At 70.1% G+C, this 57671-nt stretch carries 32 protein-coding genes (1 of these 32 running past the window's edge); 29 read left to right on the forward strand and 3 right to left on the reverse strand.

Annotated elements, in window-relative coordinates; translation table 11 throughout:
- Nucleotides 1–26: 26 nt before the first annotated feature.
- The 11 genes from C3Y15_RS05005 (at nt 27) to C3Y15_RS05060 (ending at nt 15971) form a co-directional block, all read left to right on the forward strand.
- Entirely contained in the window at nt 27–1058 is a 1032-nt protein-coding gene (locus tag C3Y15_RS05005; RefSeq protein WP_034193102.1) for a LacI family DNA-binding transcriptional regulator, read from the forward strand.
- A complete protein-coding gene (gene rbsK / locus C3Y15_RS05010; protein ID WP_124259879.1) occupies nt 1055–1981 on the forward strand; it encodes a ribokinase in 927 nt (308 codons plus the stop codon). The genes C3Y15_RS05005 and rbsK overlap by 4 nt, the downstream gene beginning before the upstream one ends.
- A gap of 273 nt (nt 1982–2254) precedes the next feature.
- Entirely contained in the window at nt 2255–4048 is a 1794-nt protein-coding gene (locus tag C3Y15_RS05015; RefSeq protein ID WP_059568184.1) for a methyl-accepting chemotaxis protein, read from the forward strand.
- A gap of 529 nt (nt 4049–4577) precedes the next feature.
- Entirely contained in the window at nt 4578–6500 is a 1923-nt protein-coding gene (locus C3Y15_RS05025; protein WP_011884759.1) for a PrkA family serine protein kinase, read from the forward strand.
- Nucleotides 6501–6625: 125 nt separating this feature from the next.
- Nucleotides 6626–7894, forward strand: a complete 1269-nt coding sequence (locus C3Y15_RS05030) for a YeaH/YhbH family protein (protein ID WP_011884761.1) — start codon at nt 6626–6628, stop codon at nt 7892–7894.
- A complete protein-coding gene (locus tag C3Y15_RS05035) occupies nt 7891–9570 on the forward strand; it encodes a SpoVR family protein (protein WP_014722998.1) in 1680 nt (559 codons plus the stop codon). Before C3Y15_RS05030 ends, C3Y15_RS05035 begins: the two co-directional genes overlap by 4 nt.
- A gap of 247 nt (nt 9571–9817) precedes the next feature.
- Nucleotides 9818–11122, forward strand: a complete 1305-nt coding sequence (locus C3Y15_RS05040) for an MFS family transporter (protein WP_011884766.1) — start codon at nt 9818–9820, stop codon at nt 11120–11122.
- A 354-nt stretch (nt 11123–11476) separates the two neighbouring features.
- Nucleotides 11477–13408, forward strand: a complete 1932-nt coding sequence (locus C3Y15_RS05045) for a rhomboid family intramembrane serine protease (protein ID WP_124259880.1) — start codon at nt 11477–11479, stop codon at nt 13406–13408.
- 174 nt (nt 13409–13582) lie between these two features.
- Entirely contained in the window at nt 13583–14398 is an 816-nt protein-coding gene (locus C3Y15_RS05050) for an ABC transporter substrate-binding protein (RefSeq protein ID WP_034193107.1), read from the forward strand.
- Between the two features lie 122 nt (nt 14399–14520).
- Nucleotides 14521–15243: an amino acid ABC transporter permease gene (locus C3Y15_RS05055; protein WP_014723001.1), complete on the forward strand. Its 723-nt coding sequence runs from the start codon at nt 14521–14523 to the stop codon at nt 15241–15243.
- A 2-nt stretch (nt 15244–15245) separates the two neighbouring features.
- The gene (locus C3Y15_RS05060) at nt 15246–15971 is read left to right on the forward strand and encodes an amino acid ABC transporter permease (RefSeq protein WP_011884774.1); all 726 of its coding nucleotides are present in this window, start codon (nt 15246–15248) and stop codon (nt 15969–15971) included.
- A 218-nt stretch (nt 15972–16189) separates the two neighbouring features.
- Here the strand turns inward: C3Y15_RS05060 and C3Y15_RS05065 are convergent, their stop codons facing one another.
- Both C3Y15_RS05065 and C3Y15_RS05070 read right to left on the reverse strand, forming a co-directional pair.
- Nucleotides 16190–17458, reverse strand: coding sequence for a M23 family metallopeptidase (locus tag C3Y15_RS05065; RefSeq protein ID WP_059562722.1), 1269 nt, complete (start codon nt 17456–17458; stop codon nt 16190–16192).
- A gap of 308 nt (nt 17459–17766) precedes the next feature.
- Nucleotides 17767–18432, reverse strand: a complete 666-nt coding sequence (locus C3Y15_RS05070) for a TetR family transcriptional regulator (protein ID WP_060043856.1) — start codon at nt 18430–18432, stop codon at nt 17767–17769.
- A gap of 151 nt (nt 18433–18583) precedes the next feature.
- On the opposite strand from C3Y15_RS05070, the gene C3Y15_RS05075 reads away from it, so the two are divergent.
- The 10 genes from C3Y15_RS05075 (at nt 18584) to C3Y15_RS05120 (ending at nt 31412) form a co-directional block, all read left to right on the forward strand.
- Nucleotides 18584–19771, forward strand: coding sequence for a MexX/AxyX family multidrug efflux RND transporter periplasmic adaptor subunit (locus C3Y15_RS05075; RefSeq protein WP_014723004.1), 1188 nt, complete (start codon nt 18584–18586; stop codon nt 19769–19771).
- 14 nt (nt 19772–19785) lie between these two features.
- Nucleotides 19786–22923 (forward strand): multidrug efflux RND transporter permease subunit, encoded by a 3138-nt coding sequence (locus C3Y15_RS05080; RefSeq protein WP_060092371.1) that lies wholly within the window; start codon nt 19786–19788, stop codon nt 22921–22923.
- Nucleotides 22923–24380, forward strand: a complete 1458-nt coding sequence (locus tag C3Y15_RS05085; RefSeq protein ID WP_124259881.1) for an efflux transporter outer membrane subunit — start codon at nt 22923–22925, stop codon at nt 24378–24380. The genes C3Y15_RS05080 and C3Y15_RS05085 overlap by 1 nt, the downstream gene beginning before the upstream one ends.
- A gap of 159 nt (nt 24381–24539) precedes the next feature.
- Nucleotides 24540–25205: an RNA polymerase factor sigma-70 gene (locus tag C3Y15_RS05090; protein WP_011884789.1), complete on the forward strand. Its 666-nt coding sequence runs from the start codon at nt 24540–24542 to the stop codon at nt 25203–25205.
- Nucleotides 25206–25299: 94 nt separating this feature from the next.
- Nucleotides 25300–25542: an MbtH family NRPS accessory protein gene (locus tag C3Y15_RS05095; protein ID WP_011884790.1), complete on the forward strand. Its 243-nt coding sequence runs from the start codon at nt 25300–25302 to the stop codon at nt 25540–25542.
- A 43-nt stretch (nt 25543–25585) separates the two neighbouring features.
- A complete protein-coding gene (locus tag C3Y15_RS05100; protein ID WP_124259882.1) occupies nt 25586–26605 on the forward strand; it encodes a TauD/TfdA family dioxygenase in 1020 nt (339 codons plus the stop codon).
- On the forward strand, nt 26595–27446 hold the full coding sequence (locus C3Y15_RS05105) for an ABC transporter ATP-binding protein (protein WP_014723008.1): 852 nt from the start codon (nt 26595–26597) through the stop codon (nt 27444–27446). The genes C3Y15_RS05100 and C3Y15_RS05105 overlap by 11 nt, the downstream gene beginning before the upstream one ends.
- Nucleotides 27443–29554 carry a Fe(3+)-hydroxamate ABC transporter permease FhuB gene (gene fhuB, locus C3Y15_RS05110; RefSeq protein WP_124259883.1) on the forward strand — a complete coding sequence of 704 codons (2112 nt, stop codon included), beginning with the start codon at nt 27443–27445 and terminating at the stop codon, nt 29552–29554. The genes C3Y15_RS05105 and fhuB overlap by 4 nt, the downstream gene beginning before the upstream one ends.
- Nucleotides 29551–30360: a siderophore-iron reductase FhuF gene (gene fhuF / locus C3Y15_RS05115; protein WP_124259884.1), complete on the forward strand. Its 810-nt coding sequence runs from the start codon at nt 29551–29553 to the stop codon at nt 30358–30360. The genes fhuB and fhuF overlap by 4 nt, the downstream gene beginning before the upstream one ends.
- Nucleotides 30357–31412 carry an iron-siderophore ABC transporter substrate-binding protein gene (locus C3Y15_RS05120; RefSeq protein ID WP_124259899.1) on the forward strand — a complete coding sequence of 352 codons (1056 nt, stop codon included), beginning with the start codon at nt 30357–30359 and terminating at the stop codon, nt 31410–31412. The genes fhuF and C3Y15_RS05120 overlap by 4 nt, the downstream gene beginning before the upstream one ends.
- Before the next feature lie 397 nt (nt 31413–31809).
- On the opposite strand, the gene C3Y15_RS05125 is transcribed toward C3Y15_RS05120, so the two are convergent.
- Nucleotides 31810–33549, reverse strand: coding sequence for a cyclic peptide export ABC transporter (locus tag C3Y15_RS05125; protein ID WP_059562714.1), 1740 nt, complete (start codon nt 33547–33549; stop codon nt 31810–31812).
- A 312-nt stretch (nt 33550–33861) separates the two neighbouring features.
- Here C3Y15_RS05125 and C3Y15_RS05130 point away from each other — a divergent pair, with 312 nt between their 5' ends.
- The 8 genes from C3Y15_RS05130 to C3Y15_RS05170 all read left to right on the forward strand — a co-directional run.
- Nucleotides 33862–43587, forward strand: coding sequence for a non-ribosomal peptide synthetase (locus tag C3Y15_RS05130; RefSeq protein WP_124259885.1), 9726 nt, complete (start codon nt 33862–33864; stop codon nt 43585–43587).
- A 9-nt stretch (nt 43588–43596) separates the two neighbouring features.
- Nucleotides 43597–48582 (forward strand): non-ribosomal peptide synthetase, encoded by a 4986-nt coding sequence (locus C3Y15_RS05135; protein ID WP_124259886.1) that lies wholly within the window; start codon nt 43597–43599, stop codon nt 48580–48582.
- A 189-nt stretch (nt 48583–48771) separates the two neighbouring features.
- The gene (locus tag C3Y15_RS05140) at nt 48772–50151 is read left to right on the forward strand and encodes a lysine N(6)-hydroxylase/L-ornithine N(5)-oxygenase family protein (protein WP_059568155.1); all 1380 of its coding nucleotides are present in this window, start codon (nt 48772–48774) and stop codon (nt 50149–50151) included.
- A gap of 22 nt (nt 50152–50173) precedes the next feature.
- Nucleotides 50174–52471, forward strand: a complete 2298-nt coding sequence (locus C3Y15_RS05145) for a TonB-dependent siderophore receptor (RefSeq protein ID WP_185499739.1) — start codon at nt 50174–50176, stop codon at nt 52469–52471.
- 83 nt (nt 52472–52554) lie between these two features.
- Nucleotides 52555–53394, forward strand: coding sequence for a formyltransferase family protein (locus C3Y15_RS05150; protein WP_059461781.1), 840 nt, complete (start codon nt 52555–52557; stop codon nt 53392–53394).
- Nucleotides 53394–54404 carry a GNAT family N-acetyltransferase gene (locus C3Y15_RS05155; RefSeq protein WP_014723018.1) on the forward strand — a complete coding sequence of 337 codons (1011 nt, stop codon included), beginning with the start codon at nt 53394–53396 and terminating at the stop codon, nt 54402–54404. The genes C3Y15_RS05150 and C3Y15_RS05155 overlap by 1 nt, the downstream gene beginning before the upstream one ends.
- A 494-nt stretch (nt 54405–54898) precedes the next feature.
- A complete protein-coding gene (locus C3Y15_RS32525; protein ID WP_080484216.1) occupies nt 54899–56335 on the forward strand; it encodes a trypsin-like serine protease in 1437 nt (478 codons plus the stop codon).
- Nucleotides 56336–56843: 508 nt separating this feature from the next.
- Nucleotides 56844–57671 carry the 5' portion of a M20 aminoacylase family protein gene (locus C3Y15_RS05170; RefSeq protein WP_124259888.1) on the forward strand. Its footprint extends 336 nt past the window's final position, so 828 of the gene's 1164 nt are visible here — the first part of the coding sequence; it begins with the start codon at nt 56844–56846; its stop codon lies off the right edge, out of view.

Below are 57671 nucleotides of genomic sequence, written 5' to 3' on the forward strand. Positions count from 1 at the left end.
GAACGCAGACCAAAGAGAAACGGGATATGGCGACGATCAAGGATGTAGCGGCCATGGCGGGCGTGTCGTTTACGACCGTCTCGCACGTAGTGAACAATTCGCGGCCGGTGTCCGCGGATGTGCGCGCGAAGGTCGAAGGCGCGATTCGCGAGCTGAACTACGTGCCGTCGGCCGTAGCGCGCTCGCTGAAGGCGCGCGCGACGGCGACCATCGGCCTCGTCGTGCCGAACAGCACGAATCCGTATTTCGCGGAGCTTGCACGCGGCATCGAGGATCAATGCGCGGCGAACGGCTATTGCGTGTTCTTCTGCAACTCGGACGACGACCCGGTGAAGCAGCGCAACTACCTGCGCGTGCTGCAGGAAAAGCGCATCGACGGGCTGATCGTCGCATCGGCCGGCGAGGACGCCGTGCTCGCGCAGACGCTCGCCGATTCGCAAGCGCCGCTCGTCGTCGTCGATCGCAACATCGAGGGGCTGCCAGCCGACCTCGTGCAGATCGACCACGAGCGCGGCGCGTATCTGGCCACGCGGCATCTGCTCGAGCTCGGCCACGCGAAGATCGGCTGCATCACCGGCCCGACCGACACGGCCGTCAGCGCGATGCGCGTGCACGGCTTCATCCGCGCGATGGCCGAGCGCGGCATCGACATCGTGCCGGGCGCGATCGCCGAAAGCGATTTTTCGTGCCTCGGCGGCTATCACGCGGCGGCGCGGCTGTTCGAGACGGTGCAGCCGAGCGCGATTTTCGCCGGCAACGACCTGATGGGCGTCGGCGCGCTGCGCGCGGCGGCCGAGCGCGGCATCCGCGTGCCGGACGAATGCTCGATCATCGGCTTCGACGACATCGAGTTTTCCCGCTACACCTATCCGGCGCTGTCGACGGTCGGGCAGTCGGTGCGGGCGCTCGGCGAAATGGCCGCGCAGACGCTGATCGAGCGGATCGGCGGCGGCTCGACGGCCGCGCCGAGCCGCCGCCGCGTCGTGTCGCCGCGGCTCGTGCTGCGCGAATCGACGTCGGTCTATCGGGAGCCTGCCGTGCCCGGTGCGCGCGCATGACGGCGCCCAACGCCGGTGCAGGCCGCGTGACGGTGGTCGGCAGCCTCAACACGGATCTCGTCGTACGTGCGCCGCGGCTGCCGTTGCCGGGCGAAACGCTGGCCGGCCGCGCGTATGCGCAGGCAGCGGGCGGCAAGGGCGGCAACCAGGCCGTCGCCGCCGCGCGCCTGGGCGCGCAGGTCGCGATGATCGGCTGTGTCGGCGCGGACGCGCACGGCGCAGCGCTGCGCGCGGGCCTCGAGGCGGAAGGCATCGATTGCTCGCGGGTCGCGACGAGCGCGTCCGCATCGACGGGCGTCGCGCTGATCGTCGTCGACGATGCGAGCCAGAACACGATCGTGATCGTCGCGGGCGGCAACGGCGAAGTCACGCCGGCAACGGTCGCGCAGCACGAGGCCGCGATCGCCGCGGCCGACGTGCTGATCTGCCAGCTCGAGACGCCGCCGGACGCGGTATTCGCGGCGCTGTCGGCCGGGCGGCGCCTCGGGCGCACGGTGGTGCTGAACCCGGCGCCGGCCGTCGCGCCGCTGCCCGACGGCTGGCTGCCGCTGGTCGACTATCTGATTCCGAACGAGGTCGAGGCCGCCGCGCTGACCGGCCTGCCGGTGCGCGATCCGGCCGACGCGGAAGCTGCCGCGCGCGCGCTGCAGGCGGCCGGCGCACGCAACGTGCTGATCACGCTCGGCGCGCGCGGCGTGCAGGCGCTCAGCGCCGACGGCGCGGCGCGCCACTATCCGGCGCCCGTCGTGCAGGCGCTCGACACGACCGCCGCCGGCGACACCTTCATCGGCGGCTTCGCGGCCCGGCTCGCGGCCGGCGACGGCGTCGACGCCGCGATCCGCTTTGCGCAGCGCGCCGCGGCCGTCTCGGTCACGCGCGCGGGCGCGCAGCCTTCGATTCCCACCCTCGCCGAACTGGCCTGATAACGCCGGATCGCGCGTCTTCCGCCGCCGGCACGAGCCGGCGGCCGGTCATCCTCCAATACCCGACGCCGTCGATTGCAGCGCGCGCGTCGCGCGACACGCTGCCGTGTTGCGTCCCCTTCATTTATTCATACGTAATGAATGACAGGATTGCTGAGAAAATTGATAGCAATACCATCAAGTTGTGCGTCGAATGGTCGTAAATGTATCGGAGCGAAACAGTGTTTCGAAACGGGCCAGGCCCGTCCATGACGACGCAATACAGGAACAATGATGGTGATCGCAAACCTGACGATACGGGCGCGCATCGGCTTGACGATGGCGTTTCTCGCGGTGCTGCTGGCGGTGATCGGGGTGCTCGGCCTCTACGGGATGAGCACGGCGAACGACTCGATGCGCGAGCTGTTCACGAACCAGATGCCGAGCGCGGTCGACGTGGCCGTCGCGGACACCTACGCGGCGCGCGAGCGGCTGGCGCTCGATCGCGCCGCGCTGCTGGTGGGCACGCCCGATTCGGCCACGGCGGTCGAGCGCAGCCGCGAGATGCGCGCGCAGTCCGACGCGTGGTGGAAGAAGTACCTCGATCTGCCGCGCGGCCCGGAGGAAGACCGCATCGCGCAGGACGTCGCCGCAAAGCGGCAGGCGTTGCAGCGCAACTGCGACGCGTTCGGCGCGCTCGTCACGGCCGGCGACCGTGACCGCCTCGGCGAAGGCGCCAAGCAACTCCAGGTGAAGTACAACGACCTCACGACCGCGAGCGAGGCGTTGCGCAATTTTCAGTTCTCCGATGCTCAGCGCGGCTACGATCACGCGGAATCGGTGTACGAAACGTTGCGCGTGGTATCCGTCGTCGCGCTGCTCGCCGGTTTCGTCGCCGCGGTGCTGTCGTGGCTGACGCTGACCCGCGCGATCGGCCGCCCGCTCGCTGAGGCGCTCGGTCATTTCGACGCGATCGCGGCAGGCGACCTGCGCCGTGCGATCGTCGTGCAGCGGCGTGACGAAATGGGGCAACTGCTGAACGGTCTCGCGAAGATGCAGCGCGGGCTCGTCGACACCGTGCGCACGGTGCGCGGCGGCAGCGAGTCGATCGCGACGGCCGCGCGGGAAATTGCCGCCGGCAACATCGACCTGTCGTCGCGTACGGAGGAGCAGGCGTCCGCGCTGCAGGAAACTGCATCGAGCATGGAGCAGCTGACCGGCACCGTGAAACAGAACGCGGACAATGCACGGCAGGCGAGCGCGCTGGCTGCGAACGCATCGGAGATCGCCAACAAGGGCAATACGGTGGTCGGCCAAGTGGTCGGCACGATGGGCGAAATCAACGACAGCTCGGCGAAGATCGCGGACATCATCGCGATCATCGAAGGCATCGCGTTTCAAACCAACATCCTGGCGCTGAACGCGGCCGTCGAAGCGGCGCGCGCCGGCGAGGAAGGGCGCGGCTTTGCGGTCGTCGCGGGCGAGGTGCGCAGCCTCGCGCAGCGCTCGTCGAGCGCGGCCAAGGAGATCAAGGCGCTGATCGACGCGTCGGTGGAGCGTATCCACACGGGCTCGCAACTGGTCGACGAAGCCGGCCGCACGATGCACGACGTGATCGCCGCGGTGCAGCGCGTGACGGACATCATGGGCGAGATCGCCGCGGCGTCCGAAGAGCAGAGCAGCGGCATCGATCAAGTTGCTCGCGCGGTCGCGCAGATGGACGAAGTCACGCAACAGAACGCGGCGCTCGTCGAGGAAGCGGCGGCCGCCGCGCAATCGCTCGACGAACAGGCGGCGCGCCTGCGCGAAACGGCAGCGGTGTTCCGGCTCGACGACGACGCGGCGCGACCGTCGGTCGCAGCCGGCGCCACGCGTCAGGCGCCGCGCGCGAAGCCTGCGCCCGCTGCGCAGCCGGCCGCGGCAGCCGCACCTTCCGTGCCCGCTGGGCCGACCGCCGCGCCTGCCACGCGCAACGAGCGTGACGCCGCACCGAAGCGCACGGCACCGGCGCGCAAGCCGGCAGCCGCAGCGAGCGCGCCGTCCCCGGCTGCGGCAACGGCCGGCGCCGACGATTGGGAGACGTTCTGATACGCGCATGCGCGCGCCTGCCGTCTGCATCAATCCCCATTTGACGAAGTCACACCGGACGCCCGCGCATGCGGGCGTCGTCGTTCGTGCGGCCGGTCGAATGTGACACCGTCCGTGAACATTCATGCGTCGACGCGCGATGTGCATCCGCGCTACGGGTATCTCCTGACGATGCGAAAAAAATTTGTAACGGTGGGCGCGACGTGTCGTCGCAAACGTCTGCTCGAACGTCTATGAGGAAGGGGATGGGAGGAGAGTGTGAACGGTGCGACGACGACGGCGAAGCCATCCGACGCACGAGACGTTCCGCTGCTCGGCGAGACGCGGCGGATGCAGTTTATGCGGCTCGGGAGATCGATTGTAAAGCGACGAAATGCATTGTCCAACCGGTGTTGTCGAGAATGACGAACTTCATACGAAGATGTCGTGAAAAAAAATAAGAAAGGGTTTAGGATGAATTCGAACGCGCTTGCTTCTGCGCAGTCATAGGAAGGCAGGCAAGTCTTACGACTCACGCGAGGGAGGTAGCATGGATATTTACAGCAGCTTCGCGAACCGCTTCGAAAAAACGCGAGAGGAAGAATTCTCGCTGGAGGAGTACCTCGCGCTCTGCAAGAACGATCCGTCAGCGTACGCCACGGCAGGCGAACGCATGCTGGCTGCAATCGGGGAACCCGAGCAAATCGATACCCGCAACGACCCGCGCCTGTCGCGGATCTTCGCGAACAAGGTTATCAAGGTCTATCCCGCCTTCCGTGAGTTTTACGGAATGGAGGAAGTGATCGAGCAGGTGGTTGCGTACTTCCGCCACGCTGCGCAAGGGCTTGAAGAGAAGAAGCAGATCCTCTACCTGCTCGGGCCGGTCGGCGGCGGCAAGTCGTCGATCGCCGAGCGTCTCAAGCAGCTGATGGAACGCGTGCCGTTCTATTCGCTGAAGGGCTCGCCCGTCAACGAATCGCCGCTCGGGCTGTTCGACTACGACGAAGACGGCCCGATCCTCGAAGAGCAATACGGCATTCCGCGCCGCTATCTGAAGAGCATCCTCAGCCCGTGGGCCGTGAAGCGCCTGCACGAATACAACGGCGACATCCGCCAGTTCCGCGTGGTGCGTCGCTACCCGTCGATCCTGCGGCAGATCGGCATCGCGAAGACGGAGCCCGGTGACGAGAACAATCAGGACATCTCGTCGCTCGTCGGCAAGGTCGACATCCGCAAGCTCGAGCAGTACGCGCAGGACGACGCCGATGCGTACAGCTACTCGGGCGGCCTGTGCCTGGCGAACCAGGGGCTGCTCGAATTCGTCGAAATGTTCAAGGCGCCGATCAAGGTGCTGCACCCGCTGCTCACCGCGACGCAGGAAGGCAACTTCAAGGGCACGGAAGGCTTCGGCGCGATCCCGTTCGACGGCGTGATTCTCGCGCACTCGAACGAGTCGGAGTGGAAGGCGTTCCGCAACAACCGCAACAACGAGGCGCTGCTCGACCGGATCTTCGTCGTGAAGGTGCCGTATTGCCTGCGCGTGTCGGAAGAGATCAAGATCTACGAGAAGCTGATCCGCAATTCGTCGCTCGCCGAAGCGGTGTGCGCGCCCGGCACGCTGAAGATGATGTCGCAGTTCGCGGTGCTGTCGCGGCTGCACGAGCCGGAGAATTCGAGCCTCTTTTCGAAGATGCAGGTGTACGACGGCGAGAACCTGAAGGACACCGATCCCAAGGCGAAGTCGTACCAGGAGTATCGCGACTACGCGGGCGTGGACGAAGGGATGACGGGCGTATCGACGCGCTTCGCGTTCAAGATCCTGTCGCGCGTGTTCAACTTCGACACGAGCGAAGTCGCCGCGAACCCGGTGCATCTGATGTACGTGCTCGAACAGCAGATCGAACGCGAGCAGTTCCCGCCGGAAACGGAGCAGAAGTATCTGTCGTTCGTGAAGGACGTGCTGGCGTCGCGTTATGCGGAGTTCATCGGCAAGGAAATCCAGACGGCGTACCTCGAATCGTATTCGGAATACGGGCAGAACATCTTCGACCGCTACGTCACGTATGCGGATTTCTGGATCCAGGATCAGGAGTTCCGCGATCACGACACGGGCGAGAGCTTCGACCGCGCCGCGCTGAACGCCGAATTGGAGAAGATCGAGAAGCCGGCCGGCATCAGCAACCCGAAGGATTTCCGCAACGAGATCGTGAACTTCGTGTTGCGCGCGCGGGCCGCGAACGCCGGCAAGAACCCGGTGTGGACGAGCTACGAGAAGTTGCGGGTCGTGATCGAGAAGAAGATGTTCTCGAATACCGAGGAACTGTTGCCGGTCATTTCGTTCAACGCGAAGGGCTCGGCGGAGGAGCAACGCAAGCATGAGGACTTTGTGAACCGGATGGTCGCGAAGGGCTATACGCCGAAGCAGGTGAGGCTGCTTTGCGACTGGTACCTGCGCGTGCGCAAGTCGTCATGACGCGCGCGGTACCGTGCCCGTGCGGAGGGTCCGCGCGGGCACCTTCAGAGGCGCCGCCCGCATGACGGCAGACGGCATGTGCGGCGAGCGTCCCGGCATATCGACTTTCGAGCGGGAGACCGGGAGTGCTTCATCAAATCATCGACCGCAGGCTGGCCGGCAAGAACAAGAGCATCGCCAACCGCGAACGCTTTCTGCGTCGCGTCAAGAACTACATTCGTCGTGCCGTGTCGGACGCGGTGCGCGATCGTAGCATCAAGGATATCCAGAGCACGCAAAGCATCACGATTCCGCGCAAGGACATCGCGGAGCCGACCTTCCGGCACGGGCCGGGCGGCCGTCGTGAATACGTGCACCCCGGCAACGAGGACTACGTGCGCGGCGACAAGATTCCGCGCCCGCAGGGCGGCTCGGGCGGCGGCGGCAGTCAGGCGAGCAACGACGGCGAAGGGCAGGACGACTTCGTGTTCGAGTTGTCGCGCGACGAGTTCATGCAGTACTTCTTCGACGATCTCGAACTGCCGCGCCTCGTGAAGACGCACCTGCTCACGGTGCCGAGCTGGAAGAACGTGCGCGCGGGCTGGGCGGCGGAAGGCACGCCGAACAACATCGACGTCGTGCGCTCGCTCAGAAGCGCGCTCGGCCGGCGCATCGCGCTCGGTTCGCCGCTCGTGAACGAGCTGCGCGAGCTCGAAGCGCAACTCGAGGCGCTGAAGAACGATCCGGAAGACCGTCGTGCGGAAATCGCGACGCTCGAAGCCGAGATCCATCATCTGAAAGGGCGCATCTGGCGGATTCCGTTCATCGATCCGTTCGATCTGCGCTACGTCAATCGCGTGAAGCAGCCGCAGCCGTCGAGCCAGGCCGTGATGTTCTGCCTGATGGACGTGTCGGGCTCGATGGACGAACAGCGCAAGGATCTCGCGAAGCGCTTCTTCATCCTGTTGTACCTGTTCCTGAAGCGCAACTACGAACGCATCGAGGTCGTGTTCATTCGCCACCACACGCGCGCCGAGGAAGTCGACGAGGACACCTTCTTCCATTCGACGGAAAGCGGCGGCACCGTGGTGTCGAGCGCGCTCGAGCTGATGCGCAAGGTGATGGACGAGCGCTACTCGCCGACCGAGTGGAACATCTACGGCGCGCAGGCGTCGGACGGCGACAACTGGACCGACGATTCGCCGAAGTGTCGCAAAATCCTCGAAGAGGATATCCTCACCAAGACGCGTTATTTCGCCTACATCCAGGTCGCGCCGGAAGAGCAGAATCTGTGGCTGGAGTATGCGCAACTGGCGCTGTCGCAACCGCATCTCGCGATGAAGAAAGTCGAATCGGCTGCCGACATCTACCCGGTATTTCGCGAGTTGTTCGAAAAGCAGGTGGAAATGTCATGACAACGCGCCATCTGCACAACGAATCGCGCGGCTATGCGCCGCGCCCTTCCGGCGACGACACGGCCGGCCCCGCCGCATCGCAGCAAAGCGGCCAGGCCGAGCCCGCCGCGCCGGCCGCCGACTTGCCCGCTGCCGGGCAGAAGGAAGCGCGTATGAACGTTGCCGAACGCAAGCCGCTGCCGTGCCCGTCCGACTGGACGTTCGAGCTGCTCGAGGAATACGACACGCACATCGCGCAGGTCGCCGAGCAGTACGAGCTCGACATCTATCCGATCCAGCTCGAACTGATCAGCGCCGAGCAGATGATGGACGCGTATGCGTCGGTCGGGATGCCCGTCAACTACCGACACTGGTCGTTCGGCAAGCACTTCCTCGCCACCGAGAAGAGCTATCGGCGCGGCCAGATGGGCCTCGCCTACGAGATCGTCATCAACTCGAACCCTTGCATCGCGTATCTGATGGAAGAGAACACGATGACGATGCAGGCGCTGGTGATCGCGCATGCGGCCTATGGCCACAACTCGTTCTTCAAGGGCAACTACCTGTTCCGGCTGTGGACCGACGCGCACGCGATCATCGACTATCTCGTGTACGCGAAGAACTACGTCGCCGAATGCGAGGAGCGCTATGGCCTCGATCGCGTCGAGGAGCTGCTCGATTCGTGTCACGCGCTGATGAACTACGGCGTCGACCGCTACAAGCGGCCGCAGAAGCCGTCGCTGTCGAAGGAAGCGGCGCTGCGGCGCGAGCGCGAGGCGTATCTGCAGTCGCAGGTCAACGAGCTGTGGCGCACGCTGCCGGGCAAGAAGCCCGAACTGGCCGAGGAGCAGGAAGGCCGCTATCCGCCGGAGCCGCAGGAGAACCTGCTGTATTTCGCGGAAAAGAACGCGCCGCTGCTCGAGCCGTGGGAGCGTGAGGTGATCCGCATCGTGCGCAAGATCGGCCAGTACTTCTACCCGCAGCGGCAGACGCAGGTGATGAACGAAGGCTGGGCCACGTTCTGGCATTACACGCTGCTGAACACGCTGTACAACCAGGGCAAGCTCGAAGACGGCTTCATGATGGAGTTCCTGCATTCGCACAGCAACGTCGTCTATCAGCCGCCGGTCACGAAGCCGTACTACAGCGGGATCAACCCGTATGCGCTCGGCTTCTCGATGATGAGCGACATCCGCCGCATCTGCGAAGCGCCGACGGAAGAAGACTACAAGTGGTTTCCGGAAATCGCAGGCACGCCGTGGTTGCCGGCGATGCACTACGCGATGCGCAATTTCAAGGACGAGAGCTTCATCGCGCAGTATCTGTCGCCGAACCTGATCCGCGAGATGCGACTGTTCTCGGTGCTCGACGACGACATGCGCGATTCGCTCGAAGTGTCGGCGATCCACGACGAATCCGGCTACCAGTACGTGCGCCAGGCGCTGTCGCGGCAGTACGACATCCATCACCGCGAACCGAACATCCAGGTGTGGGCCGTCAACACGCGCGGCGACCGCAGCCTCACGCTGCGCCACTTCATGACCGACAACCGGCATCTGTCGAACGACAGCGACGAGGTGCTCAAGCACATGGCGCGCCTCTGGCAGTTCGACGTGTACCTGGAAAGCGTCGACGAGGCAGGCACCGTGCGCAAGCGCTACGAATGCCGATACGTGCCGCCTGAGGTGCGTGTTTGACGCGTATCTGACCGGTCGAGCGAATGGTTTGCATCCGACGCCAGCCTTGCGGCTGGCGTTTTCATATGACGAACGCTCGGCAGGAGAAGATTTTTCTACATCGGGATGAACCCGGAGAGACTGCTACTTTACATTTGGCTAAACTCCCGTAGCGCCGTGCGCCGGAACCGGTGCCACGTGCGCCCCCCCACGCGGCGGTTGCGGCCGCCTCGCCCCAGCAAAGCACTAAAAGGAAACAGACCAACCCATGGACGTCCAGAGCGACCAAGCTGCGCTGTCCGCGCAAGACACCCGGCGGCGCGTGTTCGCCATCGTCGGCGCCTCGTCGGGCAACCTCGTCGAGTGGTTCGACTTCTACATCTACTCGTTCTGCGCGCTGTATTTCGCGCCGGCGTTCTTCCCCAGCGGCAACACGACCACGCAGCTGCTGAACACGGCAGGCGTGTTCGCGGCCGGCTTCCTGATGCGTCCGATCGGCGGCTGGCTGTTCGGCCGCATCGCCGACCGTCACGGCCGCCGCGCGGCGATGATGATCTCGGTGCTGATGATGTGCGGCGGCTCGCTGGTGATCGCGGTGCTGCCGACCTACGCGCAGATCGGCGCGCTCGCGCCCGCGCTGCTGCTGGTCGCGCGGCTGTTTCAGGGGTTGTCGGTCGGCGGCGAGTACGGCACGAGCGCGACCTACATGAGCGAGGTCGCGCTGCAAGGGCGGCGCGGTTTCTTCGCGTCGTTCCAGTACGTGACGCTGATCGGCGGCCAGCTGTGCGCGCTGCTGGTGCTCGTGATCCTGCAGCAGGCGCTGTCGGGCGACGAGCTGAAGGCGTGGGGCTGGCGCATTCCGTTCGTGTGCGGCGCGGCGGCGGCGCTGATCTCGCTGTATCTGCGCAAGTCGCTCGACGAGACGTCGACCAGCGCGTCGCGCGACAAGAAGGACGCGGGCACGATTCGCGGCGTGTGGCAGCACAAGGGCGCGTTCTTCACGGTGGTCGGCTTCACGGCCGGCGGCTCGCTGATCTTCTACACGTTCACCACGTACATGCAGAAGTATCTGGTGAACACGGCCGGCATGCACGCGAAGACGGCCAGCAACGTGATGACCGTCGCGCTGCTCGTCTACATGCTGATGCAGCCGGTGTTCGGCGCGCTGTCCGACCGGATCGGCCGGCGCACGTCGATGATCCTGTTCGGCACGCTGTCGGTGCTCGGCACGGTGCCGCTGATGCACGCGCTCAAGACGGTGTCGAGCCCGACGGCCGCGTTCGTGCTGATCACGGTCGCGCTCGCGATCGTCAGCTTCTACACGTCGATCAGCGGCCTGATCAAGGCCGAGATGTTCCCGCCGGAAGTGCGCGCGATGGGCGTCGGCCTGTCGTATGCGGTCGCGAACGCGATCTTCGGCGGCTCGGCCGAATACGTCGCGCTGTGGTTCAAGTCGATCGGCAGCGAGGAGACCTTCTACTGGTACGTGACCGCGCTGTGCGCGATCTCGCTGATCGTGTCGTGGCGCATGCGCGACCCGAGCAAGGAGGGCTATCTGCGTCACGAGCCGTGATCGGTGCAACGGCGCGGCCGCCGGTGCGGCCGGCATGACGCCACGGAACGGCGCGCCGCGATGTACGTGGCGCGCCGTTTTTTGTTCATGGCCGGTTCGCGTCGCTGGTCGCCGCGCGTAAGCGCATCGCGCATCGCGCGATATCGTTATCGAAATCGCTTCGTTGTCCGCGGTCGGCGCCAGCGCTTATGCTGGGCGCGTAGTTCGTGTGACACCTCCTTGACTGGGATTCGCGCCCGCTGCCTGCAGCGGGCGTCTTTTTGTTCCCGCTCCGTCACGCGGCCAGCAGTGTCAGGGACACCAAATATAATGGCGCGCGCGCGGCTCACGCGCGACAACCCATACCAAGATCCCATGAGAGAACAACCAACATCCAGGCCGTGGCTGACGATCGTGCTGGCCGTCGTCAATATCGCGATATTCGTGCTGATGTGGCGCGCCGCATCGTACGGCGACCTGTCGAACCCGCTGCTGCTCGACTGGGGCGCGAACTTCGCGCCGTACACGCTCACCGGGCAGCCGTGGCGGCTGCTGACCAGCGCATTCCTGCACGGCAGCTGGATGCACGTCGCACTCAACATGTACATGCTGATCGTGCTCGGCACGGTGCTCGAACGCGTGGGCGGGACGCTGCGGTTCGGCGTCGCGTATCTGTTGTCCGCGCTCGGCGGCTCGCTGCTCAGCGCGCTGTGGCACGGCTATCACGAAGTCGGCGGCAGCAGTTTCGCCTTCGGCGTCGTGCTGCAGACGAGCGGCATCCAGCCGGTGGTGAGCGTCGGCGCGTCGGGCGCGCTGATGGGGCTGGCGGGCGCCGCCGCGGCGCTGGTGCTGCGACGCCGGCGCGAGGCCGGAGCCGACGCGCAGGTGCCGATCAATCTCGCCGCGGTCGCGCAGGTCATCGTGCTCAACCTCGGGTCGGGCTTCGTGATTTCCGGCATCGACCAGGCCGCGCATCTCGGCGGCGTGATCGTCGGCTTCGTCGCCGGCTGGCTGATGTATGGCGGCACGCGTGCGTCGCGCGTCGCCGTGCCGCTCGTGATCGCGGTGCTCGGCAGCGCCGCGATGGTGTCGGCGGCGCAGCGCGCGGGCAGCGACGAGTTGCAGAGCTGGCGCGTCGCGACCGATCGCGCGCTCGCGCACGACGCCGCGAAGCGGCAGGCGCAACAGCAGGCGGCCGCGATCGCCGCGCAGATCCGCGACGACGAGCAGCATCGGCCCGCGCCCGTGTCGGCCGAGCGCGCCGCAGGCACCGTCGTGCCGGTCGGCAAGTGGCCGTATGCGATGGTGCTGGGCGCGTCGGGCAAGCGGCTGTACGTGACCGACATCGACCGCAACACGCTCGTCGTGGTCGATGCGCAGCGCCAGGCGGTCGTGCGGACGATCGCGGGTGAACCGTTCGCGACCGGGCTCGACGGCTGCCCCGGCAACATGTGCCGCGGCCGCGGCGCGAGCGGCCTCTATGTGAGCCCCGACGAACGCTATGCGTATGTCGCGTCGATGCGCGAGAACGGGCTCGTGCGCATCGACCTGAACAGCGGCGCGATCGTCGACGGCGTGACGCTCGGCCGGTTCCCGCGCGCGATCGTGGCGTCCGCATCGAACGACAGGCTGTACGTGCTGAACAGCGTCGACGACACGATTTCCGTCGTCAGCCTCGCGCACTGGCCGCAGGTCGTCGCGACGCTGCGGCTCGGCGATCACGATACGTCGGGCGTCGAGTTCGGCCGCGCGCTGTCGATGTGGCTGTCGCCCGACGGCAAGCGGCTGTATGCGTATGCGTTCGAGAAGAGTGCCATCGTCGCGTTCGACACGGCGACGAATGCGCCGGTGCAGACCTATTCGGTCGATCCGGATTTCATCGAAGCGAAGCCGGGCGCGAACGGTGCCGGCGTGTGGTTCTACAACGCGTCGTCGGTGCAATGGCGGGACGCGTCGACGCTTGCCGTACGCAGCGCTTATCCGGTGTGCGACACGTCGATGCACAGCTTCGACGGCAGCGGCGACGGCTCGCTGATCGCCGTCGCCGGCTTCGACGGCAAGCCGCTGCGCGTGATCAAGACGGCGACGCGTCGCACGGTGGGCGAGTTTCCGGTGGCGGGCGGCGCCGGGCAGGTGATCTTCGCGCCTGACCGCCGCACGCTGTTCGCGCTCGGGGCAGCGGGTACGCTGTCGTTCCTCTCCATGGACCGCTCGCTCGATTATCTGCAGGACGGCGGCGACGGCGAGTTCCTGTGCGCGGCGTCGGCCGACGGCAGCGGGGATGGCGGGGATGCCGGCGACGAATGACCGCGCTCGCGCGTCATCACGAAACCCGCAGAGCAAAGCATCATTTGTTGGTTCGAATCCGCCGCATGCGCTGATACGTTAGCGGCTTCGCGACGATACACCGCGTTGCGATGTTCCTCGAACCGGGCCGCCGCGCGATCCGCGGCGGCCCTCATAACAATGCAGGCTGCGCTCATGAAATTCCACACTCTCGCTACCTGGCTCGTCGGAGCCGCGCTCGTCACGGCGGGCACGCTCGCGCATGCAGACCGCCTCGACGACATCAAAAAAGCCGGCGTGCTGCGCGTCGCGACGTTCGACAGCAACCCGCCGTTCGGCTTCGTCGATGCGAAAAGCCACCACATCGTCGGCCTCGACGTCGACTACGCGAAGGCGCTCGCCGACAAGCTCGGCGTGAAGCTGCAACTGCAGCCGACCAATCCGGCCAACCGCATTCCGTTCCTGACCTCGGGCAAGGTCGACCTGGTGCTCGCGAACTTCACGATCACCGACGAGCGCGCGAAGCAGGTCGACTTCAGCATTCCGTACTTCTCGTCGGGCCAGCAGTTTCTCGCGAAGAAGGGCGTGCTGAAATCGGCCGACCAGCTGAACGGCTTGCGCGTCGGCGCGGACAAGGGCACGACCAACGAAATCACGCTGCGCGACAAGTTCCCCGGCGCGACGATCGTCGCGTACGACGACACGCCGTTCGCATTCGCGGCGCTGCGCGCGGGCAACGTGCAGGCGATCACGCAGGACGGCCCGAAGCTGATCGGCCTGCTCGCGAACGTGCCCGACAAGCAGAACTACGAGATCCCCGCGTTCACGATCTCGAACGACTACATGGGCGTCGGTGTGCCGAAGGGCGAAGCGCGCCTGCTCGGTTTCGTGAACGACACGCTGAAGGGGCTCGAGGCGAACGGTCGCGCCGCGCAGATCTACGACGCGTGGTTTGGCCCGACGACCAGGACGCCGCTCACGCGCATCTTCCGCATCGGCGATCGCACCTGAGTCGTTCGCGCCGCGCGTCGAGATCGCCCGCCGCACGTTGCCCGGCGCCCGTCGCGGTGCGACGGATCGCGGCGTTTCCCGTGTCACTTACCCGATCGCGCCCGCCGCGATCGCACCATCTCATGTTCGGGTTGGCTCCCAAATATCTGTCCTGGCTGTGGCAGGGCTTTCTGGTCACGCTCGGCCTGGCGGCTGCGTCGGCGCTCGCGGCGAGCGTCGGCGGCTTGCTGCTCGCCGTGATGCGTCACGCGCGCGGGGCGGCGCCGCGCATGCTCGCGGCCGGCTATGTCGTGGCGTTGCGCAATACGCCGCTGCTCGTGCAGCTGCTGTTCTGGTATTTCGGCGTCGCGTCGCTGCTGCCCGATACGTGGATCGCGTGGCTGAATGCGCGCCACCGGCTCGACATCGGCCCGCTCACGCTCGCGTGGCCGTCGTTCGAATTCGTCGCGGGCTGGGTCGGGCTGAGCGCCTACACGGCCGCGTTCGTCGCCGAGGAATGCGAAGCCGGCCTGCGCGGCGTGCGGCGTGCGCAGCACGATGCCGCTGCGGCGCTCGGCCTCACGCCGATGCAGTCGCTGCGCTACGTGGTGCTGCCGCAAGCCGTGCGTATTGCGCTGCCGCCGCTGTTCGGCCAGTACATGAATCTCGTCAAGAATTCGTCGCTCGCGATGGCGATCGGGGTCGCCGAGCTGTCCTATGCGTCGCGGCAGGTCGAGACGGAGACGTTCAAAACCTTCGCCGCATTCGGCATCGCGACCGTGCTGTATGTCGCCGCGGTGGCCGCGATCGAGGCCGCCGCGTACGCGGCCACGCAATGGCGCGACCGGCTCGGCGCAGGGCGGTGACGATGGACCTTTCGCTGTTGCTCGACAACCTGCCGTATCTGCTCGTCGGCGCCTTCCCGGACGGCCCGCTCGGCGGCGCCGCGTTGTCGCTCGTGCTGGCGATGGCATCGGCCGTCGCGTCCGCGCTGCTCGGCGTCGCGCTCGGTGTGGGGATGGCGCTCGCGCGCGGGCCGCTGCGCGTCCTGCTGCTCGCGTTCATCGGTTTTTTCCGCGCGATTCCGGTGCTGATGCTGATCTTCTGGACGTACTTCCTGATGCCGATGCTGCTGCACATGGACGTGCCGGGGCTCGCGACCGTCGTCTGCGCGCTCGCGCTGATCGGCGGCGCCTATCTCGCGCACGCGGTGCACGCGGGCATCGTCGCGGCGGGCGAGGGGCAGCGTCAAGCGGGCTTGTCGCTCGGGCTCACGCGCTGGCAGACGGTGCGCCACGTGCTGCTGCCACAGGCGATCCGGATCATGACGCCGTCGTTCGTGAACCAGTGGGTTGCGCTCGTGAAGGACACGTCGCTCGCGTACATCGTCGGCGTGCCGGAACTGTCGTTCGTCGCGACGCAGGTGAACAACCGGTTGATGGTGTATCCGGCGCCGATCTTCCTGTTCGTCGCGGTGCTGTACCTCGTGCTGTGCACGTCGCTCGACGGCGCAGCGCGCTGGCTGCTGTCGCGCCGCGAGCGTGCGCAGCAGATCGCACGCACGACGCCCGACCGGACCGAACCCGCGCGATGACGGGTGTGCCGCGTGCGGTGCGTGATGCGCGCTTGCTTGCGGTATGAGGTTCGATGACGCCACGCGGCGGCGCGCGTCGGTGCTGCGCAGCGCGGGCACCGGCTACGTTCCGCCGTAGCGGATCAACCAAACGCCGGGAGTGGCGCGGCGTCGGCCGATATCGCGATCCTGCGGTTACCCACGCACGTCACCGCCCCGGCCACACACGCGAATGAACGTTACGACGCGCCGTAATGCGTATCGAACACCGAACGCAGCGTCGACGGCCCGACCGCGAAGTCGCCCCACAGCGGGCCGTCGCCTTGCGCGAACGCAAACGGCGTCGTGCCGATCGACGCGAGGCGGAACCGCCACTGCGCGGCTTCCTGACGGAACGCGGTGCGTTGCATGTCGGACAGCTCGGTTTGCGCGCTGGCGAGCGTGACGAGCGGATCGACCGGGTCGTTCGCGATGCGCACCTCGAAGTGCAGGTGCGGGCCGGTCGCCGCGCCGGTCATCCCGACCGAGCCGATGCGCTGACCCTGCTTCACCGTCTCGCCGACCTTCAGCCCGCGCGCGTACGCAGACAAATGCGCGTAGTAGGTCGAATAGCCGTCGGCGTGATCGACGATCACGTAATGGCCGTAGCCGCCCGGATCGGTGCCCACGAACGACACGACGCCATCGGCCGCCGCATCGACCGGCGTGCCGGTCGGCGCCGCGAGATCGACGCCGGTGTGGAACGCCATCGCCTGCGACAGCGGATGCACGCGTTCGCCGAAGAACGAACTGATGCGCGTCCACTTGACCGGCATCGTGAACGCGGCGGCTTCGAGCGGCGCGCCGTCGAGCGTGTAGTACGCGCCATGCTCGGCGCCCGGCGCGTGGAACCAGATCGCGCCGAACTTGCGGCCCGCGACGCGCAGCTCGACCGCGGTGAGGTGCGGCGTGCCGTTGTTGGTGTCGTACGCGATCCGGTAGTAGTCGCCGCGCTGCGCACTCGCACGCATCGCCACCTTGCCGGTGACGAGATCGCCGAGCTGGATGCGCACCTCGGGCGGCACGTCGAGCCGATCGAGCGTGTCGGACAGCGTGAGCTCGATGTCGCCCGCGCGCATCCCGTGGGTCCGGTCGGGCTCGGCGTACTGGAACAGGTTCGGATAGCCGAGCATGTCGTTGCGGTGCGCGCTGAGCGACGCGAACAGGCCGGGCTGCGCGCTGCGCTCGGCGAACGCGTGGCGCTCGCCGATCGTGTGTGCCAGCTCGCTCGTCACGAAATGCTGGGCGGTGGGAAACGGCGTGTCGGACAGCACGCGCTGCGGCAGCACGGCCGTGCCCGAATCGACGGCGCCGGGCAGTTGCGAAACCGCCGGCAATGCGGCGGCGAGACCGAACGCGGCGAGGGCGCCGAGCACGGCGGCCGGCACCAGCGCGCGCACGAGGCGCTGCGCACGGCCGGGCGCGAAGGCATCAGGGGTTGCAGCAGGCTTGACCAAAGGTGTCCACATCCAGGAAAGCGGTTCAAAGAGGTGTGGGCAGGAGCCGTCGCGCGAAAGGCGCCGCGCAGGCGCGGGGCGGGCGACGGGCGTGCAACAAAACAGGCCCCGCGTGGGGCCCGTGTCGTTGCCGTTCGACCCAACTTGCGGGCGCGCCCGCTTCGAACGGCGGCGTGAACTGCCGGGTCGAACCCGATTATCACGAAGACGCTAAGCAATGATGACCGCGTCAGTCTACCGATGTTCCGCGAAACGTTGAAAATTTTAAAGAGGGTCGGCCCATTCGTTTCGCAGTGCGGAAATTGGGGTTAATTCAGCATTTATTGCGCGGCTTTCCGCGCGGCAGGCAATTTTTGCGTGCGCACGCGCAGCGCCCCGGATGACTCGACGCCGTCGAAACCGGCGTCGAGCATGGCTTCGGCGTCGTTCCAGCGGGTGCCGCGCAGGCGGTCGGTCCAGATCATCGACGCGAACACGCCTTCGAGCAACGACACCAGATAGACGGCCGCCAGATGCACGTCGAGATCGGCGGCCAGCTCGCCGCCCGCGATCGCGCGGCGCAGCAGCGCTTTCGTGATCCGCAGGATCTGCAGCTCGAGCAGCGTGCGCCGGCGCAGCAGCGCGCCGTTTTCTTCGCTCTGTTCGCACTTCGTATAGAGAATCACCAGCACGCGCTGCATCGAGCCCGGCTCGCCGCATTGCCGCAGATAGTGCGACGCGGCGCGCCGCAGCGTCGCGAACGCGGGCAGGCCGTCCGCGGCCTCGAAGCCTTCCGACGTGCGCGCGAACGCGCGGTCGCACAGCGCCAGACAGACTTCCATCTTGTTGCGGTAATGCCCGTATACGGCGCCGCGCGACATCCCGGCCGCTTCGGCGAGGTCGGCCATCGCGGTCTGCGCGACGCCCTGTTCGAGCAGCACGAGCTCGGCGGCGTCGAGAATCCGGTGCTTGATGGCGAGCGATTCTTCCCGGGTCTTGCGGGCCATGGCGTGAATTTCCTTACAGTTCGCTGTCGTTTTATTGAGACAGTAGGCCAATCGTTCGACAACGTGCATATTTAATCAGTCGTGACTGATTATAATCGGCCACCCTGAGCTGCCGCATTTTCTATCGGCGGCGAACGATCCGAGGTCACAGATGAACAACACGGGTTTCGGCACGCGGCGCGGCGCGCTCGCGATGCTCGCGCTTGCGGCCATGCTGGTCGCGGGCGGATGTGGCAAGGGCGGGCCGGATACCGCGCCGCCGGCCGTGCGAAGCGCGACCGTCGTGACGGTGCGCCCGACCGCGGTGCCGATGACGGTCGAATTGCCCGGGCGGCTCGACGCGTATCGGCAGGCGGAAGTGCGCGCGCGGGTCGCGGGGATCGTGACCGCGCGCACGTACGACGAAGGGCAGGAAGTGAAGCAGGGCGCGGTGCTGTTCCGCATCGATTCCGCGCCGCTGATGGCGGCGCGCGATGCCGCGCAGGGCGCGCTCGCGAAGGCGCAGGCCGCCGCGCTCGCCGCCACCGACAAACGCCGCCGCTACGACGACCTGGTGCGCGACCGCGCGGTCAGCGAGCGCGACCTCACCGAGGCCGTCGCCGCCGATACGCAGGCGAGGGCCGAGGTCGTGTCCGCGAAGGCCGAGCTCGCCCGCGCACAGCTTCAGCTCGACTACGCGACGGTCACTGCGCCGATCGCCGGCCGCGCGCGGCGCGCGCTCGTGACCGAAGGCGCGCTCGTCGGCCAGGATCAGGCGACGCCGCTCACGACCGTCGAGCAGCTCGACCCGATCTACGTGAATTTCTCGCAGCCGGCGGCCGACGTCGAGGCGCTGCGCCGCGCGGTGAAGAGCGGGCGGGCGACCGGCATCGCGCAGCACGACGTCACGGTCACGCTGGTGCGCGCCGACGGCAGCGCGTATCCGCTCAAGGGCAGGCTGCTGTTCAGCGATCTCGCGGTCGATCCGACCACCGACACGGTCGCGATGCGCGCGCTGTTTCCGAACCCGGAGCGCGAGCTGCTGCCGGGCGCGTACGTGCGGATCTCGCTCGACGCGGCCGTCGATCAGCGCGCGATCCTGGTGCCGCGCGATGCGTTGCTGCGCACGGCCGAGCGCACGTCGGTGCGCGTGGTCGGGCCGAACGGCAAGGTGCGCGACGTCGAAGTCGTCGCCGACCGGATGAGCGGCCGCGACTGGCGCATCACGCGCGGCCTCGCGGGCGGCGAGCGCGTGATCGTCGACGACGCCGCGCAGTTCGCGCCCGACACCGTCGTGAAGCCCGTCGAGCAGGCACCGCCGGCGAAGGCCGCAGCGGCCGGGCCCGCCCGCCAAACCTGACCGGTTCATACACCATGGCACGTTTCTTCATCGATCGCCCCGTGTTCGCATGGGTGATCGCGCTGTTCATCCTGCTCGGCGGCGGCTTCGCGATTCGTGCGCTGCCGGTCGCGCAGTATCCCGACATCGCGCCGCCCGTCGTCAGCATCTATGCGTCTTACCCGGGCGCGTCCGCGCAGGTCGTCGAGGAATCGGTGACCGCGCTGATCGAGCGCGAGATGAACGGCGCGCCGGGGCTGTTGTACACGTCGGCGAGCAGCAGCGCCGGGAGCGCATCGCTCTATCTGACCTTCAAGCAGGGCGTGAACGCCGATCTCGCGGCCGTCGAAGTGCAGAACCGGCTGAAGACGGTCGACGCGCGGCTGCCCGAACCGGTGCGGCGCGCCGGCATCCAGGTCGAGAAGGCAGCGGACAACATCCAGCTGGTCGTGTCGCTGACGTCGGACGACGGCCGCATGACCGACGTGCAGCTCGGCGAATACGCGTCGGCGAACGTCGTGCAGGCGCTGCGCCGCGTCGACGGCGTCGGCCGCGTGCAGTTCTGGGGCGCCGAATACGCGATGCGGATCTGGCCGGACCCGGACAAGCTGGCCGGACATGGCGTCACCGCGTCGGACATCGCGTCGGCCGTGCGTGCGCACAACGCGCGCGTGACGATCGGCGACATCGGCCGCAGCGCGGTGCCGGACAGCGCGCCGATCGCCGCGACGGTGTTCGCCGACGCGCCGCTGAAGACGCCGGCCGATTTCGGCGCGATCGCGCTGCGCACGCAGCCGGACGGCTCCGCGCTCTATCTGCGCGACGTCGCGCGCGTCGAGTTCGGCGGCAACGACTACAACTATCCGTCGTACGTGAACGGCAAGGTCGCGACCGGCATGGGGATCAAGCTCGCGCCCGGCTCGAACGCGGTCGCGACCGAGCGGCGCGTGCGCGCGGCGATGGACGAGCTGTCCGCGTACTTCCCGCCGGGCGTGAAGTACCAGATCCCGTACGAGACGTCGTCGTTCGTGCGCGTGTCGATGAACAAGGTCGTCACGACGCTGATCGAGGCCGGCGTGCTGGTGTTCCTCGTGATGTTCCTGTTCATGCAGAACCTGCGCGCGACGCTGATCCCGACGCTCGTCGTGCCGGTCGCGCTCGCGGGCACGTTCGGCGTGATGCAGGCGCTCGGCTTCTCGATCAACGTGCTGACGATGTTCGGCATGGTGCTCGCGATCGGCATCCTCGTCGACGATGCGATCGTCGTCGTCGAGAACGTCGAGCGGCTGATGGTCGAGGAGCGGCTCGAGCCGTACGAAGCGACCGTCAAGGCGATGCAGCAGATCAGCGGCGCGATCGTCGGCATCACGGTGGTGCTGACCTCGGTGTTCGTGCCGATGGCGTTCTTCGGCGGCGCGGTGGGCAACATCTACAGGCAGTTCGCGCTCGCGCTCGCGGTGTCGATCGCCTTCTCGGCGTTTCTCGCGCTGTCGCTGACGCCCGCGCTGTGCGCGACGCTGCTCAAGCCGGTGGACGGCGGCCATCACGACAAGCGCGGCTTCTTCGGCGCGTTCAACCGCTTCGTCGCGCGCGCGACGCAGCGCTATGCGACGCGCGTCGGCACGATGCTCGCCAGGCCGCTGCGCTGGCTCGTCGTGTACGGCGCGCTGACCGCGGCCGCGGTGCTGATGCTCACGCAACTGCCGAGCGCGTTCCTGCCCGACGAGGATCAGGGCAACTTCATGGTGATGGTGATCCGGCCGCAGGGCACGCCGCTCGCCGAGACGATGCGCAGCGTGCGCGAGGTCGACGCGTACCTGCGCCGCGAGGAGCCGGCCGCGTACACGTTCGCGCTCGGTGGCTTCAACCTGTACGGCGAAGGGCCGAACGGCGGGATGATCTTCGTGTCGCTGAAGGACTGGCGCGCGCGCAAGGCCGCGCGCGATCACGTGCAGGCGATCGTCGCGCGCATCAACGCGCGCTTCGCGGGCACGCCGAACACGACGGTGTTCGCGATGAACGCGCCGGCCTTGCCCGATCTCGGTTCGACGAGCGGCTTCGACTTCCGCCTGCAGAACCGCGGCGGGCTCGACTACGCGGCGTTCAGCGCCGCGCGCGAACAGTTGCTCGCGGCGGCCGGCCGCGACCCTGCGCTGACCGACGTGATGTTCGCCGGCATGCAGGACGCGCCGCAACTGAAGCTCGACGTCGACCGCGCGAAGGCGTCGGCGCTCGGCGTGTCGATGGACGAGATCAACACGACGCTCGCGGTGATGTTCGGCTCCGACTACATCGGCGACTTCATGCACGGCACGCAGGTGCGCCGCGTGATCGTGCAGGCCGACGGCCAGCATCGCGTCGATCCCGACGACGTGAAGAAGCTGCGCGTGCGCAACGCGCGCGGCGAGATGGTGCCGCTCGCGGCGTTCACGACGCTGCACTGGACGCTCGGGCCGCCCCAGCTCACGCGCTACAACGGCTTCCCGTCGTTCACGATCAACGGCTCGGCCGCGCCGAAACACAGCAGCGGCGAAGCGATGGCCGCGCTCGAGCGGCTTGCCGCGACGCTGCCGGCGGGAATCGGCCACGCGTGGTCGGGACAGTCGTTCGAGGAGCGGCTGTCGGGCGCGCAGGCGCCGATGCTGTTCGCGCTGTCGGTGCTGGTGGTGTTCCTCGCGCTCGCGGCGCTGTACGAGAGCTGGTCGATTCCGTTCGCGGTGATGCTGGTCGTTCCGCTCGGCGTGATCGGCGCGGTGCTCGGCGTCACGTTGCGCGCGATGCCGAACGACATCTACTTCAAGGTCGGGCTGATCGCGACGATCGGCTTGTCGGCGAAGAACGCGATCCTGATCGTCGAAGTCGCGAAGGATCTGGTCGCGCAGCGCATGCCGCTGATCGACGCCGCGCGCGAGGCCGCCCGCCTGCGGCTGCGGCCGATCGTGATGACGTCGCTCGCGTTCGGCGTCGGCGTGCTGCCGCTCGCGTTCGCGTCGGGCGCGGCGTCCGGCGCGCAGATGGCGATCGGCACCGGCGTGCTCGGCGGCGTGATCACGGCGACGGTGCTCGCGGTGTTTCTCGTGCCGCTGTTTTTCGTGATGGTCGGCCGCGTGTTCGACGTCGGCCCGCGCCGGCGCGGCGCGTCGCAGCCGACGACGATGGAGGGTTCGCATTGATGGTCGCGCTCAATCGCCGCATGGCGGGCCGCGTCCCGCTCGCGCTGGCCGCGGCGCTCGCACTCGCGGGCTGCTCGCTCGCGCCGCACTACGAACGGCCGGCCGCGCCCGTGCCGGCCAGCTACGCAGCGCCGGACGGCGGGCAGGGTGGCGAGCCCGCTGCGTCGGCATCGGCCGATGCAGCGCTGCTCGACGACTGGCGCGCCTACTTCACCGACCCCACGCTGCAGGCGTGGATCGACGCTGCGCTCGCGAACAATCGCGACCTGCGGATCGCGGCCGGCCGGCTCGACGAAGCGCGCTCGCTGTACGGCGTGCAGCGCGCGGACCAGCTGCCGTCGCTCGATGCGAACCTCGCCTACGACCGCACCCGCCAGTACGACCCGGTGGTGCGCCAGAGCGCGGTGAGCGGGCTGTATCGGGCGGGCGTCGGCATCAGCGCCTACGAGCTGGACCTGTTCGGCCGCGTGCGCAGCCTGTCGGATGCCGCACTCGCCGACTATTTCGCGACGGCGTATGCGCAGCGCACGGTGCGCATCGGCGTGATCGCCGAAGTCGCCGGCGCGTATGTCGCGCAACGATCGTTGCAGGAGCAACTGGCGCTGGCGCAGCGCACGCTCGACGCGCGCGAACGCATCGCCGCGCTCACGCGGCGCCGCTACGCGGCCGGCACGAGCGATGCGATCGAGCTGCGCTCGGCCGAGATGCTGGTGGCGTCCGCGCGTGCGTCGCAGGCCGGGCTGCAGCGCGAGCATGCGCAAGCGCTGCGCGCGCTGCAGCTGCTCGCCGGCGATTTCGCGCGCGAGGCGCCGGCCGACGGCGCGACGCTCGACGCGCTCACCATCGCGCCGGTCGCGCCCGGCGCGCCGAGCGCGTTGCTCGAGCGGCGGCCCGACGTCCGTCAGGCCGAGTCGCGTCTGCAGGCCGCGAACGCGCAGATCGGCGCGGCGCGCGCGGCATTCTTCCCGCGCATTGCGCTGACGACCGACTACGGCTCGGTCAGCGACGCGTTCTCGAGCCTGTTCGCGGCGGGCACCAGCGTCTGGTCGTTTGCGCCGCGCATCACGCTGCCGATCTTCGCGGGCGGGCGCAATCGCGCCAATCTCGACGTGGCCGACGCGCGCAAGTACATCGCCGTCGCCGAATACGAGAAGACCGTGCAGACGGCGTTCCGCGAAGTGGCCGACGCGTTCGCCGCACGCGGCTGGATCGATCGCCAGCTCGCGGCGCAGCAGGACGTCTACGCGGCCGACGGCGCCCGGCTGAAACTCGCCGAGCGTCGCTATGCGGCCGGCGTCGCGACCTACCTCGAGCTGCTCGACGCGCAGCGCAGCACCTACGAGTCGGGCCAGGCGCTGATCCGGCTCAAGGAGCTGCGCCTCACGAACGCGATCGCGCTGTATCGCGCGCTCGGCGGTGGCTGGACGCCGGCCGAAGGCGCCCACGCCGCCGCGTGATCCGCCCGCCGGCCGGCGGCACGACGCAGCACCGGCCGGCCCCCGCCGCACTTTGATCAGACAAATTCCGACAAAATCGAAGGTCTTTCCGTTAATCGGATTGAGAATGATTTGCGTTTACGTTAAATTGCCCCATCTCGAAACTGATGGAGCGGATCGATGGCAATGGCGCAAGTGCTCGAACGGCCGGCGGCGGCAACGGCGAATGCGTTCCTCGGCAGTTGTCCCGATCTTGCGCCGCGCGCGGCCGTGCGCGCGGGCCGCGGGGCGCCGCACGCGCACGGCGCGCTGCTCGACGTGCTGGTGGCGCATCGCGCGATGCTGGTGAACGTCGCGCGCGGCTTCGTCGGCTGCGCGAGCCGCGCCGAGGACGTCGTGCACGACGTGTTCGTCAAGCTCGTCGAGTTTCCGAACCAGGACGCGGTGCGCCAGCCGGTCGCGTACGTGACGCGGATGGTGCGCAATGCGTCGATCGACGCGCTGCGCCGGCAGAGTTTCGAGAGCATCCATCACACGGACGAGGACGACGGCTTCGACGTGCCGTCGCCGGAGCCGACGCCCGAGGCCGCGCTGATGACGCGCGACGCGCTGCGCCGCGTGTGCGCCGCGCTCGACGATCTGCCCGCGCGCAGCCGCGCGGCGTTCGAGATGGTGCGGCTGCGCGAGGAGACGCTGCAGACCGCGGCGCGCGCGCTGAACGTGTCGCAGACGCTCGTGCACTTCATGGTGCGCGACGCCGAGCGGCACTGCGCCGAATGTCTCGATGCGTGCCATCGCGGCGTCGAATGCCCGGTGTTTCTCGGCGGCCGCGCGCGGCGCCGGTAAAAAATCGCGCCGGCCAAACGTCTTCAATGCAGGAGCGGCTGAATCGACATTCCGCCGCTTCGCATCCCTCAACCGTCTCCCGTTTTTCTCGATCATGACGCAAGCCACGACGCCTTCCGCGGACACCGACGACCTCGTCTACACGGTCGTCATCAACGACGAAGAACAGTATTCGATCTGGCCGACGTTCCGGGCGGTGCCGGCCGGCTGGCGCGAGGTCGGCGTGCGCGGCCCGAAGGCCGACTGCCTCGCGCACATCGACGCCGTGTGGACCGACATGCGCCCGGCGAGCCTGCGCCGCGCGATGGACGGCGAGCCCGCTTCCCGCGCGTCGTGACGCGCCGCGCCGCTGGCGGCGCGCTACCTGAAGAGGACGTTGCATGACCCTGCTTTCGTTGCCGACGCTCGACGATCTGCGTATCGAGCCGGGACTGCCCACCGTCGTGTCGCCGCGCAGCGCCGACGGAATGTCGATCGACGCGCTCGCGCCGCTCGCGCATGCGATCGCGGCCGACACGCTCGAACGGGCGGGCGGTGTGCTGTTCACGGGCTTTCGCGTGCCGTCGATCGACGCGTTCCAGCGCTTCGCGGCATCGTTCGGCGATCCGCTGATCGGTTACGAATATGCGTCGACGCCGCGCAGCCAGGTCGAAGGCGCGGTGTACACGTCGACCGAATACCCGCCGCACCGCGCGATCCCGCTGCACAACGAGCAGTCGTACACGCGCGAGTGGCCGTTGCGGATCTGGTTTCACTGTGCGCTCGCGGCGCAGCAGGGCGGTGCGACGCCGATCGCTGACAGCCGCGCCGTGTATCGCGCGCTCGACCCGGCGCTGGTCGCACGTTTCGAGCAGCGCGAGCTGCTGTACGTGCGCAACTTCGGCCAGGGGCTCGACCTGCCGTGGCAGCAGTCGTTCGGCACCGACGATCCGGCCGCGGTCGAGCGCATGTGCGCGGCGCGCGGAATCGAATGCGCCTGGCGCACCGGCGACGACGGCGAACTGCTGCTGCGCACGCGCGAGCGTTGCCAGGCCGTCGCGCGCCATCCGCGCACCGGCGAGCGCGTGTGGTTCAACCAGGCGAACCTGTTTCACCTGTCCGCGCTCGACGACGACATGCAGGACGCGCTCGTCGATGCGGTCGGCCTCGGCAACGTGCCGCGCAACGTCTACTACGGCGACGGCGCGCCGCTCGAGGCCGACGCGCTCGCGCAGATCCGCGGCGTGCTCGAGCGCCAGCGCATCGTGTTCCCGTGGCGCACCGGCGACGTGCTGATGCTCGACAACATGCTGAGCGCGCATGCGCGCGACCCGTTCGAGGGGCCGCGCAAGGTGGTGGTCGCGATGGCGCAGAGCTACCGCGCCGCGCCGGCAGCCGCACGGAGGACCGATGACGCGTAGTGCCGCCGCACTCGCCGCGCGCGGACTGACGGTGGGCTATCGCGACCAGGTCGTGATCGACGGGCTCGACCTGTCGATCGCGGCCGGCCGCGTGACCGCGCTGTGCGGCCCGAACGGCTGCGGCAAGAGCACGCTGCTGCGCACGCTCGCGGGCCTGCAGCCCGCGCGTGCGGGCCACGTCGACGTGAACGGCAGGCCGCTCGCGTCGTTTCGCCGCCGCGCGCTCGCGCGCGAGCTGACGATGCTCGCGCAGTTCAACCAGATTCCGTCGGGGCTGACGGTGCGCGAGCTGGTCGCGTACGGGCGCTATGCGTACGGCGGCTTCCTGCGCGGCCTGTCGCGCGCCGATCACGCGGCGATCGACGAGGCGCTCGACACGAGCGGCCTCGCGGGCGACGCCGGGCGCGACGTCGGCGCGTTGTCGGGCGGCGAGCGGCAGCGTGCGTGGATCGCGATGGCGCTCGCGCAACAGGCGCCGATCGTGCTGCTCGACGAGCCGACGACCTATCTCGACATCCATCACCAGCTCGACATCCTCGACGCGCTGCGCGCGCTGAACCGCGCGCGCGGGCTGACGATCGTCTGGGTGCTGCACGACCTGAACCAGGCGGCCGCGTACAGCGACGACATCGTGCTGATGCGCGCCGGCCGCGTCGTCGCGCACGGCTCGCCGGATGCGATGCTGGAGCCCGAGCGGCTGCGCGCGGCATTCGGCGTCGACATGCTGAAGCTCGCGCATCCGCAAACCGGCGCGCCGATGTGCGTGCCGGCGTACGGACCTTCGGTCTCCGGCGCGACGCACGCGTTCGATCGCGCGGCCGATCCGGACCTCGCCGCATGACCACGCTGGCGATACGCAAGCGGCGCGGTGCGTGCGCGCCTGACGCGGCGTCCGGCGGCCGCGCCGCGGCGCTCGCGCTTGCGCTGCTCGCGCTGATCGGCGCGCTCGCGGTGCTGCGCGTCGCGCCCGACCTGCGCGCATGGTGGAGCGCGGCGCCCGGCAGCGACGACGCGTTGCTCGCGCACGTGTTCCTGTTCGAGCTGAACCTGCCGCGCGTCGCGGCGGCCGTCGTCGCGGGCGGCAGCCTCGGCATCGCCGGCGCGCTGTTCCAGTCGCTCACGCGCAATCCGCTCGCGTCGCCCGATCTGCTCGGCGTGACGGGCGGCGCACAGCTCGGCCTGCTCGCCGCGATGCTGGTGCCGGCGCTGGCCGGCGTCGCGTCGGTGCCGCTGCTGTTCGCGTGCGGGCTGCTCGCCGCCGCATGCGCGATCGCCGCGGCCGGCGGCTGGCGCGCGACGCCGCTGCGGCTGGTGCTCGCGGGCAGCGTCTGCATGCTGCTGTTCGCCGCGCTGTCGACGCTCGTGCTCGCATTCTTCGAGCAGAACATCGCCGGCGCCGCGCTGTGGGCGAACGGCAGCCTGTATCAGCCGGGCGCGAGCGGCCTCGCGTTGGCCGTTCGCTGGCTCGTCGCGCCGCTCGTCGCACTGCCGTTCGTGATCCGGCCGCTGAACCCGCTCGCGCTCGGCGACGACGCGGCGGCCGCGGCCGGCGTGCGCGTCGACGCGACGCGGCTCGCCGCGACGGTCGTCGCCGTCGCGTTCACGAGCGTGGCCGTCAGCATCGCCGGCCCGCTGTCGTACGTCGGGCTCGTCGCGCCGAACCTGCTGCGTCAGGTGCGCGGCGCGCGGGCGGCACGGCTCGGCGTGCTCGTGCCGCTGTCGGCGCTCGCCGGCGGCGCGCTGGTGCTCGGCACCGACAGCGCGGTGCTCGCCGCCGGGCTCGACGCGACCCTGTCAACCGGCGTCGCGATCGCGCTGGTCGGCACGCCGCTGATGCTCGCGATGATCCGGCGCGGCGCCGCGTGGTCGGGTGTGCTGCATGCGCAGCCCGAGCGCGCGGCCGGCGGCGGCGCGACGCGGCTGGTCGGCCGGCTGGAACGGCTCGAGGGGCTCGGCTGGCCGCTGCGCGGCGCGCTGTTCGCGGCTTCCGCCGCAGTCGTCGTGGCGATCGTGTTCGCCGGCGTGTCGGCCGGCCCCGAATGGGTGACGCCCGCGCGCTGGTGGGCCGCGCTCGCGGGCCACGATCCGGTCGCGCGCATGCTGATCGACCTGCGCATGCCGCGCCTGCTGTGCGCGCTGTTCGCGGGCGCGCTGCTGGCCGCGAGCGGCGTCGCGATGCAGAGCGTCGTGCGCAATCCGCTCGCCGGCCCCGAAGTGCTCGGCGTCACGCAGGGCGCGGGGCTCGTCACGCTGTTCGCGTTGTCGACGTGGCCGCTCGCCGGGCAGCTGACGCTCGCCGCGGCGGCGTTGACGGGCGGGGCGCTGTCGCTCGCGATCACGCTCGCGCTGAATCATCGGCATCGCTATGCACCGCTCGCGGTCGCGCTGACCGGCATCGCGATCGGCGCACTGTGGACCACGCTCGCGCAGTGGCTGATCACGCAGGAAAGCGTGCAGCCCGCGCGCTTCGTCGTGTGGCTGGTCGGCGGCACCTACGGCCGCAGCTGGGGCGAGGTCGCGATGCTGCTGCCGTGGTGTGCGCTCGCGGTGCCGGTGTTCGCGTGGCTCGCGCGGCCGCTCGACATGCTCGCGCTCGGCGACGATCAGGCGGCCGCGCTCGGCCTGCCGGTCGCCGCGCTGCGCCCGCTCGCGCTGACCATCGCGACGCTCGCCGCGTGCGCGGCCGTCGCGGCGGTGGGACCGGCCGGCTTCGTCGGCCTGATGGCGCCGCACGTCGCGACGATGCTCGGCGCGCGCCGGCATCGCACGCGGCTGTACGTCGCGGCCGCCTGCGGCGCCGTGCTGCTCGGCGCGGCCGATCTCGCGGCGCGCACGCTCGTCGCGCCGCGCGAAGTGCCGGCCGGCGTGCTGACCGCCCTGATCGGCGCGCCGTATCTGCTCGGGCTGCTGATCGTCGAGGGGCGCCGCGCGCGGCGCGCGGCGCGATGACGGCGGCGCCCGGCTGCACCGCCGACACCGGCGCCACGCGGTTTTCCGCGTTCGCGCCCGAAGCGCTCGGCGCGCATCTCGACGTCGTGTGGCTCGGCCGCCCGCACGAGACGCACGCACCGGGCCGGGTCGTCGTGCCGGTCGAGGCGCTGGCCGATCATCGCGACGCGCTGCTCGACGCGATGGTCCGTCACTACGGCGGCGACCCCGCGCGGCATGCGCGTGCGCTGATCTCGCAATGGAGCAAGTACTACTTCGGGCACGCGGCGCCCGCGGCCGTGGCCACCGCGCTGACGCTCGGCCGGCCGCTCGACATGGCGCCGCGCCGCACCTTCGTCGCGCTCGACGACGGGATGCCGGGCGCGCTGTACTTCGCGCCCGATGCGCTCGGCGCGCCGTGCGACGCGCCCGCGCCGCGTTACGCCGGGCTGCTCGCGCATCTGCATGCGGTGATCGAGCTGCTCGCCGAGATCGGGCGCGTCACGCCGCGCGTGCTGTGGAGCAACGCGGGCAACCTGCTCGATCATCTGTTCGGCATGTACCGGACGCTGCCGTGCGTCGCCGATCCCGTGCGCGATGCGTGCTGGCTGTTCGGCGCGTCGTGCGTGGACGGCGAACCGAATCCGCTGCGCATGCCCGTGCGCGACGCCGTGCCGCGCTCGGCGCTGCTGCCGACGCCGTTTCGCGCGCGCCGCGTGTGCTGTCTGCGCTATGAAATTCCTGGAGAGACCCGACTGTGTGCAAGCTGCCCGCTGCTCTTGACGATGGACGACGCGGCGCTGGCCGAGCAGGACCCGAGCCGCTGATGCACGCCGGCCGCCGCCGTTCGCTCGGGATGCTGGCCGCGCTCGCCGCCGCCGCGTGCGCGGCGCCGCGCGATGCGCTCGCGAGCGATGCACGCGCGGCCGGGCGTGGTGCGGGTATGGCTACGGCCACGGCCTTGCAGGGCGGCCGCTCGCTCGCCGGCAACCCGGTCGTGTCGCAGGCGAGCGCGACGATGCCGCTGCGCGCGCAGCGCGTGGTCGCGCTCGACTTCATGTTCGCGGAAAGCGCGATCGCGCTGGACATCGTGCCGGTCGGCATGGCCGATACGGCGTTCTATCCGGGCTGGCTCGGCTACGCCAGCGACCGGCTCGCCCACGTGACCGACGTCGGCTCGCGGCAGGAGCCCGGGCTCGAAGCGATCGCCGCCGTGCAGCCCGATCTGATCCTCGGCGTCGGCTTTCGGCATGCGCCGATCTTCGACGCGCTCGACCGGATCGCGCCGACGATCCTGTTCCAGTTCAGCCCGAACGTGTCGGAGCGTGGCGTGCCACGCAGTTTACCGATCACGCAACTCGACTGGATGCGCGAGATCTTCCGCACGATCGGCGCGGTCACGGGCCGCGGCGCGCGCGCGCAAGCGGTCGAAGCGCAACTCGACACAGGTATTGCCCGCAACGCGGCGCGGGTTGCCGCGGCCGGGCGCGGTGGCGAGCGCATCGCGCTGCTGCAGGATCTCGGGCTGCCGGACCGTTACTGGGCCTATACGGGCAACAGCACGTCGGCGGGCCTCGCGCGTGCGATGGGGCTTGCGCCGTGGCCGAACACGCCGACGCGCGAGGGCACGCTGTACGTGACGTCCGCCGATCTGCTGAAACAACGCGATCTCGCCGTGCTGTTCGTCACCGCGAGCGGGCCGGACGTGCCGCTTGCGGCGAAGCTCGATTCGCCGGTGTGGCGGTTCGTGCCCGCGCTGCGCGAGCACCGGATCGCGCTCGTCGAACGCAACATATGGGGCTTCGGCGGCCCGATGTCGGCGCTCAAGCTCGCCGACGTGATGACCGACACGATGCTGAAACTGCCGGCCGTGCGCTGACGCGTGCGGCGGGAATTCACGTCGGACAGCGGGGTGGCGCGGTTCAGAAGGGCATGGTGTGCGAGGGTTCGTTGTGCGTTCGTCCCGGCGCGATCACGTGAGTGGGTCGGTAAGCGGGCCGCACGTTTCGCGTTTCGGGGAGAGTGCCTTCCGTCATGCACGGCATAGCCTGCGCGATTTCCCCGTGCCACGCATGCGCCCAACAGCGAATCGAACCCAACGCCAGTACACAGCAAGCGCGACGCGCATCCGGCCACGTCTTGCCCGCGGCAGCAGCCGGCCGCCGCGATCGCGCTGCACAGGCAAGCCCATCGCCGCAATCGCTGCGCGCCTGCCACCGATCATCGAGACCGCCGCCGCGACCAACACGGCGATGCACGCCGGCGTGCCCCGACGATCACGCACTCAGCGCGTTCTCCCCGTCACGCGCCCGCGCGGGCGCCGTATCGCTGACGATCTGCCCGTTGTCGAGCTTCAGCAGCCGGTCGGCGAGATCGAAATAGCGGTCGTCGTGCGTGATGACGATCACGGCCTTGCCGCGCGCGCGCAGCTCGGGCAGCAATTGCTCGTAGAACACGGCCTTGAACGACGGGTCCTGGTCGGCCGCCCATTCGTCGAACAGGTAGAACGGCCGGTCCTCCAGATACGCGACGACGAGCGCGAGCCGCTTGCGCTGCCCGGTCGACAGCGCGCGATTCGAGAACGCGCCGTCGACGACCTTCACCTTGTGATCGAGCGCGAGCTTCGCGATCAGCGCGTTCGCGCGCGCATCGGCCTGCGCGCGCGCCGGGTCGTCCGGATCGACGATGCCGAGCAGCGCGTCGAACAGATGGAAGTCGTTGAACACCGCGCTGAAGCGCTGCCGGTACGCGGCGCGCTCGCGCCAGCCGATCGGCCGGCCGTCGACCTCGATCGTGCCTTCCTCGGGTTCGTAGAGGCCGGTCAGCACCTTCGCGAGCGTGGTCTTGCCGCTGCCGTTGCCGCCGACGATGAACACCAGCTCGCCGGGCCGGATCGTCAGGTCGATCGGGCCGATCCGGAACATCCGCTCGTCGCGTTCGTGGAAATACGCGTGCGTGACGCCGCGCAGCGTGACGGCGCCGGCCGGCGGCACGTCGGGCGCGTCGCTGGCGGGCGGCACCGTGCGCAGCGCGCCGAATTCGGCCATCACGGCTTCGATGCGCGCGAGCGACACGCGCGCGGCATTGACGGTCGGCAGGTTGTTCAACAGCCCGTCGAGCGGCACCAGCATGAACAGGAACACGACGACGTAGCCGGCGGCCGTGGACGCGTCGGCGTGCACGCCGAGTTGCGGCCAGAACGCGGCGGCGCCGAGGAACACGTAGAACAGGAAGATGATCCAGCCGACGCCGACCGCATACGCGCTGAACGCGCGACGGCGATGGTCGCGCACCTCGCCGATCGCCGTGCCGAGCTGGCCGTCGACGAACTGGCGCGCGCGCGCGTCGTGCAGCTTCAGCTCCTTCGCGCCGGAGAACAGCGAGCCGAGATGGCCGAACAGCCGGTCCTGCGCGCGGCCGGCCGCCTCGAGCGACGCGATCGCGCGGCGATCGCCGGTGTGATAGCCGAGCGAGCCGGCGACGATCGCGGCGAGCGCGAGCACGCACACGGGCCACGACAGCCACGCCAGATAGCCGAGGCAGCCGAACACGATCGAGCCGTGCATCACCAGGTTCGGCAACGCGAAGAACAGCATCGACACGTTGGTCGCGTCGTCGGTGAGTACCGACTGCACGGGCGCCGCGCCGATCCGCTCGATGTCGCGCAGCTCGGCCGCGCCGACGCGCCGCGCGAGATGCACGCGCAGCCGCGCCATCGTGTCCTGCGACAGCCGGGCGAACAGCGTGCCCGACACGATCCGCGTGACGAGCGCGATCACCGCGCACAGCGCGAAGCGCCACGCGAGCGCCGCATCGGCCGCGCCCGGCTGCGCGAGCGCGCGGTTCAACGCCGCGACGAGCAGCACGCTCGCGACGCCGTTGAGCACGCAGGCGGCGAGCGCGAGCGCGAGCGAGGCGCGGCTTTCGCGCAGCAGCGCGAGGATCAGGCGCGCGGCGGGGCGGCCGGGGGAGGCGTCGAGGGACGGCGGAGAAGAGGGCTCGTGGGCGGCTGTCATCGGCAACGTCGGTTAATGAAGGGCAGGCGAGAAGAACTGGTGAAACGCGCGCAACCGGCAGAGCCGGCGCGAACGGCAGCGCTGCGGCAGCCGCGCGGTCGCGGCGTCTCTCCCTGATAGACGAACGGGCGCCGCAAATATTTAGCAGCGCAGGCATTTAGCAGCGCGTGCGAACTCGCCATGCGCGGCCTGCGCGCGGCCGTCATGCGCAAAACGGTAAAAAATCGGCCGCGCCGTTCGTCACACCAGTGAAGCCGCCCGAAGCGGCCCCGAGACTTGGCCGAAGCGGCCGGACCGAAGGACTTCACGCACATGACGAGTTTCCCGACTGCGCTGCACCACCGAATCCGCGACCTGGCGCGCCTCGCGCCCGACGCACCCGCGCTCGCCGCGCCTTTCCAGAACGAGCTGCGCCTGTCGCGGCGCGCGCTCGACGCTCAGGTGTCGCTGCTTGCGCGCCGGCTGCGCGCGGCCGGGGTCGGCGCGGAGGTGCGCGTCGGCGTCTGCGTCGAGCGCTCGTGCGAGCTGTTCGTCGCGCTGCTGGCCGTGCTGAAGGCGGGCGGCGTGTTCGTGCCGCTCGATCCGCGCCATCCGGCCGCGCGGCTGGACTGGATCGTGCGCGATGCGCAACTGCGTCACGGCGTCGTCGATGCGGCCGGGCGCGCGGCGCTCGGCGCGCCGTTCGAACACACGTTCGACGTCGCATCGGCGGCAGGCTCAGCCGCCGACGCATCCGCGTTCGACGAGGAAGATGCGCCCGTGCATCCGCGCGCGGCCGCCTACATGATCTACACGTCGGGCTCGACCGGCACGCCGAAGGCGGTCGTCGTCGAGCACGGGCCGCTCGCCGCGCATTGCGACGCGCTGGCCGGCGCGCTGCCGATCGAAGCCGACGACCGGCTGCTGCATTTCGCGTCGGTGAATTTCGATGCGGCGCACGAATGCTGGCTCGCGCCGCTCGCGGTCGGCGCCAGCGTGACGATCGCACCGGCGCAGCCGTTCGCGCCGGACGCCGCGCATGCGCTGATGGTGCGCGAATCGGTCAGCGTGGCCGCGTTTCCGCCCGCGTACCTGCGCGAGTTCGCGAGCGTCGCCGCGCGCGACGGCGTGCCGCCGGCGTTGCGCGTGCTCGCGTTCGGCGGCGAAGCGCTGCCGCAGCAGGCGTTCGACACCGTGCGCCGCACGTTCCCGTCCGTGCGCCTCGTCAACGGCTACGGCCCGACCGAGGCCGTGATCTCGCCGATGCTGTGGCCGGTCGAGCCCGGTGAAACGCCCGCGCTGGACGCCGACGATGCCTACGCGGCGCTGCCGATCGGACGTGCGATCGGCCCGCGCATCGCGCGCATCGACGACGTGGATGGCGACGCCGATGCCTACGCTCATGGCGAGCCCGGCCGCGCCGGCGAGCTGCTGCTCGGCGGCGCATGCATCGCGCGCGGCTATCACGGCCGCGCGGCGCTGACGGCCGAGCGCTTCGTACCCGACGCGCACGGCGCGCCGGGCGCGCGCGTCTATCGCACCGGCGACCTCGCGCGCCGGCGCGCCGACGGCGCGTTCGACTATCTCGGCCGCGTCGACGATCAGGTGCAGGTGCGCGGCGTGCGCGTGGAGCCGGCGGAGATCGCCGCGTGTCTGCGCACGCACGCGGCAGTCGCCGATGCAGCCGTGATCGCCGAAGCCGTCAACGGGTCGACGCGGCTGATCGCATGCGTCGCGTTGCGCGCTGCCGCGGACGATGCGGACGATGCCGCATTGAAAGCGCACGTCGGCGCCCAGCTGCCGGCCGCGTGGCAGCCGCATCGGTTCGTGCGCTGCGACGCGCTGCCGTACACGCTGAACGGCAAGCTCGATCGCGCCGCGCTGCGCGAACGGATCGCCGCCGCGCAGCGCGCGGACCAGCCCGCCGGCGAGCCGGCGCGCACGGCCACCGAGGCGCATCTCGCCGCGTGCTGGCAGACGCTGCTCGGCCTCGATGCGCCGCCGTCGCGCGACGCGCGCTTTTTCGCGCTCGGCGCGGATTCGCTCGCCGCGATGCAGCTGCAGGCCGCGATCCGCACGCAATGGCGCGTGAACCTGCGGCTCGACGCGCTGTTCGCCGATCCGCTGCTGGCCGAGCTTGCCGCACAGGTCGATCGCGCGGAACGCGAAACCGGCGCGCCGCTCGCCGCGATTCCCGTGCGCGGCGCGCGCGCCGATGCCGATGCAGATTCATCGGCTGCGCCGTACGTCGATCGCGCGGCGTCGCTCGCGCAGCAGCGCTTCTGGGTGCTCGCACAGACGCGCGACGCGGGCGCCGCCTATCACATCGCCGCACACTGGACCATCGACGGCGCGCTCGACCGTGAGGCGCTGCAACGCGCGCTCGATCATGTGATCGGCCGGCACGACGCATGGCGCACCACGCTCGTCGACGACGGCGACGGCATCGTGAGGCAGCGCATCCATGCCGCGCTGCCGGTGCCGATCGCGACGGTCGACCTGCGCGAGCTGCCGCCCGCCGCCCGCGATGCGCAGGCCGCGCGCGTGGCCGAACGCGATGCGGGCGCGCCGTTCGATCTGTCGCGCGGGCCGCTGCTGCGCGCGACGCTGGTCGTGCTCGACGACGCGCGTCACCGCCTGTTGCTGACCGCGCATCACGCGATCACCGACGGCTGGAGCTCGCGCTGCGCGTTCGACGAGCTGGCGGCCGCGTATTGCGCGTACGCGCAGCGCCGCGAGCCGTCGTTGCCGGCGCTGCCGATCCAGTATGCGGACTACGCGGACTGGCAGCGCGACATGCTGGCCGGCGGCGAAGGCGAACGCCAGCTCGCGTACTGGCGCGCGGCGCTGCGCGACGTGCCCGGCCCGCTCGCGTTGCCGACCGACCGCCAGCCGCCCGCGACGCGCACGCAGCACGGCGCGCGCGTGTCCGTGCGCCTGCCTGACGCGGTCGTGGCCGACCTGCGCCGGCTCGCGCGCGACGCGCAGGCCACCGTGTTCACCGTGCTGCTGGCCGCGCTCGACGCGTGGCTCGCGCGCCTGACGGGCGAGACCGACGTGGTCGTCGCGGTGCCGGTCGCGCATCGGCAGCGCGAGGAAACGCGCCGTTTGCTCGGCCTGTTCCTGAACACCGTCGCGCTGCGCGTGCGGGTCGCGCCGACGCAGCCGTTCCGCGCGCTCGTCGAGGCGACGCGCGCGGCCGCGCTCGACGCGGTCGCGCACCAGGACGTGCCGTTCGAGCGCGTCGTCGATGCGGTGAAGCCGCCGGTGCGGCGCGGCGACGAATGGCTGCGCGTGAAGTTCGCCCAGCAGTTCGACGCGCGGCACGACAGCGTATTGCCGGGCGCGACCGCCGTCGCGACGCCGGGGCCGGATCTCGCCGCGCGCTTCGACTTCGCGCTCGACTTCACCGACGACGCGAGCGGCATCGCGCTCGTCGCCGCCTATGCGACCGACTGCATCGACGCCGACACCGCGCGCGCGTGGCTCGACAGCTATGCCGCGCTCGTCGCGTGCGCCGCGCACGACCCGCAGACCGTCACGGCGGAGCTGCCGTGCGATGCGTCGCCCGCGTCGCGCCAGCCGCGCGACGGCCGCGCGCTGCGCGTCGAGCATGCCGACGTGGTCGCCGCGTTCGCGCGGCAGGCGGCCGCATATCCGCATCGCGTCGCGCTCGCCGATGCATCGGCGTCGCTGACGTTCGCCGAACTCGACGACGCGTCGAACCGCATCGCCCATGCGCTCGCGCTGCGCGGCGTGCGCGCCGAAGCGCCGGTGATCGTCTGCATCGAACGCTCGGCTCGCTTCGTCGCAGCGCTGCTCGGCGCGTTGAAGGCCGGCGCGCTGGCCGTGCTGCTCGATCCGGCGCAGCCTGCCGCGCGCATCGTCGCCGCGGCCGCCGACTGCGGCGCGCGCTGGGCGCTCGTCGCCGATGCCGCTACTGCCGCCGCATGGCCGCACGACACGGCCGCGCAGCCGCTCGACGTCGATGCGCTCGCCCAGGATGCGCAGCTCGCGCACGCGGGCGGCGTGCGTGTCGCGCCGCACCCGGAACAGGGCGCTTATCTGATCTATACGTCGGGCTCGACCGGCACGCCGAAGGGCGTCGTCGTCACGCACGGCGCGCTCGCCGACTACGTGCAGGGCATGCTCGACGAGTTCGCGTTCGCACCGGACGCGTCGTTCGCGATGGTCTCGACCGTCGCCGCCGACCTCGGCCACACGACGCTGTTCGGCGCGCTGTGCGCGGGCCGCACGCTGCATCTGCTGCCGGCCGCCTGCGCGTTCGATCCGGATCTGTTCGCGCAGGAAATGCGCGGCCGCGACGTCGGCGTGCTGAAGATCGTGCCGAGCCATCTGCAGGCGCTGCTCGACGCGCGCGTGCCGGCCGACGTGCTGCCGCGCCACGCGCTCGTGACCGGCGGCGAAATGCTCACGTGGGCGCTGGTCGCGCGCGTGTCCGCGCTCGCGCCGGCATGCCGCGTGATCAATCATTACGGGCCGACCGAGGCGACCGTCGGCGCGATCGCATGCGACACCGTGTCGATCGCCGCCGACGCGCGCGACGTGGCGAGCGGCGTGCCGCTCGGCGCCCCGCTGCCGAATGCGCGCGCGCTGGTGCTCGATGCGTTCGGCGCATGCGTGCCGCCCGGCGCGACCGGCGAGCTGTATCTGGGCGGCCCCGGCGTTGCGCGCGGCTATCTGAACCGGCCGGCGCAGACGGCCGAGCGCTTCGTGCCCGATCCGTTCACGCCCGGTGCGCGCCTGTATCGCACCGGCGACCGCGTGCGTCTGCGCGCGGACGGTCGGCTCGCGTTCGTCGGCCGGATCGACGATCAGGTGAAGATTCGCGGCTATCGCGTCGAACCGGGCGAGGTGAGCGCCGCGCTGCGCGCGGCCGGCCCGATCGCGCAGGCGGAAACGCTGGCGATCGAGCACGACGGCCGCATGCGGCTCGCGAGCTTCGTCGTGCTGCGCGACGGCGCCGCGTTCGACGAGGCCGCGGTGCGCGCGACGCTCGGCGCGACGCTGCCCGATTACATGGTGCCCGCGCAGATCGTCGCGCTCGCGCGTCTGCCCGTCACCGCGAACGGCAAGATCGATCGCGTGGCGCTGCGCGCGCTCGCCGCGGCGCCGGTGGCCGCGGCCGGCGGCGACGCGCCGCAGGGGCCGGTCGAAACGGCGCTCGCGCAGGTGTGGCAAGCGGTGCTGAAGGCGCCGCAGGTCGCGCGCGACGACAACTTCTTCGAACTCGGCGGCGACTCGATCCTCGTGCTGCAGGTCATCGCCCGCGCGCGCAAGCTCGGCGTGCGCTTCACGCCGAAGCAGCTGTTCGACGCGCCGACCATCGCCGGGCTCGCGCGCGTCGCCAAGACCGAGGCGGTCGGCGTCACGCCGGCTGCAACGCCGGTGCCGGTCCAGGCCGCCGCGTCCGCGTCGGCCCCCGGGCTGCTGACGCCCGCGCAGCAACGCTTCTTCGCGCTCGACGTGCCGCATCCGGGCCACTGGAACCAGTCGGTCGCGTTCGACGTGCGCGGCCCGTTCGACGCCGATGCGTTCGCGCGCGCGTTCGCCGCGGTGCTGGCCCATCACGATGCGTTCCGCCAGCGCTTCACGCGCGGCGCCGACGGCAGCTGGCGCGCGCACGACGCCGCGCAGCCGTACGACGCGTTGCCGCTCGCCGAGGTCGCCGCGCGCGACGAAGCCGATGCGCTCGCGCGCTTCGACGCATTGCAGCGTCGGCTCGACCTCGGCCGCGGTCCGCTCGCCTGCGCATGCGCGGCGCGGCTGCCGGACGGCGCGACGCGGCTGTATCTGGCGATTCATCACGCGATCGTCGACGGCGTGTCGTGGCGCATCCTGATCGACGATCTGGACGCCGCCTATCGCGCCGCCTGCGAACGCATGCCGGCGCGACTGTCGCCGCCGGGGCTGCGCGCCGATGCATGGGCCGCGCGGCTCGCGCGTGCCGCGCTCGGGCCGGACGCGCCGTTCGCCGCCGAAGTCGCGTACTGGGCCGGCATGGCGCACGGGGACGCGTTCGTGCCCGATCGTCCCGATGCGCCGGCGACCAACGCCGATGCGGCCGTCGTCGTGCAGACGATCGACGCCGCGCTGACGCGCGCCGCGCTCACCGATGCGCACGCGGCCTATCGCACGCAGACGATCGAGCTGCTGGCGGCGGCGCTCGCCCGCGCGCTGACCGGCGCGGGCCGCGCCGCGGCGTGCCGCATCGAGCTCGAAGGGCACGGCCGCGAGGCGCTGTTCGACGACGCCGACGCGAGCCGCACGATCGGCTGGCTGACGAGCCACTATCCGGTCACGCTGCCGGTCGAGGCCGACGCGTGCGCGACGCTGTGCGCGGTCAAGGACACGCTGCGCGCGGTGCCGCACAAGGGGCTCGGCTTCGGCGTGCTCGCGCACTACGGCGACGCGGCGACGCGCGCGGCGCTGGCGGCGGTGCCGCGCCCGCGCGTCACGTTCAACTATCTCGGCCAGTTCGACGCGCCGCGCGACGCGCTGCTGGTGCCGCGCTTCGGCGGCGCCGGCATCGAGCGCGACCCGCACGGGCCGCTCGGCAATACGCTGGCGATTCACGCGTACCTCGACACCGACCGCGACGGCGCGCGCACGCTGAAGCTGCACTGGGTGTACGGCGCGCCGCAGTTCGAGCGCGCGACCGTCGATGCGCTCTCCGAACGCTTTGCGCGCGCGCTGCGCGAACTCGTCGACGCGTGCGCGTCGCGGGTCGCGCGGCGCGGCGGCGGTGCGACGCCGGGCGACTTCCCGCTCGCGCAGGCGGCCGGCCTCACGCAGGCCGCGATCGAGCGCGCCGCGCTCGACTGGCGCACGATCGACGACGTGTATCCGCTGTCGCCGATGCAGCAGGGCATGCTGTTCCATGCGCTGTACGCGCCCGGTCATGCGAGCTACGTGAACCAGCTCGTCGCGCGCGCGACCGCGCTCGACGCCGAGCGCTTCGCGGCCGCGTTCGATGCGGCGCTCGCGCGCCACGACATCCTGCGCACCAGCGTGATACCCGACGAGGCCGCGCCGCTGCAATGCGTGCATCGCGATGCGCGGATGCCGATCGAACAGCTCGACTGGCGCGCGCGCGGCGCGACGCTCGACGCGGATTTCGACGCATGGCTGGCCGCCGACCGCGCGCGCGGCTTCGACTGGCGCGAGCCGCCGCTGATGCGCGTCACGCTGATCCGCGTGACGGACGACGCGTGGCGCGTGGTGTGGACGCGTCATCACGTGCTGCTCGACGGCTGGAGCACCGCGCGCCTGCTTGCCGAGGTACTGCGCGACTACCGCGATCCCGACGCGGTGTCGCCGTTCGAGGGCCGCCCGGCGCTGCGCTATCGCGACTTCATCGCGTGGCTCGGCACCCGCGAGCGCGGCGCGGACGAGCGCTTCTGGACCGGGCGGCTCGCGCGCCTCGATGCACCGACGCTGATCGCCGCGCGCACGGCCGACCGCGCGGCGGCACGGATGACGACGCGGCGCGCGACGATCGCCGCCGACGCGACGGCGCGCGTCACGCAAGCGGCGCGTGCGCTGCAGCTGACTGTCAACACGCTGGTGCAGGGCGCGTGGGCGCTCGCGCTGCAGCGCATGACGCATCAGCCGGCCGTCGCGTTCGGCGCGACCGTCGCCGGCCGCCCCGATGCGCTGCCGGACGTCGACGCCGTGCTCGGCCTGTTCATCAACACGCTGCCGGTGATCACCGCGCCCGCGCCGCAGCAGCGCGCGGCGGACTGGCTGCGCGCATTGCAGCGCGACAACGCGGCAGCGGCCGAGCATGCGCATACGCCGCTCGCGGACATCCAGCGCTGGGCGCGCGGCGCCGGCGGCGCACTGTTCGACACCCTCGTCGTGTTCGAGAACTATCCGGTCGACGCTGCGGGCGACGACGCCGATCCGCGCGCGCTGCGCTTGAGCGACGTGCGCAGCATCGAAGCGACCGATTTCGCGTTGACGCTCGTGATCGAAAGCGGCGCCGAGCTGACGATCGACTACGGCTATGACGCCGCACGCCTCGACGCCGCCGACGTCGACGCCTGGCACCGCGCGTTCGCGTGCGCGCTCGACGCGCTGGCCCGCACGCCGGATGCGCTGCTCGGCACGCTGTCGATCGCCGACGACGCGGCATCCACCGCGCTCGCGCGCGCGCAGCAGACCGCGCGCAGCTGGCCCGACGCACAGCGGCAGCCGCTGCATCTGCAGTTCTCGGCGGCCGCGCGCGCGACGCCCGATGCGATCGCGCTCGAATACGCGCATCCGGTCGACGGCGTGCAGCGCATGAGCTACCGCGAGCTGGACCTGCGCACGTCGCGCGTGGCCGCCGCGCTGCGCCGGCGCGGCGTTCGGCGCGACACGGCGGTCGCGCTGTGCGTCGAGCGCTCGTTCGACATGGTCATGGCGCTGGTCGGTGTGCTGAAGGCCGGCGCCGCCTACCTGCCGGTCGACCCCGACTATCCGGCCGAGCGCATCGCATACCTGCTGCGCGACGCGCGGCCCGCGGTCGTCATCACGCAGCCGCAGCTGCGCGCCCAGGTCGAAGCGGCGCTCGGCAACGGTGCGGCGGCCCAACTGCTCACGGTCGCCGAGCTGCTCGCCGACGGAATGGACGATGCGCACGATGCCGACGCGCCCGCCGTCGTCGACGACGCGCAGCTCGCCTACCTGATCTACACATCCGGCTCGACCGGCAAGCCGAAGGGCGCCGGCAACACGCACGGCGCGCTGGCGAACCGCATCGTGTGGATGCAGGACGCGTACCGGCTCACGCGCGACGACGTCGTGCTGCACAAGACGCCGTTCGGTTTCGACGTCTCGGTGTGGGAGTTCGTGTGGCCGCTCGCGACCGGCGCGACGCTCGCGATCGCGGCGCCGGGCGAGCACCGCGATCCGGCGCGGCTCGCGGCCGCGATCCACGCACACGGCGTGACGGTGCTGCATTTCGTGCCGTCGATGCTGGCCGCGTTCGCCGCGTATCTCGACGATTTCGGCGCCGCCGCGCAATGCGACAGCGTGCGCCTGATCGTCGCGAGCGGCGAGGCGCTTGCGCCGGAGCTGGTCGCGAAGGTCGCGCGGCTGCTGCCGGACGCGACGCTCGTCAACCTGTACGGGCCGACGGAAGCCGCGATCGACGTGTCGCACTGGACCTGCCGCGCCGACGACGCGCGCGCGCCCGCGGTGCCGATCGGCCATCCGATCGCGAACCTGCAGCTGCACGTGCTCGATGCGGCGTGGCAGCCGCTGCCGGCCGGCGCGACCGGCGAGCTGTATCTGGCCGGCGCGGGCCTCGCGCGCGGCTATCTCGGCCGCCCGGGCCTGACCGCGGAGCGCTTCGTCCCCGATCCGTTCGTGCTGGGCGCGCGCATGTACCGCACCGGCGACCTCGCGCGCCGCCGCCCGGACGGCGCGCTCGATTATCTCGGGCGCGTCGATACGCAGGTGAAGCTGCGCGGCCAGCGCATCGAGCCCGGCGAAATCGAGGTGCTGCTGCGCGCGGCGCCCGGCGTGCACGACGCGGTCGTGATCGTGCGCGACGAGCAGTTGATCGGCTACGTCGCGCGCGGCGACGCGGGGCCGCTCGACCGTGCCGCGCTGCTCGACGCGCTGCGCGCGCAATTGCCGGCGTACATGGTGCCGTCGCAGCTGATCGAGCTCGACGCGCTGCCCGTCACGCCGAACGGCAAGTGCGACCGCCATGCGTTGCCGGCGCCGCAGCGCGAGGCGGCGGTGGCCGTCGCGCTCGCGACCGATACCGAGCGCGCGCTCGCGGCGATCTGGCAGCGCGTGCTGCGCGTCGACGCGATCGGCCGCGACGACGATTTCTTCCAGCTCGGCGGCCATTCGCTGCTCGCGACGCAGGCGCATGCGCAGGCCAACTTGCACTGGGGCCTCGCGCTGCCGCTGCGCACGCTGTTCGACGCACGCACGCTGGCGCGCTGCGCGGCGGCGATCGACGCGGCCTGCGCGGCCCATCGCGACACCGATGCCGCGAGCGCGATCGACGCGCTGCTCGGCGAACTGGAAACCCGCTAAGGACGACGGATGACGAACGCTCAACCCGACTGGCTCGCACTCGCTGCGCGCTTCGCGCAATTGCCCGACGCGCAGCGCGCGGTGTTCATCGACAAGCTCGGCGCCGCGGGGATCGATTTCCGCAGGCTGCCGATCCCGCCGCGCACGCCGCGCGACGATCGCGTCCCGGCATCGTTCGCGCAGACGCGGCTGTGGCTGCACGCGCGGCTGATCGATGCGCCGCACGCGTATCACATCACCGAGCGGCTCGCGCTCGACGGGCCGCTGGATGCGCATGCGCTGCGGCTCGCCTGCGATGCGCTGATCGCGCGCCACGAAGCGCTGCGCACCACTTTCGACGAAACGCAAGACGGCGTCGCGCAGACGATCCACGCGCCGCTGCGCTGCCCGTGGCGCGACACCGATCTCGAGGCGCTGCCGGCCGCGCAGCGGCGCGCGCAGGCCGGGCGCATCGCGACGGCCGACGAAGCCGAGCCGTTCGACCTCGGCACGCCGCCGCTCGTGCGCGTGCATCTGATCCGCTTCGATGCGACGCATCACTGGCTCGCGTTGACGGTTCACCACATCGTGTCCGACGGCTGGTCGTCGGACGTGCTGCTGTTCGAGCTGGCGGCGTTCTACCGTGCCTACGCGTCGGGCGAAGCGGTGTCGCTCGCGCCGCTGCCGATCCAGTACGCGGACTATGCGCTGTGGCAGCGCCGCTGGCTCGATGCCGGCGAGCGCGAGCGCCAGCTCGCGTTCTGGCGCGCGCGGCTCGATCCGCAACGCGGCGTGCTCACGCTGCCCGGTGCGGCCGCGCGGCCGGCGCGCCGCAGCGCGCGCGGCGCACGTCACGGGTTCTCGCTCGATGCGCGCCTCGGTGCGCGGCTGCGGGCGTTCGCGGCCGACGCCGGCGCGACGCCGTTCGCGGTGCTGCTCGCGGCGCTCGACGCGCTGCTCGCGCGGGCGACCGGCGACGCACGGATCTGCGTCGGCGTGCCGGCCGCGAACCGCGAACGCGCGGAGACGGCCGGCCTGATCGGCTTCTTCGTCAACACGCTCGCGATCGACGTCGACGTGCCGGCGCACGGCGATTTCGCGGCGCTGGTCGCGCGCACGCAGCGCGCGCTCGTCGATGCGCAGATGCATCAGGACGTGCCGTTCGAGCAGGTCGTCGACGCGCTCGGCGTGCCGCGCAGCGCGAGCCATCATCCGCTGTTCCAGGTGATGGCCGCCTACGGCGAGCGCCGCGCGCCGCCCGCGCTCGGCGCGGCGTCGGCCGCATGGCTGCCGTCCGGCACGCCGTCCGCGAAATTCGACCTGACGCTCGCCGTCGAAGCGACGCCCGACGGCGCCTTCGACGCCGCGTTCATCTATGCGCTGGACCTGTTCGACGCCGCCGCGATCGCGCGGCTCGCCGCGCGCTTCGTCACGCTGCTCGACGCCGCGCTCGCGCAGCCGGCCGCGCCGATCGGCGAGCTCGACTGGCTGCCGGCCGACGAGCTCGCGCAACTGTTCGCATGGAACGCGCGGGCCGGCGCGGCCGACGCCGAGCCGTTCGTGCCGGTGCACGCGCGCATCGCCGCGCATGCGCGCAAGCGGCCCGACGCACGCGGCGTCGCCGATATCGAGCGCGCGCTGACGCGCGGCGAGGTCGACGCGCGTGCCGCGCGCATCGCACGCAACCTGGTCGCGGCCGGTGTGCGGCCCGAGATGCGCGTAGGCGTCGCGCTACAGCGCTCGGTCGATCTGCTGGTCGCGCTGATCGCGGTGCTGAAGTCGGGCGCGGCGTTCGTGCCGCTCGATCCCGCGCACCCGCGCGAACGGCTCGCGCAGATCGTCGGCGACGCGGGCATCGCGCACGTGCTGACCGACCGCGCGAGCGCCGCGTCGCTGCCAGCGCTGTCCGGGTTGCGCATCTGGCATGCGGATGAAGTCGATGCGCTCGACGAAGCCCAGCACGTCGAACTGCCCGACGTGCTGCCCGGTCATGCGGCCTACGTGATCTATACGTCGGGCTCGACCGGCACGCCGAAGGGCGTGATCGTCGATCACGCGGCGTTCGCGCGCCATTGCGTCGCGATCGCCGAACGCTACGGCGTGCGCGAAAGCGACGTGTTCCTGCTGTTCCAGTCGGTCAACTTCGACGGCGCGCACGAAGGCTGGTTTTCGCAATACCTGTCGGGCGCCGCGGTGTCGATCACCGCCGACGTGCTGTGGCCGCCCGCGCAGACCTGCGCGATGATGGCGCGCGACGGCGTGACGATGACCTACGTGCCGCCGGGCTGCGCCGCGCAGCTCGCCGAATGGGCGCTCGCGCACGGCGCCCCGCCGACGCTGCGCTCGTTGACCGTCGGCGGCGAGGCGACGTCGCGCGAAGCGTTCGCGATGCTGCGCCGCGCGATGCCGAACGTGCGCGTGGTGAACGGCTACGGCCCGACCGAAACCGTGATCACGCCGACGCTGTGGATGTTCGCGCCCGGCGACGATCTCGCGAAGCTCGGCGATGCGGCCTATCTGCCGATCGGCACGCTGGTCGGCGCGCGCACCGCGCACGTGCTCGATGCGCGGTTGCGGCCGCTGCCGGTCGGCGTGATCGGCGAACTGTATCTGGGCGGCGAGGGGATCGGCGTCGCGCGCGGCTATCTCGATCGTCCGGCGTTGACGGCAGAGCGCTTCGTGCCCGATCCGTACGGCGCGCCCGGCGCGCGGCTGTATCGCACCGGCGATCTGGTGCGGCGTCGCGCGGACGGCGTGTTCGACTTCATCGGCCGCGTCGATCATCAGGTGAAGCTGCGCGGGCTGCGCATCGAGCTCGGCGAAATCGAGGCGCAACTGGCCGCGCACGATGCGGTGCGCGAAGCGTGCGCGGTCGTGCACGGGCAGGGCGCGCATGCGCAGCTCGTCGCCTACGTCGAGCTGAGCGCCGATGCACGGGCGGATACACAGCCCGTCGACGCGGCGATGCTCGATGCGCATCTGCGCCGCACGCTGCCCGACTACATGGTGCCCGCGCAACTGATCGTGCTGGACGCGCTGCCGCGCAACGCGAACAGCAAGGTCGATCGCGCGCGGCTGCCCGCGCCGGTGCGCGTCGAGCGCGCATACGAGGCGCCGCTCGACGGCGACGAAGCCGCGCTCGCGGCGATCTGGCGCGACGTGCTGAACGTCGAGCGCGTCGGCCGCGGCGACCACTTCTTCGAGCTTGGCGGCCATTCGCTCGCCGCGGTGCGCGTGGCGACGCGCGTGGCCGAACGGCTCGGCCGCGACGTGCCGGTGCGCGCGCTGTTCGAGGCGCCGGTGCTCGCGCAATATGCGGCGCAGCTCGCCGATGCGCCGCGTGCGGCGCACGCCCGCAGCGCGTCGCACGCCGCCGCCGCGGTGAAGCCCGACGCCGACGGCGTGTGGCCGCTGTCGCCCGCGCAGCTCGCGCTGTGGTTCCTGTGGCGCGCGCAGCCGGACAACGCCGCCTACAACATTCCGCTCGCGCTGCGCGTGCGCGGGCCGCTCGACGTCGACGCGTTGCGCGCGGCGTTTGCGGCGGCTGCCGCCGCGCATCCCGCACTGCGCACGCGGCTCGTTGCGCGCGCCGGCATGCTGCCGGGCCAGCGCGTCGCACCGGTTACGCCGGTCACGTTACCGCTCGTCGACGTCGCTACGCAGCCCGACGCGCTCGAGCGCGCGGCGCAGCTGACGGCCGCCGACGCGCTCACGCCGTTCGACCTCGAAGCCGATGCGCCGCTGTGGCGCGCGCGCGTCGTGCGGCTCGGCACGCACGATCATGTGCTGTCGGTGGTGATCCATCACATCGTGTCGGATGGCGAATCGATCGAGTTGTGGCTCGACGCCGTGCGGGCGCGCTATGTCGAACACGTGCGCGGCGCAACCGCATCGGCATCGGCACCCGCCACGACGCCGCTGCCGCGCACGTCGCTCGTGCTCCCGCCGCCGTGCGCGGCAGCGCGCGTCGCGTACTGGCGCGACGCGCTCGCCGATCTGCCGCCGCGCGTGCTGCCGCAGCGTGCGGATGCGCCGGCCGTTCCGCAATGGCGGGCCGCGCGCATCGCGATCGAATTCGACCCGACGACGATCCGGGCGGCGCGCGACGCCGCAACGGCCGCGCGTGCGACGTTGCCGATGCTGCTGCACGCGGCGCTCAACACCGCGCTGTTCCGCGTGACGGGCGCGGCCGACCAGCCGGTCGGCGTGCTCGCGTCGACGCGCGAGCTGGCGGGCGACGCGGCGCACGATGCGCTCGGCCTGTTCATCAACGCGGTGGTCGTGCGCACGCGGCTCGACGCGACGGCGAGCCGCGCCGACGTGCTCGCGCAGCTGCGCGACACCGCGCTCGCCGCGTATGCGCATGCGGACGTGCCGTTCGCTGACGTCGTCGCCGCGCTGCACGCGCCGCGCGCCGCCGAGGCCAATCCGCTGTTCCAGGTGATGTTCAACTACCTGCGGCCGAGCGGCGCCGCGACGCGCGACTGGGCCGGCCTGACGCTCACCGAATTCGACGACGTGCGCCACCGCGTGGTGTTCACGCTCGAGCTGGACGTCGTCGAGCATCCGGACGGCCGCGTGAGCGCCGCGTTCTCGTATGCGGACGAACTGCTCGACGCTGCGTTCGTCGCTGCGCTCGTCGACGTCTATCACGACGAGCTCGCGCGTTTCGCGGTCGCGCCCGAAGCGCGGCTCGGTGTGCCGGACGCGCGGTTCGCGGCGCCGACGGCCGCGCGTGCGCGCGTGGCCGACACGGCGCCGCAAGCGCGCCACGCCGTTGCCGCACTGGCCGCGCTGTGGTCCGACACGTTTGCGTGCGCCGTGCCGCCACCCGATGCCGATCTGTTCGCCGCCGGCGCGACCTCGTTCGACGTCGTGCGTTTCGTCGATGCGGCGTGCGGCGCCGGTCACGCGCTGACGGTCGCCGACGTGTTCGCCGCGCCGACGCTGGCCGCGCTCGGCGCGCGGCTCGACGCGACGGCCGAAACGGCGCAGGAGGTGCGCGATGCCGGCTGAAGTGCGTGCGAACCGCTTCGCGCGATTCGATACCCGTCGCGTCGCGTTTCCGCTCGGCCGCCGCGCCGTGCGCGAGACGCGCCGACATCCGCGTCGTGCAGCCGCCGTGCATGCGCGCGCGGCGCAACACGTTGTTCGCCGGCCGTCATCGTCGACGGGCCGGTTCTACCGACAAGGGAGCTGAGAGACATGCAGAGAGAAACCGTATTCGACCTGATCGGCGTCGGCTTCGGGCCGTCTAACCTCGCGCTGGCGGTGCGTATCGCGGAACGCGGCGACGGCGCGCGCCCGCTCGCGCAGTGCTTCGTCGAGCGCCAGCCCGCGTTCGGCTGGCACCGCGGCATGCTGCTCGACGACTGCCGGATGCAGATCTCGTTTCTGAAGGATCTCGTCACGATGCGCGATCCGACGAGCCGCTACACGTTCATCAACTACCTGTTCGAACGCGGCCGGCTCAACGAATTCGTGAACCTGAAGAACTTCTATCCGACCCGCGTCGAGTTCCACGACTACCTGAGCTGGGTCGCCGACGCGTTCGACCGGCACGTGCACTACGGCGAGACCGTCACCGCGATCGAGCCCGTGCACGGCGACGGCGCGCGCGTCGACGCGCTGCGCGTGCTGTCGTGCGACGCGGCCGGCCGCGAGCGCCAGCGCGTCACGCGCGCGCTGTCGGTCGGCGTCGGCGGCACGCCGGCGGTGCCCGAGGCGTTCGCCGCGCTCGGCCGCGATCGCGTGATCCATTCGTCGTCGTATCTCGCCGACATCGAGCGCCTCGTCGCGGCGCCGGACGGCGCGCGCCGCCGCGTCGCGGTGATCGGCGCGGGGCAGAGCGCGGCCGAGGTGTTCGTCGATCTCGCGCGCCGTTTCCCGCACGTCGACGCGAGCCTCGTGATGCGCGCGGGCGCATTGAAGCCGGCCGACGACAGCCCGTTCGTCAACGAGATCTTCAGCCCCGAGTTCACCGACGTCGTCTACGCGCAGCCGCACGACGCGCGACGCGCGCTGCTCGAACGCTATCGCGACACCAACTACGCGGTGGTCGACCGGCCGCTGATCGAGCAGATCTACGAAATGCTGTACCTGCAGCGCATCGACGGCACGCCGCGCCATGCGCTGCTGGCGAACCGCGCGATCGAGGGCGTGCAGCGCGGCGCCGACGGCCGCATCGAGCTGACGCTGCGCGACCGGATGAACGGCAGCACGCGCGTCGAGCGCTTCGACGCGCTCGTGCTCGCGACCGGCTACCGGCGCGATACGCATACGACGTTGCTCGACGGGCTCGCGCCGTATCTCGGCGATGCGCTCGCGCGCGGCGAGGTCGCGCGCGACTACCGGCTCGCGACGCCCGAGCACTTCACGCCGCGCATCTACCTGCAAGGCTGCTGCGAGGACAGCCACGGGCTGTCGGACACGCTGCTGTCGGTGCTGGCGCGCCGCGCGGACGAGATCTGCAGGTCGCTCGAGGAGGCGGCGTCGCTCGCCCGCGACGACGACGCGGGCCTGCCGCGACACGAACAACGACATCAAGACGGGGCGAGCGCGGGCCGGATGGCTTGCGCTCTTTGACAAAGGTGCGGTCGATGACCGCATGAATAAACGGGAGCAGAGCAACATGGAGTGGGCAACAGGCACGCGTTTGCGTGCGATCGCAGCGGCAGCGAGCGTCGCGTTCGGGATGGCGGCGGGGCACGCGTTCGCGCAGACGCCAGCCGCTGCAGGCGCGCAGAACGGCGTGCAGGACGGTGGATCGGCCGCTACGCCGGTCGCTGCGCCGAAGGGCACGGCGGTAGGCACCGCGGTAGGCACGGCGGTAGGAAGCGCCGCCGGCACGCTGCCGGCGATCACCGTCAAAGCGAGCGCGGCCGGCGACGGCACGGTCGGGCTCGTCGCGAAGCGCAGCCGCACCGGCACCAAGACCGACACGGCGCTCGACGAGATCCCGCAGACGATCAACGTCGTCACCGCGCAGCAGATCGAGATGACCGGCGCGACCGACGTGAACGCCGCGCTGCGCTACGTGCCGGGCTTCTCGTCGTACGGCTCGGACAACCGCTCCGACTGGTACGCGGCGCTGCGCGGCTTCACGCCGACCGCGTTCGTGAACGGGCTGCAGGTGCCGAACACGCTGAACCTGTCGAGCTGGCGCGTCGATCCGTACATGATCGACAGCATCACCGTGCTGCGCGGGCCGACGTCGGTGCTGTACGGCGCGGGCGACCCCGGCGCGATCATCGACGTGCAGACCAAGACGGCCGACGGCGAGCGCGTGCGCGAAGCCGGCGTGCAGTTCGGCAACTATGCGCGCAAGCAGTTCATGATCGACGTCGGCGACAAGCTCGATGCGGACGGCAAGTATGCGTACCGCTTCGTCGGCGTCGCGCGCGACGGCAACGCGTTGACGGGGCCGAACAACGACCAGCGCGTCGCGCTCGCGCCGTCGTTCCGCTGGCGCCCGGACGCCGACACGTCGCTGACGCTGTCGGCCACCTACCTGCAGGACTGGGGCGACATCTCGTCGAACCTCCTGCCCGCGCAGGGCACCGTGTTGCCGAACCCGAACGGGCAGCTCGACAAGGACGTCTACGGCGGCGACCCGAACTTCAACTACTACCGCAAGAAGCAGTGGTCGCTCGGCTATCAGTTCGAGCGCAACCTGAATTCGATGTGGACGTTCCGCCAGAACGTGCGCTGGATGCACCTGTCGCTCGACAACGGCTCGGTGTTCGGCGCGGGCTTCGCGGACGGCAGCCTCACCGACATCAACCGCTGGGCCGGCGTGTTCCAGACCAACTACAGCCGCTTCGACATCGACAACAACCTGCAGGGCCGCTTCGGCACCGGCCCGTTCGAGCACACGCTGCTGCTCGGCTTCCAGTACAACCGGCAGACCGCGACCGACAGCGAATGGCTGGCCGCCGCGCCGACGCTGAACCTCTACAACCCGGTCTACACGCCGGTCACGCTGTCGGTGTTTTCGCCGCCGAACACGACGTACCGCACCAACACGTACACGACGATGAACACGTTCGGTCTGTACGCGCAGGACCAGATCAAGTGGAACCGCTGGACGCTGACGCTCGGCGGCCGCGAGGACTGGGTCAATCAGCGGATGGACGACCGCGCGGGCGGCACGCAGTCGAAGGCCGACGTCACCGCGTTCACCGGCCGCGTGGGCCTCACGTACCAGGGCGACTACGGGTTGTCGCCGTACGTCAGCTACGCGACCTCGTTCAACCCGCTGATCGGCGTGAACCTGTACGGCGGCGGCCTGCCGCAGCCGACCCGCGGCAAGCAGATCGAGGCCGGGCTGCGCTGGCAGCCGCCCGGCAAGAACCTGATGCTGAGCGCGGCGATCTACCAGATCAACCAGACCAACGTGCTGACGCCGACGCCGACCAACCTCGACCCGGCCGGCACGACGTCGATCCAGACCGGCGAAGTGCGCTCGCGCGGCATCGAGCTGAACGCGACCGGCAAGCTCACGCGCAACCTGTCGCTGATCGCGTCGTACGTCTATCAGGACGTGAAGAACGTGCAGGCCAACGACGCGTCGCTGAACAACTGGCCGGTCGACATCCCGCGGCCGCGCCAGATGGCGTCGCTGTGGGCCGACTGGACCTGGCACACGGGCCCGCTCGCGGGCTTCGGCCTGGGCGGCGGCGTGCGTTACCAGAGCGCGGCGGCCGGTGCGGCCGACAACTCGCTGACGGTCGCGAGCTACACGCTGTACGACGCGGGCGTGCATTACGACACGCGCAACTGGCGCTTCGCCGTGAACGGCACGAACCTGTTCAACCGCCACTACATCAGCGGTTGCCAGTCGACCAGCGTCTGCATCTTCGGCACCGATCGCACCGTGATCGCCACCGCGAAATACAACTGGTGACGGCGCGCGCCGCGGTGTGCGGGCCGGCCTTCGAGCCGGCGCGTGCGCCGCGGCGCCGTCGTCCGCTTTTTCCCGACGCCTCCATGCGAAAGAAGAATCTCGTCTACATCCAGTCGCTGCGCAACGGCGCGGCCGATCGCGCCGGCCAGCCGGTCGCGTACCGCGGCGGCACGCGCTACATGAAGGCGCCGCTCGAATTCCTCGTCGAGCGGCTCAACGCTTCGCCGCTCGGCGAGCGCTATATGCTGCAAGCCGTGATCGTCGACGACGACGCAGGCTCGCCGGCCGACCAAGCGAAGCTCGCCGACTACGGCTTCGCGCGCACGCCGGGCCGCCCGTGGATCCTGCCGGAAGGGCTCACCGTGCAGGGTCGGCCGGTCGACGAACTGTTCTGCACGATCGCGTCGACGTACCGGCGGCTGCCGCGCGATGCGCGCGAACGCGCGGCGGGCAAGCAGGCGTTCGAGCGCCGCCTGCTCGAGCGCCTGCTCGAACTCGACGCCGACGTCGTCGTGCTCGACGGGCTGCTCGTGATACTCGACGAGCTCGTACGTCCCGGCGCGCGCTTTCACCGGCGCATCGCGAACATCCATCCGGGCATCACGGCCGACGGGTCGCCGTACCAGCGGCGCGGCGCGTGGGCGACGCTCGACGCGCTGCACGGCGCGCGCGGCGAGCGGGTCGACTGGGCGAGCGGCGCGACCTCGCGCGTCACGCCCGTGACGATGACGGGCGCGTCGTTCCACTACGTCGACAACGGCATCGATTCCGGCGAGGTGATCTGCGACGTGCTCGACACGCCGATCGCGCCGGACGACACGATCCTCGAACTGCGCTGGAACAACTTCCAGCGCAGCCTGTTTCCGGCACTCGAGCGCGGGCTGCACATCGTCGCCGATCGCCACGACGCGGGAGCACTGTGATGGCACACACGCTGACGAAACCGGCCGATCCGCGCGATAGCGTCGAAGGCGACGTGGCCGCCGCGCTCGACGGCGCGCCGCACGCGACGCCCGTCGCCGAACGCATGCTGCACGCGTGGCGCCCCGACGATGCGCCGGCCGCGCTGCTCGCGGAATTCGTCGCGCTGTTCAACACCGACACGCGGCACGACGCGGCCACCGTCTCGGTGCCGCTCGGCGCGGCTGACCCGGCCGCCGTCGCCGCGTACGTCGCGCGCGCGGTGCGCGAAGGCGTGATCGACGACGCGCAGCGCGCGGGCGAGCGGCTGCGGCTCACCGCGTCGCGCGCGACGTTCTGGCAGAACCCCCAGCCGTGGCTGAAGGCGCCGGCGTCGGGCGGGATGCCGCTGCGCTACGCGATCACCAACGGCCATCGGCATCCGGTGCGGCCGCCGTCGCCGGCCGGCGAGATCTACGCGCGCTACATGCCGCAGGTCGGCATGACGTTCAGCCTGCGCACCGTCGACGTCGCGACGCACGCGCGCCTGTTCAGCGACTGGATGAACCTTGATCGCGTCGCGCATTTCTGGGACCAGCGCGGCACGCTCGACGAGCACGCGGCCTATCTCGCGGAACGGCTCGCCGATCCGCACATGCACCCGATGATCGGCTATTTCGACGACACGCCGTTCGGCTATTTCGAGTTCTACTGGGCCAAGGAGGACCGCCTTGCGCCGTTCTACGACGCGCACGACTACGATCGCGGGCTGCATCTGCTGATCGGCGACTCGCGCTTCCAGAGCGCGGGCAAGCTGCATGCGTGGTGGAGCGGCGTGCTGCACTACATGTTCGTCGACGAGCCACGCACGCAACGGCTCGTCGGCGAGCCGCGCGTCGATCACGTGCGGCATATCGCATACATGCACCGGCTCGGGTTCCGGACGCTGAAGGAGTTCGACTTTCCGCACAAGCGCGCGGCGTTGACCGTGATGGAGCGCGATACGTTCTTCGATACGTTCCGGTTGCCGTGATCGGGGCGGCGCGACAGCGGCGCGAGCGCACGGGTGTCGCGAGGTTGCCGGCGAATGCGGAGGCTCGCGCGGACATCGCCGGAATAGGGCGTCTGTGCGCACGCGCGTCGGCATGCCGGCAATTCGTTCGATGCCGGAGGCGAAGCCGACTGCGGTGATTCCCGTGTTTCGCCGGAATGCGAAAGTTCTATCTGGAAAATCGCTGATTCAGCCAGCTATGGTTTTGCGAACAAACAATATGAGAAACGAGAAATAATTAATCGCATCTCCATTTTAGATGCCGCGATTTGTATAAATTCGGTCAATGGGACGAGTTCGAATTTACGAATTCGTCGCCTCGATCCAACGGCCTGCCTAGTTATAACCGAACCTTTTCTCTCATCGCGATACGCTCTGGTCGGCGATATGGCTGGCGCCCGGCCGCAACCTGTCGCGATCGAAGCAATATGGATAAATCTGCATTTTCCGGGCAATAAATCCATCGGAGAGAAAACGTGAAAAAGATAATCGTGAGCGCAGGCCTGGCGGCATTGGTGGCGTCTTCGGCGGCGCACGCTTTGCGGATCGACGAAGCGACCTTCAAGTATTACGGCGGCGATAGCGCAGACCTGGCGAACAGCATCAAGACGCACAACGACCAACTGCGCGCGTTCAGTTATGAGACGCCGTGGCTCGCGGTCGGAGAGGTCGGTGGCTGCACCGCGACATGGCTTGGCGACAACGGGGGATGGACCTACGTGCTGACTGCCGCGCATTGCGCCGGCTATCAAGGCACCGAGACAGCCGTAACCAAGCGCTTCACGACGCTCGATCGCCGCGTAGTCGCATCGGGCCGGGGCACGGCGTACGTGCCGCCGCAGCGGATCAACAAGCCGGCGGGAATGGGCGGCGCGTCGACCGATATCGCGATCCTGAAGCTGCCGACGCTCCACCCGATAGCGGACGTGCTCGGCAAGCCGGTCGAGCGGCCGATCCTGAACGACGATCCTCACGAGAAAGACCGCGACGTCATTTTCGTCGGCTATGGAAGCTGGGGTGTCGGCGCGAAGGGCAGCGGTTCGTACTGGCCGGCGAACGGCGAGCGACGGCTGTACGGGCGCAGCCGGATCGACAGCATCTTCGAGCTCGGCTACGGAATCGGCGCGAGCTATCGCTCTGCCGGGCCGTCCCCGTTCTGGACGCGCACTGCGTCGGGCGATAGCGGGTCGGCCTGGTGGCAGATTCGCGATGGCAAGCCGGTCATCATCGCGACGACCAATGGCGGCGGCGACAACTATTCGACCGGCGCGCGCGTATCGAAGTACGTGGACTGGATCAAGTCGGTCTATCCGGAAGCGCGCTTCCTGTCGGCCGAGCAGCCGGCGGGCTGCATCGTCAGCCTGCAGACGGCCGCGAGATATTGCCTGCCGGTGGGGCAGCGCTCCGGTTATGCATTGCCGTCGTGGATCTATGCGCACGACGTGTTCGTCGATGCGGCACCGGGCACCGCGGTGATGCTGTCGGATTGGGACAACCTGTCCTACAACCGGATCGCGACGTTCGTCGGCACGGTCGAGAACGGCGGTCTCAAGCAGGTGAAGGCCGTCAACGGACAGGTGCTCGATTTTTCAAGGCCGCATTCGATGCGCGTCGTGCGCGATACGACGCCGCTCGGCTGTATCGTCAGCCTGACGTCGGGCGCGAAGTATTGCCTGCCGGCGGGGCAGCGGTCGGGGCGTGCGCTGCCGTCCTGGATTTATGCAAACGAAGTCCAGGTTGAAGCGGCCGCGGGGATCGCGGTGATGCTGTCGGATACGGACGACCTCGCGTTCAACCGGGTCGCGACCTTCACGGGCTTGACGCAGAACTGGGAGTTGAAGAAGGCGAAAGCCTGGAACGGCGAAGACCTCGATTTTTCGCGACCGAAGTCGATGCGCGTCGTTCAGCAATGATGGCGGGGCGTTGAGGTGCTGCGCGGCATGGGCGCGAAGCCCGTGCCGCGTGTCATGCCGGCGGCGTCGCCGGTCCCGCGAGAAACGCGCCGCGGAAGGCGTCGAGATGTCCGTCGGCGTCGCCGCCGAATTCGCCGGGTAGCAGCGTAACCACGCCGGGTCGTGCGTTCACTTGAACCCTGGCGTACACAAAAGATGTACGGCGGTTGAAAAGTGAACAAATGCCCCGGAAGTCCTTGATATCAATAGATATCGAAGCGACGCCCACCCGTGCTCGCCGCGCCTCTACATGCCGGAGACCGACACACAGCCGCGCGGGCACCACGCCTCCCGCTCCCCGCGCCGGTACGGCCTCGCAAACGCGCTGCCGCCATGCTGTCCGCCCTCTGCACCCCAACTCAACCGGCAACTCCAGGTTGCCGCCGCGACCACTTACTCCCTATTCGGTTGCCGTGAGCCGGACTATCCTTTGCCCGAACCTTCCGAACCCGACCCAGGAGCCGCCCCCATGACCCACAGCGTGATCCCCGCAGGCCTCGCCGACGAAATGATCGACATTCGACACCGCATCCATGCGCATCCTGAACTCGGCTTCGAGGAATTCGCGACCAGCGATCTCGTCGCCGAGCAGCTGCAAGGGTGGGGCTATACGGTCCGGCGCGGGCTCGGCGGCACGGGCGTCGTCGCGCAGCTGAAGGTGGGCGACGGCACGCAGCGCCTCGGCCTGCGCGCCGACATGGACGCGCTGCCGATCCACGAGTCGACCGGCCTGCCGTATCGGAGCACGATCCCCGGCAAGATGCACGCGTGCGGCCACGACGGTCACACGGCGATGCTGCTCGCCGCCGCGAAGCATCTGGCGCGCGAGCGGCGGTTTTCCGGCACGCTGAACCTGATCTTCCAGCCGGCCGAGGAAGGGCTCGGCGGCGCGAAGAAAATGCTCGACGACGGCTTGTTCGAGCAGTTCCCGTGCGATGCGATCTTCGCGATGCACAACATGCCGGGCTTCCCGACCGGCAAGCTCGGCTTCCTGGCCGGGCCGTTCATGGCGTCGTCGGACACCGTGATCGTCGACGTGCACGGCCGCGGCGGCCACGGCGCGGTGCCGCACAAGGCGATCGACCCGGTCGTCGTGTGCGCGCAGATCGTGATCGCACTGCAGACCATCGTGTCACGCAACGTGTCGCCGCTCGACATGGCGATCGTCACGGTCGGCGCGATCCACGCGGGCGACGCGCCGAACGTGATTCCCGAGCATGCGCAGATGCGCCTGTCGGTGCGCGCGTTGAAGCCCGACTTGCGCGATCTGTTGGAGACGCGCATCAAGGAAGTCGTT

This window comes from Burkholderia sp. B10, assembly GCF_004368385.1.
Classification (GTDB): domain Bacteria; phylum Pseudomonadota; class Gammaproteobacteria; order Burkholderiales; family Burkholderiaceae; genus Burkholderia; species Burkholderia vietnamiensis.

Excerpts from the sequence above, each read along its gene's own strand:
- C3Y15_RS05135 (WP_124259886.1), top strand. The coding sequence starts at position 43,597 with ATGACGAACGCTCAACCCGACTGGCTCGCACTCGCTGCGCGCTTCGCG.
- C3Y15_RS05070 (WP_060043856.1), bottom strand. The coding sequence starts at position 18,432 with ATGGCCCGCAAGACCCGGGAAGAATCGCTCGCCATCAAGCACCGGATT.
- C3Y15_RS05080 (WP_060092371.1), top strand. The coding sequence starts at position 19,786 with ATGGCACGTTTCTTCATCGATCGCCCCGTGTTCGCATGGGTGATCGCG.
- C3Y15_RS05060 (WP_011884774.1), top strand. The coding sequence starts at position 15,246 with ATGGACCTTTCGCTGTTGCTCGACAACCTGCCGTATCTGCTCGTCGGC.
- C3Y15_RS05075 (WP_014723004.1), top strand. The coding sequence starts at position 18,584 with ATGAACAACACGGGTTTCGGCACGCGGCGCGGCGCGCTCGCGATGCTC.
- C3Y15_RS05145 (WP_185499739.1), top strand. The coding sequence starts at position 50,174 with ATGAATAAACGGGAGCAGAGCAACATGGAGTGGGCAACAGGCACGCGT.
- fhuF (WP_124259884.1), top strand. The coding sequence starts at position 29,551 with ATGACGGCGGCGCCCGGCTGCACCGCCGACACCGGCGCCACGCGGTTT.
- C3Y15_RS05085 (WP_124259881.1), top strand. The coding sequence starts at position 22,923 with ATGGTCGCGCTCAATCGCCGCATGGCGGGCCGCGTCCCGCTCGCGCTG.
- C3Y15_RS05005 (WP_034193102.1), top strand. The coding sequence starts at position 27 with ATGGCGACGATCAAGGATGTAGCGGCCATGGCGGGCGTGTCGTTTACG.
- C3Y15_RS05090 (WP_011884789.1), top strand. The coding sequence starts at position 24,540 with ATGGCAATGGCGCAAGTGCTCGAACGGCCGGCGGCGGCAACGGCGAAT.
- C3Y15_RS05125 (WP_059562714.1), bottom strand. The coding sequence starts at position 33,549 with ATGACAGCCGCCCACGAGCCCTCTTCTCCGCCGTCCCTCGACGCCTCC.
- rbsK (WP_124259879.1), top strand. The coding sequence starts at position 1,055 with ATGACGGCGCCCAACGCCGGTGCAGGCCGCGTGACGGTGGTCGGCAGC.
- C3Y15_RS05025 (WP_011884759.1), top strand. The coding sequence starts at position 4,578 with ATGGATATTTACAGCAGCTTCGCGAACCGCTTCGAAAAAACGCGAGAG.
- C3Y15_RS05130 (WP_124259885.1), top strand. The coding sequence starts at position 33,862 with ATGACGAGTTTCCCGACTGCGCTGCACCACCGAATCCGCGACCTGGCG.
- C3Y15_RS05065 (WP_059562722.1), bottom strand. The coding sequence starts at position 17,458 with ATGTGGACACCTTTGGTCAAGCCTGCTGCAACCCCTGATGCCTTCGCG.
- C3Y15_RS05150 (WP_059461781.1), top strand. The coding sequence starts at position 52,555 with ATGCGAAAGAAGAATCTCGTCTACATCCAGTCGCTGCGCAACGGCGCG.
- C3Y15_RS05105 (WP_014723008.1), top strand. The coding sequence starts at position 26,595 with ATGACGCGTAGTGCCGCCGCACTCGCCGCGCGCGGACTGACGGTGGGC.
- C3Y15_RS05095 (WP_011884790.1), top strand. The coding sequence starts at position 25,300 with ATGACGCAAGCCACGACGCCTTCCGCGGACACCGACGACCTCGTCTAC.
- C3Y15_RS05035 (WP_014722998.1), top strand. The coding sequence starts at position 7,891 with ATGACAACGCGCCATCTGCACAACGAATCGCGCGGCTATGCGCCGCGC.
- C3Y15_RS05100 (WP_124259882.1), top strand. The coding sequence starts at position 25,586 with ATGACCCTGCTTTCGTTGCCGACGCTCGACGATCTGCGTATCGAGCCG.
- C3Y15_RS05140 (WP_059568155.1), top strand. The coding sequence starts at position 48,772 with ATGCAGAGAGAAACCGTATTCGACCTGATCGGCGTCGGCTTCGGGCCG.
- C3Y15_RS05055 (WP_014723001.1), top strand. The coding sequence starts at position 14,521 with ATGTTCGGGTTGGCTCCCAAATATCTGTCCTGGCTGTGGCAGGGCTTT.
- C3Y15_RS05015 (WP_059568184.1), top strand. The coding sequence starts at position 2,255 with ATGGTGATCGCAAACCTGACGATACGGGCGCGCATCGGCTTGACGATG.
- fhuB (WP_124259883.1), top strand. The coding sequence starts at position 27,443 with ATGACCACGCTGGCGATACGCAAGCGGCGCGGTGCGTGCGCGCCTGAC.
- C3Y15_RS05040 (WP_011884766.1), top strand. The coding sequence starts at position 9,818 with ATGGACGTCCAGAGCGACCAAGCTGCGCTGTCCGCGCAAGACACCCGG.
- C3Y15_RS05045 (WP_124259880.1), top strand. The coding sequence starts at position 11,477 with ATGAGAGAACAACCAACATCCAGGCCGTGGCTGACGATCGTGCTGGCC.
- C3Y15_RS05050 (WP_034193107.1), top strand. The coding sequence starts at position 13,583 with ATGAAATTCCACACTCTCGCTACCTGGCTCGTCGGAGCCGCGCTCGTC.
- C3Y15_RS05155 (WP_014723018.1), top strand. The coding sequence starts at position 53,394 with ATGGCACACACGCTGACGAAACCGGCCGATCCGCGCGATAGCGTCGAA.